General features: G+C 49.5%; 58 protein-coding genes and 1 riboswitch (1 of these 59 cut by a window edge). Of the genes, 51 read left to right on the forward strand and 7 right to left on the reverse strand.

Going from position 1 to position 57,671, the window contains the following annotated elements; genetic code table 11:
* From murC to V5J77_RS08105, 14 genes are all read left to right on the forward strand, one after another.
* Positions 1-125: the final stretch of a UDP-N-acetylmuramate--L-alanine ligase gene (murC, locus tag V5J77_RS08040; RefSeq protein ID WP_338555255.1), read on the forward strand. The gene continues 1,276 nt to the left of window position 1, outside the view; the window shows 125 of its 1,401 coding nt (coding positions 1,277-1,401); its start codon lies beyond the left edge, outside the window; it ends in the stop codon at positions 123-125.
* 433 nt (positions 126-558) lie between these two features.
* Positions 559-2,043, forward strand: a complete 1,485-nt coding sequence (locus V5J77_RS08045; protein ID WP_338555256.1) for an SPOR domain-containing protein — start codon at positions 559-561, stop codon at positions 2,041-2,043.
* 63 nt (positions 2,044-2,106) lie between these two features.
* Positions 2,107-2,349, forward strand: a complete 243-nt coding sequence (locus V5J77_RS08050) for a DUF4321 domain-containing protein (RefSeq protein WP_338555257.1) — start codon at positions 2,107-2,109, stop codon at positions 2,347-2,349.
* A 25-nt stretch (positions 2,350-2,374) separates the two neighbouring features.
* On the forward strand, positions 2,375-2,983 hold the full coding sequence (locus V5J77_RS08055) for a Maf family protein (RefSeq protein WP_338555258.1): 609 nt from the start codon (positions 2,375-2,377) through the stop codon (positions 2,981-2,983).
* A gap of 40 nt (positions 2,984-3,023) precedes the next feature.
* On the forward strand, positions 3,024-3,713 hold the full coding sequence (gene radC / locus V5J77_RS08060) for a DNA repair protein RadC (RefSeq protein WP_338555259.1): 690 nt from the start codon (positions 3,024-3,026) through the stop codon (positions 3,711-3,713).
* 42 nt (positions 3,714-3,755) lie between these two features.
* Complete coding sequence (locus V5J77_RS08065; RefSeq protein WP_338555260.1) at positions 3,756-4,790, forward strand: rod shape-determining protein; 1,035 nt, start codon at positions 3,756-3,758, stop codon at positions 4,788-4,790.
* A 52-nt stretch (positions 4,791-4,842) separates the two neighbouring features.
* Complete coding sequence (gene mreC / locus V5J77_RS08070; protein WP_338555261.1) at positions 4,843-5,724, forward strand: rod shape-determining protein MreC; 882 nt, start codon at positions 4,843-4,845, stop codon at positions 5,722-5,724.
* Entirely contained in the window at positions 5,721-6,254 is a 534-nt protein-coding gene (gene mreD, locus V5J77_RS08075; RefSeq protein ID WP_338555262.1) for a rod shape-determining protein MreD, read from the forward strand. Before mreC ends, mreD begins: the two co-directional genes overlap by 4 nt.
* Before the next feature lie 65 nt (positions 6,255-6,319).
* Positions 6,320-6,985, forward strand: a complete 666-nt coding sequence (locus V5J77_RS08080; RefSeq protein WP_338555263.1) for a septum site-determining protein MinC — start codon at positions 6,320-6,322, stop codon at positions 6,983-6,985.
* 3 nt (positions 6,986-6,988) lie between these two features.
* Positions 6,989-7,780 (forward strand): septum site-determining protein MinD, encoded by a 792-nt coding sequence (minD, locus tag V5J77_RS08085; protein WP_338555264.1) that lies wholly within the window; start codon positions 6,989-6,991, stop codon positions 7,778-7,780.
* Positions 7,781-7,787: 7 nt separating this feature from the next.
* Positions 7,788-8,933, forward strand: coding sequence for an FtsW/RodA/SpoVE family cell cycle protein (locus V5J77_RS08090; RefSeq protein ID WP_338555265.1), 1,146 nt, complete (start codon positions 7,788-7,790; stop codon positions 8,931-8,933).
* Positions 8,934-9,098: 165 nt separating this feature from the next.
* Positions 9,099-10,037 carry a M23 family metallopeptidase gene (locus tag V5J77_RS08095; protein ID WP_338555266.1) on the forward strand — a complete coding sequence of 313 codons (939 nt, stop codon included), beginning with the start codon at positions 9,099-9,101 and terminating at the stop codon, positions 10,035-10,037.
* Positions 10,030-10,911: a M50 family metallopeptidase gene (locus V5J77_RS08100; protein ID WP_338555267.1), complete on the forward strand. Its 882-nt coding sequence runs from the start codon at positions 10,030-10,032 to the stop codon at positions 10,909-10,911. Before V5J77_RS08095 ends, V5J77_RS08100 begins: the two co-directional genes overlap by 8 nt.
* An 87-nt stretch (positions 10,912-10,998) precedes the next feature.
* The gene (locus V5J77_RS08105; protein ID WP_338555268.1) at positions 10,999-12,246 is read left to right on the forward strand and encodes an Rne/Rng family ribonuclease; all 1,248 of its coding nucleotides are present in this window, start codon (positions 10,999-11,001) and stop codon (positions 12,244-12,246) included.
* Positions 12,247-12,348: 102 nt separating this feature from the next.
* On the opposite strand, the gene V5J77_RS08110 is transcribed toward V5J77_RS08105, so the two are convergent.
* Together V5J77_RS08110 and V5J77_RS08115 are read right to left on the reverse strand one after the other, a co-directional pair.
* Positions 12,349-12,846: a GyrI-like domain-containing protein gene (locus tag V5J77_RS08110; RefSeq protein WP_338555269.1), complete on the reverse strand. Its 498-nt coding sequence runs from the start codon at positions 12,844-12,846 to the stop codon at positions 12,349-12,351.
* A 400-nt stretch (positions 12,847-13,246) separates the two neighbouring features.
* A complete protein-coding gene (locus V5J77_RS08115; RefSeq protein WP_338555270.1) occupies positions 13,247-14,461 on the reverse strand; it encodes an ISNCY family transposase in 1,215 nt (404 codons plus the stop codon).
* A 251-nt stretch (positions 14,462-14,712) separates the two neighbouring features.
* Between V5J77_RS08115 and rplU the strand changes: the two genes are divergently transcribed.
* The 12 genes from rplU to V5J77_RS08175 all read left to right on the forward strand — a co-directional run bounded on the left by rplU (position 14,713) and on the right by V5J77_RS08175 (position 25,413).
* On the forward strand, positions 14,713-15,024 hold the full coding sequence (rplU, locus tag V5J77_RS08120) for a 50S ribosomal protein L21 (RefSeq protein ID WP_056039921.1): 312 nt from the start codon (positions 14,713-14,715) through the stop codon (positions 15,022-15,024).
* Positions 15,025-15,034: 10 nt separating this feature from the next.
* Positions 15,035-15,370: a ribosomal-processing cysteine protease Prp gene (locus V5J77_RS08125; protein ID WP_338555271.1), complete on the forward strand. Its 336-nt coding sequence runs from the start codon at positions 15,035-15,037 to the stop codon at positions 15,368-15,370.
* 14 nt (positions 15,371-15,384) lie between these two features.
* On the forward strand, positions 15,385-15,696 hold the full coding sequence (gene rpmA, locus V5J77_RS08130) for a 50S ribosomal protein L27 (RefSeq protein ID WP_046229372.1): 312 nt from the start codon (positions 15,385-15,387) through the stop codon (positions 15,694-15,696).
* Positions 15,697-15,822: 126 nt separating this feature from the next.
* Positions 15,823-16,560, forward strand: coding sequence for a Spo0B domain-containing protein (locus tag V5J77_RS08135; RefSeq protein WP_338555272.1), 738 nt, complete (start codon positions 15,823-15,825; stop codon positions 16,558-16,560).
* A 13-nt stretch (positions 16,561-16,573) separates the two neighbouring features.
* Entirely contained in the window at positions 16,574-17,893 is a 1,320-nt protein-coding gene (obgE, locus tag V5J77_RS08140; RefSeq protein ID WP_338555273.1) for a GTPase ObgE, read from the forward strand.
* A 266-nt stretch (positions 17,894-18,159) separates the two neighbouring features.
* Entirely contained in the window at positions 18,160-18,690 is a 531-nt protein-coding gene (locus tag V5J77_RS08145; protein WP_338555275.1) for a hypothetical protein, read from the forward strand.
* A gap of 103 nt (positions 18,691-18,793) precedes the next feature.
* Positions 18,794-19,351, forward strand: a complete 558-nt coding sequence (locus tag V5J77_RS08150) for a hypothetical protein (protein WP_338555276.1) — start codon at positions 18,794-18,796, stop codon at positions 19,349-19,351.
* Positions 19,352-19,568: 217 nt separating this feature from the next.
* On the forward strand, positions 19,569-20,006 hold the full coding sequence (locus tag V5J77_RS08155; RefSeq protein WP_338555277.1) for an ACT domain-containing protein: 438 nt from the start codon (positions 19,569-19,571) through the stop codon (positions 20,004-20,006).
* Between the two features lie 46 nt (positions 20,007-20,052).
* Positions 20,053-21,339: a homoserine dehydrogenase gene (locus V5J77_RS08160; protein ID WP_338555278.1), complete on the forward strand. Its 1,287-nt coding sequence runs from the start codon at positions 20,053-20,055 to the stop codon at positions 21,337-21,339.
* Between the two features lie 35 nt (positions 21,340-21,374).
* Positions 21,375-22,352, forward strand: coding sequence for a homoserine kinase (gene thrB, locus V5J77_RS08165; protein WP_338555279.1), 978 nt, complete (start codon positions 21,375-21,377; stop codon positions 22,350-22,352).
* Positions 22,349-23,236 carry a prephenate dehydratase gene (gene pheA, locus V5J77_RS08170; RefSeq protein WP_338555280.1) on the forward strand — a complete coding sequence of 296 codons (888 nt, stop codon included), beginning with the start codon at positions 22,349-22,351 and terminating at the stop codon, positions 23,234-23,236. The genes thrB and pheA overlap by 4 nt, the downstream gene beginning before the upstream one ends.
* Before the next feature lie 284 nt (positions 23,237-23,520).
* Positions 23,521-25,413 (forward strand): LysM peptidoglycan-binding domain-containing protein, encoded by a 1,893-nt coding sequence (locus V5J77_RS08175; RefSeq protein WP_338555281.1) that lies wholly within the window; start codon positions 23,521-23,523, stop codon positions 25,411-25,413.
* 340 nt (positions 25,414-25,753) lie between these two features.
* Here V5J77_RS08175 and V5J77_RS08180 read toward each other — a convergent pair whose 3' ends face one another.
* The gene (locus tag V5J77_RS08180) at positions 25,754-26,785 is read right to left on the reverse strand and encodes a hypothetical protein (protein ID WP_338555282.1); all 1,032 of its coding nucleotides are present in this window, start codon (positions 26,783-26,785) and stop codon (positions 25,754-25,756) included.
* 269 nt (positions 26,786-27,054) lie between these two features.
* Positions 27,055-27,333: riboswitch (cobalamin riboswitch) on the forward strand.
* Positions 27,334-27,619: 286 nt separating this feature from the next.
* Here V5J77_RS08180 and V5J77_RS08185 point away from each other — a divergent pair.
* The 14 genes from V5J77_RS08185 (at position 27,620) to yajC (ending at position 40,896) form a co-directional block, all read left to right on the forward strand.
* A complete protein-coding gene (locus V5J77_RS08185) occupies positions 27,620-29,194 on the forward strand; it encodes an ABC transporter substrate-binding protein (protein ID WP_338555283.1) in 1,575 nt (524 codons plus the stop codon).
* A 19-nt stretch (positions 29,195-29,213) separates the two neighbouring features.
* Positions 29,214-30,143: a nickel ABC transporter permease gene (gene nikB / locus V5J77_RS08190; RefSeq protein ID WP_338555284.1), complete on the forward strand. Its 930-nt coding sequence runs from the start codon at positions 29,214-29,216 to the stop codon at positions 30,141-30,143.
* A 14-nt stretch (positions 30,144-30,157) separates the two neighbouring features.
* Complete coding sequence (gene nikC / locus V5J77_RS08195) at positions 30,158-30,985, forward strand: nickel transporter permease (protein WP_338555285.1); 828 nt, start codon at positions 30,158-30,160, stop codon at positions 30,983-30,985.
* 1 nt (position 30,986) lies between these two features.
* Entirely contained in the window at positions 30,987-31,763 is a 777-nt protein-coding gene (locus V5J77_RS08200; protein ID WP_338555286.1) for an ABC transporter ATP-binding protein, read from the forward strand.
* Positions 31,760-32,593, forward strand: coding sequence for a dipeptide/oligopeptide/nickel ABC transporter ATP-binding protein (locus V5J77_RS08205; RefSeq protein WP_338555287.1), 834 nt, complete (start codon positions 31,760-31,762; stop codon positions 32,591-32,593). Before V5J77_RS08200 ends, V5J77_RS08205 begins: the two co-directional genes overlap by 4 nt.
* A 115-nt stretch (positions 32,594-32,708) precedes the next feature.
* Entirely contained in the window at positions 32,709-33,419 is a 711-nt protein-coding gene (locus tag V5J77_RS08210) for a BofC C-terminal domain-containing protein (RefSeq protein ID WP_338555288.1), read from the forward strand.
* Positions 33,420-33,597: 178 nt separating this feature from the next.
* Positions 33,598-34,101: a crossover junction endodeoxyribonuclease RuvC gene (ruvC, locus tag V5J77_RS08215; protein WP_338555289.1), complete on the forward strand. Its 504-nt coding sequence runs from the start codon at positions 33,598-33,600 to the stop codon at positions 34,099-34,101.
* The gene (gene ruvA / locus V5J77_RS08220) at positions 34,098-34,736 is read left to right on the forward strand and encodes a Holliday junction branch migration protein RuvA (RefSeq protein WP_338555290.1); all 639 of its coding nucleotides are present in this window, start codon (positions 34,098-34,100) and stop codon (positions 34,734-34,736) included. Before ruvC ends, ruvA begins: the two co-directional genes overlap by 4 nt.
* A 20-nt stretch (positions 34,737-34,756) precedes the next feature.
* On the forward strand, positions 34,757-35,761 hold the full coding sequence (gene ruvB, locus V5J77_RS08225) for a Holliday junction branch migration DNA helicase RuvB (protein ID WP_338555291.1): 1,005 nt from the start codon (positions 34,757-34,759) through the stop codon (positions 35,759-35,761).
* A 1-nt stretch (position 35,762) separates the two neighbouring features.
* Positions 35,763-36,230, forward strand: a complete 468-nt coding sequence (locus V5J77_RS08230) for a DUF393 domain-containing protein (protein ID WP_338555292.1) — start codon at positions 35,763-35,765, stop codon at positions 36,228-36,230.
* A gap of 1 nt (position 36,231) precedes the next feature.
* The gene (locus tag V5J77_RS08235; protein ID WP_338555293.1) at positions 36,232-38,328 is read left to right on the forward strand and encodes a SpoIID/LytB domain-containing protein; all 2,097 of its coding nucleotides are present in this window, start codon (positions 36,232-36,234) and stop codon (positions 38,326-38,328) included.
* A 10-nt stretch (positions 38,329-38,338) separates the two neighbouring features.
* The gene (queA, locus tag V5J77_RS08240) at positions 38,339-39,385 is read left to right on the forward strand and encodes a tRNA preQ1(34) S-adenosylmethionine ribosyltransferase-isomerase QueA (RefSeq protein WP_338555294.1); all 1,047 of its coding nucleotides are present in this window, start codon (positions 38,339-38,341) and stop codon (positions 39,383-39,385) included.
* A gap of 38 nt (positions 39,386-39,423) precedes the next feature.
* Complete coding sequence (gene tgt / locus V5J77_RS08245) at positions 39,424-40,560, forward strand: tRNA guanosine(34) transglycosylase Tgt (RefSeq protein WP_099521270.1); 1,137 nt, start codon at positions 39,424-39,426, stop codon at positions 40,558-40,560.
* A gap of 15 nt (positions 40,561-40,575) precedes the next feature.
* Entirely contained in the window at positions 40,576-40,896 is a 321-nt protein-coding gene (gene yajC / locus V5J77_RS08250; protein WP_338555295.1) for a preprotein translocase subunit YajC, read from the forward strand.
* A gap of 211 nt (positions 40,897-41,107) precedes the next feature.
* On the opposite strand, the gene V5J77_RS08255 is transcribed toward yajC, so the two are convergent.
* Entirely contained in the window at positions 41,108-41,500 is a 393-nt protein-coding gene (locus V5J77_RS08255) for a TIGR04086 family membrane protein (protein WP_338555296.1), read from the reverse strand.
* 253 nt (positions 41,501-41,753) lie between these two features.
* On the opposite strand from V5J77_RS08255, the gene V5J77_RS08260 reads away from it, so the two are divergent.
* A complete protein-coding gene (locus V5J77_RS08260; protein WP_338556639.1) occupies positions 41,754-43,070 on the forward strand; it encodes an ArsB/NhaD family transporter in 1,317 nt (438 codons plus the stop codon).
* Positions 43,071-43,207: 137 nt separating this feature from the next.
* A complete protein-coding gene (locus tag V5J77_RS08265; RefSeq protein ID WP_338555297.1) occupies positions 43,208-43,972 on the forward strand; it encodes a DUF421 domain-containing protein in 765 nt (254 codons plus the stop codon).
* A gap of 56 nt (positions 43,973-44,028) precedes the next feature.
* On the opposite strand, the gene spoVB is transcribed toward V5J77_RS08265, so the two are convergent.
* Entirely contained in the window at positions 44,029-45,594 is a 1,566-nt protein-coding gene (gene spoVB / locus V5J77_RS08270; protein ID WP_338555298.1) for a stage V sporulation protein B, read from the reverse strand.
* 160 nt (positions 45,595-45,754) lie between these two features.
* Between spoVB and V5J77_RS08275 the strand changes: the two genes are divergently transcribed.
* The 8 genes from V5J77_RS08275 (at position 45,755) to dtd (ending at position 55,154) form a co-directional block, all read left to right on the forward strand.
* A complete protein-coding gene (locus tag V5J77_RS08275) occupies positions 45,755-45,994 on the forward strand; it encodes a post-transcriptional regulator (RefSeq protein ID WP_338555299.1) in 240 nt (79 codons plus the stop codon).
* A gap of 82 nt (positions 45,995-46,076) precedes the next feature.
* Positions 46,077-47,309 carry a protein translocase subunit SecD gene (gene secD, locus V5J77_RS08280; protein WP_338555300.1) on the forward strand — a complete coding sequence of 411 codons (1,233 nt, stop codon included), beginning with the start codon at positions 46,077-46,079 and terminating at the stop codon, positions 47,307-47,309.
* The gene (gene secF, locus V5J77_RS08285) at positions 47,299-48,219 is read left to right on the forward strand and encodes a protein translocase subunit SecF (RefSeq protein WP_338555301.1); all 921 of its coding nucleotides are present in this window, start codon (positions 47,299-47,301) and stop codon (positions 48,217-48,219) included. Before secD ends, secF begins: the two co-directional genes overlap by 11 nt.
* A gap of 20 nt (positions 48,220-48,239) precedes the next feature.
* Positions 48,240-49,169 carry a cation diffusion facilitator family transporter gene (locus V5J77_RS08290; RefSeq protein ID WP_338555302.1) on the forward strand — a complete coding sequence of 310 codons (930 nt, stop codon included), beginning with the start codon at positions 48,240-48,242 and terminating at the stop codon, positions 49,167-49,169.
* 31 nt (positions 49,170-49,200) lie between these two features.
* The gene (gene recJ / locus V5J77_RS08295) at positions 49,201-51,234 is read left to right on the forward strand and encodes a single-stranded-DNA-specific exonuclease RecJ (RefSeq protein WP_338555303.1); all 2,034 of its coding nucleotides are present in this window, start codon (positions 49,201-49,203) and stop codon (positions 51,232-51,234) included.
* Positions 51,235-51,289: 55 nt separating this feature from the next.
* Positions 51,290-51,802 (forward strand): adenine phosphoribosyltransferase, encoded by a 513-nt coding sequence (locus V5J77_RS08300; RefSeq protein ID WP_338556641.1) that lies wholly within the window; start codon positions 51,290-51,292, stop codon positions 51,800-51,802.
* 241 nt (positions 51,803-52,043) lie between these two features.
* Positions 52,044-54,224 carry a bifunctional (p)ppGpp synthetase/guanosine-3',5'-bis(diphosphate) 3'-pyrophosphohydrolase gene (locus V5J77_RS08305; RefSeq protein WP_338555304.1) on the forward strand — a complete coding sequence of 727 codons (2,181 nt, stop codon included), beginning with the start codon at positions 52,044-52,046 and terminating at the stop codon, positions 54,222-54,224.
* Between the two features lie 483 nt (positions 54,225-54,707).
* Complete coding sequence (dtd, locus tag V5J77_RS08310) at positions 54,708-55,154, forward strand: D-aminoacyl-tRNA deacylase (protein ID WP_338555305.1); 447 nt, start codon at positions 54,708-54,710, stop codon at positions 55,152-55,154.
* A gap of 40 nt (positions 55,155-55,194) precedes the next feature.
* Here dtd and V5J77_RS08315 read toward each other — a convergent pair whose 3' ends face one another.
* Positions 55,195-55,875 (reverse strand): hypothetical protein, encoded by a 681-nt coding sequence (locus tag V5J77_RS08315; protein ID WP_338555306.1) that lies wholly within the window; start codon positions 55,873-55,875, stop codon positions 55,195-55,197.
* 18 nt (positions 55,876-55,893) lie between these two features.
* Complete coding sequence (locus V5J77_RS08320; protein WP_338555307.1) at positions 55,894-56,448, reverse strand: M57 family metalloprotease; 555 nt, start codon at positions 56,446-56,448, stop codon at positions 55,894-55,896.
* A gap of 358 nt (positions 56,449-56,806) precedes the next feature.
* Between V5J77_RS08320 and V5J77_RS08325 the strand changes: the two genes are divergently transcribed.
* Positions 56,807-56,980 carry a hypothetical protein gene (locus V5J77_RS08325; RefSeq protein ID WP_338555308.1) on the forward strand — a complete coding sequence of 58 codons (174 nt, stop codon included), beginning with the start codon at positions 56,807-56,809 and terminating at the stop codon, positions 56,978-56,980.
* Positions 56,981-57,671 lie beyond the last annotated feature (691 nt).

Below are 57,671 nucleotides of genomic sequence, written 5' to 3' on the forward strand. Positions count from 1 at the left end.
AAGAAGTGCTGGAGTATTTGAAGACAGCTGCTTCTGCTGGCGATTTAGTCATCACGATGGGAGCCGGCGATATTTGGAAAACGGCGGATGCTTTGGCTAAATGGCTGAAGGCAGGTCGTAAATAAGCTGCTGTCGCTTGCATAAGGACATATGAACTCCATTAAAACGCTGGAAAACGTGAAAATCGTTTTCCAGCGTTTTTTGTTTCGTTGCCAACAGGGGCTGCGTCCATATAATGGAGATGACTTTGAAGATATTTACATCATGCATTCAAATGGGCTAGCACCGCTTTTGTAGTATGGATACAATTCCCTCAGCTTTTTATAGCAAAAAAGGTTGTCGACTGTACGAAACTTGCGGTAAGCTGCGAATGTTATTTAAGATATAAGATTTTATAAGTTTTGCACTTATAAATGGGCTTATATTTCTCGGTGAAACGGGCTGCGCCGCCAAAGGACGACGAAGTCGTTTTGCTAGCGTATTCGTTTGTTCATAATCATAAATCTCTTAATTGTCTCATAGAGTAGGAATAGAAGAATGAGACAAGGAGAGAATGACATGAACTCAAAAAACCGCATTACGTACCGTTTCGACCAAGCCGGACAAGCTTCACGCTCCGAAACTAAGCAGATGGCCGCGGCGCAGCCTGTTGCGGATATTCAGGCTGCTTCTGCGCAGCCTGGTGCTGCAAAGCAGGAAAGCTTTGCTGAAGTCATCCCCTTATATAAAAATGCAGCCTCTTATTCAGATGAGCAATTCAGTCCATGGAGCAGCCAGGCCGGGGAGGAAATGGATCGGCTGGAGCAATTGATTCGCGAGTCAGATCATCACTTGCCTGAACAAATTAAGACAAAGACGGCTGGTCGAATCCATTCTCATTCTCATGCCGATGCGCCCATTTTTTCGAAATCGCCGAAACATATAGTGGATAATGAGTCTCCTGTTTCTAATACTAAGGAGCAGTACCCGATGGACGGGAAGGAAGAGGGGCTGCTATCAAATGATCGTCGCCAGCAGCAGGCGCCGTCTTTCAGCGGCTCAAAATGGAATGACAATGGAGCGGAGCATGGGCCAGAAAAGTCCAACTATGGATGGGCAAATGACAGCGAGCGGCATTCGCCTGAGCTAGAGCTTGAACTAGGAAAACGTCCGGTTCGCTCTATTCGCAAGCTTGGCCATTCGCCCTCGTGGATCAACGTTTTTTTATCTGTCGCTGGGGCGCTGGCAACAGGAGCATTGTTCGGTTATTTGCTGCTATCTTTATTTTTGGATTCCTCCTCGGCGGTTCCCTTTAATTCGGGCGGGCAGTCGAGTGCGGTTAGCGGCAATCCAGCATCGCAAGGTGCGGAAAATGGCTTGGGCACGGAAGCAGGTGCCGGGAATGGCGGGAGCTCAGCTGCGCCGCTTGAAGCGGTAGAACTGGCTATCCAGCCACAAGCCTACCATTTGCTGCAATATGGCGTATTTAGCAACTCGGAAGGCAAGGATGCCGCAATGGAGGAGCTGGCTAGCAAGGGATATGCAGCTGCTGCTTCGACAACAGCAGACGACTACCGGGTATATGCGGGGATGGCGGGTGACCGCAGCAGGGCAATTGCGCTGAGCAAAATGCTGCCAGGCACCGAGGTCTATGTGAAGGAGCTGATTATTTTGGCTCCACAGAGGTTTCCTTTTTCAGGAAAGGCGTCAGAGGCTAACCATTTTTTTGAGCAGACGAATGCCTTGATAAGCATGCTGGATGATTTGACGCTGGCACAGCTGGAGCAGCCTGCTCTTGCTCCGCTTGGCGAGAATGCGGCGAAGGCTTGGAGGGCAGAGCATCAAAAATGGACGCTCAGCATAAAGGCGATGGAGTCCGGCATTCAAGACGAGGCGGGTAAAGCGTTGATGGGGGCGGTGGTCCAAGCGGTAAATACGGCAGCTTCGTCGCTTACGGAATATGATAAAAACCCTTCTCAGGCACACTTGTGGTCGGTACAGCGAGCGCTAATGGAAGCGATTCTGACACAAAAAACATGGTTTGAGACTATACGCGCATTGTAAACGGAAATCATACTAAGGTATAATAGAATGCAGTTGTCATTACTTGGCGAGAGGCGTTGAACGATGAAGAAAAATGGCTGGATGTTATTGCTTTTCCTAGTGCTCGGTCTGCTTGCGGGGGCATTGGTGGCACGCTGGCTGGAGTCGATTCCGGGAATAACTTTCTTGACCAAAGCGATTCAAGCTTCATGGTCTCCTGCCGTTGATTTATATGTGCTGAGCTTTACAATGACGATTAACTTCCAAATTAGCTTATTCAGTATTATTGGTGTTATAGTGGCTATATGGCTTTATCGCAAAATGTAAGCTTAAACGAAGGAGAGCTATACCTATGAATTCGATCAGCCAGTTCGTGCTGGCATCGTCGTCTCCGCGCCGGAAGGAACTGGTCGCCACTCTTGACCTTTCCTTGCCGGTTTATATTTTGTCCTCAGAAGCGGACGAAAGTGTGCCATCCGATTGGAGCCCCGAGCAAATTGTGGAGCAGCTGTCCTTGCGCAAGGCGCGGGCAACGGCCGAGCTTTTGCGGAAGCAAGGGAGTACCGAATCCTCTATCGTCGTAGGAGCGGATACCATTGTCGTTGTGGATGGCCATGTACTGGGCAAGCCAGTGGATGAGGCGGATGCTTTTGCTATGTTGAGCAGCCTACAAGGCAGAGCTCATGAAGTATATACAGGTGTTGCTTGTGTTTTAACGGAGAATGGTGAACAATCTGCGGCTCATCGCATGACGAAGGTGCATATGAGGCCGCTTAAGGATGAACAAATTCATCGTTATATTGCTACCGGGGAATCGTATGACAAAGCTGGGTCTTATGGCATTCAAGGTTATGGGGCCACGCTTGTTGAGCGGATCGAGGGCTGTTATTTCAACGTTGTCGGCTTGCCGCTGTCACTGCTGTCGGATATGCTCGCAGCGTATCGCATACATGTATTTTGATCCACGTATTTCAAGCTAACTTACGAAAGCAGGGATGGGCATGGAGCTACAGCGCCAATTCATACGTGATGTCCCACAGGAAGAACGTCCAAGAGAGCGATTGATGAAATATGGGGCCGAAGCGCTCAGTCACACGGAATTACTGGCCATTCTTTTGCGAACAGGCACGAAAAAGGAATCAGTTGTCCATCTTGCGGGTAATATCATGAAGGAATGCGGAAATTTGCGCAACCTAATGGATATGAGTCTGGAGGAGCTGACGGCTATTCGCGGCATCGGTCCGGCGAAAGCCATTCAATTGCGCGCGGGACTTGAGCTTGGACGCAGAGTGTCTCGTACGGGCAATGGCGAGGTTGTTACGGTGAAGCGACCAGAGGATGCGGCGAATTATGTTATGGATGAGCTTCGTCATTTGAGGAAAGAGCATTTCGTCTGTCTTTTTCTCAATACGAAAAATCACATCATTGCTCAAGAGACGCTTTCGATGGGCACGCTGAATGCCTCGCTCGTTCATCCAAGGGAAGTTTTTCGCGCGGCTATTAAATGCAGCAGCGCCTCGCTCATTTGTGTGCATAATCATCCGAGCGGCGATCCTACGCCGAGTCCTGAAGACATTGCGCTAACGAAGCGGCTCGTTTCTGCTGGAGAGCTGGTAGGTATTGAAGTGCTGGATCATCTCGTTATTGGTGATGGAAGGTTTATTAGTTTGAAGGAACAAGGCTACATGTAATATAATAAGAAGGATTGTGGCATTTCAGAAGGGAGCACTAACATGTTTGGTGGTTTATCGAAAGATCTTGGCATTGACTTGGGAACAGCTAATACTCTTGTGTACGTAAAAGGAAAAGGAATTGTCGTGAGGGAGCCGTCTGTGGTAGCCCTGCGTACCGATACGAAAACGATAGAAGCAGTTGGCGAGCAAGCGAAAAAAATGATCGGCAGAACGCCGGGCAATATTCGCGCCGTACGTCCAATGAAGGATGGCGTCATTGCTGACTTTGAAACGACAGCAACGATGATTAAATATTTTATTCGTTCCGCGCAAAAGCAAAAATCTTTGTTTCCGCGCCATCCGAACGTTATGATTTGCGTGCCGTCTGGCATTACTGCAGTTGAGAAGCGCGCGGTTGAAGATGCAGCGAAGCAAGCAGGCGCACGTGAAGCTTATACGATTGAAGAACCGTTCGCAGCAGCGATTGGCGCCGATCTTCCGGTTTGGGAGCCTACGGGCAGCATGGTCGTTGATATTGGCGGCGGAACGACAGAGGTTGCAGTGATTTCGCTCGGCGGGATTGTAACAAGCCGTTCGATTCGCGTCGCTGGGGATGAGATGGATGAGTCGATTATCCAATATATTAAACGCCTCTACAATTTGATGATTGGGGAACGTACAGCAGAGCAGCTTAAGATGGATTTGGGTACAGCACTTCCGCTTGATCCTCCGGAATCGGTAGAAATTAGAGGCCGCGATCTCGTATCTGGCTTGCCTAAGACGCTTGCAATAACATCGGATGAAGTGAGCGAGGCGCTTGCGGATACGGTGACCGCTATTGTGGATGCCGTTAAAATCACGCTTGAAAAATGCCCGCCAGAGCTCTCTGCGGATATTATGGATCGCGGTATTGTATTGACAGGCGGCGGAGCACTGCTTCGCAATTTGGACAAGCTGCTGCAGCGCGAGACTGGCATGCCGGTCATTGTAGCGGAAAACCCGCTTGATTGCGTAGCAATAGGCACCGGCCGTTCGCTTGACCATATTCATTTATTCAAGAGCAGAGGCGGCTCAGGCGGCCGTTCGAAACGCTAGAAGAGCTTCCTGCCAATTTGGCAAAAAATGAAAATGTGATTAGAACAGGCAGGTGATCGAGCTGTTTAAGCTGTTTAGAAATAAGCGCATGTTTATGCTTATGTTCGGGTTTATTCTGTTCATTGTGGTCATCGGCTTCTCGCTAAGTGACCGTAAGGAGCTGAGTATGCCGGAGAAATTTATCGGAGATTCAGTCGGATTCGTTCAGCAATGGTTTTATGTGCCCGCTGCTTCAATAGCGGGTTTCTTTGAGGATATTAGCAATCTCAGGGAGATTTATGAGGAGAATGAACAGCTTAGACTGACAGCAGCTGCCTATGCCCGCGACAAAATCGGCTATAACTTTCTGCAAGAAGATAATGAGCGCTTGCAGAAAGAGCTCAATTTCACAGAGCAGCAGAAAAAAATAAACAATTACAACTACCGCATTGCCCATGTCATTGCCGTTGACAATAATCCATACAGCAAGACGCTGGAAATCAATTTAGGCTCGCTGAATGGCATTAAGCAAAATATGGCGGTTACAACCATTGACGGCATTATCGGTATTGTCAGCCAGGTAAGGCCGAATACAGCAACGGTCATGCCGATTACGGAGCTAGATGAAAAGTCGCCTACTTCAAATGCGATTGCGGCGACTATTCTTGGCAAAAGCGACTCTTTCGGAGTGGTTACCAGCTACGATGATGAGACGCAGCGCTTGATTATGACGAGAATCGGGGAAAACGACAAAATGATCGTCGGTGATCTGGTCGTTACCTCAGGGAGCGACAGCGTCTACCCGCGCGGTCTTGTGATTGGAACGGTAGAGACAAAGGAAGTAGGCAATTTTGGCTTGACGTATACAGCTTCAATTGAGATGGCGGCAAATTTGAACCAGCTTAAAGAAGTGTTTGTCGTCGAGGTGTCTGCGTCGGAGGATGCGGGGAAATGAGTATGATGAGCACGAATCGGCTTATCCTGCTGTTGTTTTTGCTTTTTGTTATTGAAGGCAGCGTTATGCCTTGGATTATTCCGGTTGATTATGCGGGAAAAATTATACCGCATTTTAGCTTTGTTTTTGTATTATATGCTGCGCTGTATAGCGGTCGCCATCGGGCACTGATGTTTGGCATAGGTATTGGACTTATTCAGGATATCGTCTACTATGGTCATTTGCTCGGCGTACATACGTTCATGATGGGGCTAATCGGTTATTTTGCCGGACTTCTGTTCGATCGCCGCCGCAGCACGCTGCTTACTTGTCTGTCCGTCATTGGCTTTGCGTGTATTGCTTATGATTCAGCTGTTTATTTTATTTATTCGCTTTTTCGATTGACGGAGGAATCGTATGCTTTCGCGCTGCTGGATCATATTTTGCCTAGCTTATTTTTGCAGCTTGCCTTTGCTTTGGTTATTTATGTGCCCGTTCGCAAGCTGTATGAGCAGGATGCAAAGCTAAATCAGGATCAGGATGAGGAATAAATTGGTGGTTAAAGCAGGAATTCGATTGTTTCGAAAAGAATGCAATACGTTGGGGAGGGACAATCGTGGCCGAAAAGCAGCATATTATGATTAAAGGCGTCAAGGAAGGTCTCGTGTTCCTTCTCGACGATAGTTGTGAGCTTGATTTATTACTCGATGAGCTGCACTACAAGCTGGAGAAAACCCATCAGCAGCTGCTCACCGGCCCGCTCGTGCACGTCCATGTCAAGCTAGGCAGCAGACAGCTTGACGATGAGGATAAAGAACGGATTCGATCGGTTATTCGCACGCAGGGCAATCTGATTGTACAATCGGTAGAATCGGAGCCGCCGGCAGGCAGTCAGCCGCAGGCACCGCCACCCGGCATTCAGCTCCTTAGCGGAATTATCCGATCGGGTCAAACGATAGAGCGTGAAGGCGATTTGCTGCTGACGGGGGATGTGAACCCGGGAGGAACAATTATCAGCACCGGCGATATTTATGTGATGGGCGCGCTGCGTGGTGTCGCTCATGCTGGTGTTAGCGGAAGAACGGATGTTATTATTGCGGCCTCACTGATGCGGCCGACACAATTGCGCATAGCAGATATCATCAGCAGGCCGCCGGAGGAATGGATGTCGGGCGACCTTGCGATGGAGTTTGCTTTTTTGAATGAGGGAACGATGCAAATGGATAAAATTTCGCAATTATACCGTTTACGCAATAATCCGATTATGTTAAGAGGGGTGTAACTTATGGGAGAAGCGATTGTTGTCACATCTGGAAAAGGCGGCGTTGGCAAAACGACTACGACTGCGAATCTGGGAACGGCACTGGCTCTGCTTGGCAAGAAGGTATGTATGGTTGACACCGACATCGGACTGCGTAATTTGGATGTTGTTATGGGACTGGAAAATCGCATCATTTATGATCTAATAGATGTGGCAGAAGGTCGGTGCCGTTTGAATCAAGCGCTGATCAAGGATAAACGCTTTGACGAGCTGTATATGCTTCCAGCTGCCCAAACAAAGGACAAAAATGATGTATCGCCCGAACAAGTCAAAGACATGGTGCTGGAGCTGAAGAAGGAATTTGATTATGTCGTTATTGATTGCCCGGCCGGAATTGAACAGGGCTTCCGCAATGCGGTTGCGGGCGCGGATCGCGCTATCGTAATTACGACCCCAGAAAATGCGGCAGTCCGCGATGCGGATCGGGTAATTGGCCTGCTTGAGAAGGAGGGCATCGCTGCCAAAATCATCATTAACCGTATTCGTCAGAACATGGTGAAAAGCGGGGAAATGCTTGATATTGATGAAATTTGTCAGGTGCTCGCCGTTGATTTGCTCGGTATCGTGCCGGATGATGAGAAGGTTATTAAATCCGCGAATACAGGCGAGCCGACGGTGATGGACCCTTCGTCGCGGGCGGCGATTGCTTACCGCAACATTGCCCGCCGTATTTTGGGCGATATGGTTCCACTCATGCTGTTAGATGAGAAGGCAGGCGCCTTCAAACGGTTCCGCAAGTTTTTGGGAATAGGATGATTGCATTGTGCTGAATAAATTTAAAAAAATTGACTGGGGCATCGTTGCAATTCTAGTTTGTCTAATGGTTATTAGCTTGTTTGTAATATATAGTGCTACTTGGGACAATTCGCAATATGCTACATCAACTGAAAAAATGGCTATTTTTTATGGTGTTGGTTTTTTTATCACGATTTTTGCCGCTCTTTTTGATTACCGAATTTTGCTCAAAACCTGGCATATCTTATATGGCTTTGGCGTCGCTTTGCTGATCACCGTGTATTTTTTTGGATCTGTTATCAATGGAGCAAAAGGCTGGTTCAAACTCGGAAGCTTCTCTTTTCAACCGGCTGAAATCATGAAAATTTTTCTGATTATCGGGATTGCCTACATTATGGGACGAAGAAAAGGCGATAGATTAGGGTTTTCTCAAGATTTATTACCGATAGCGACTTTTTCCCTATTTCCGTTTGCGCTCGTCATGATGCAGCCTGATTTAGGAAATGCGATTATTTATCTCGTAATTGTGCTCGGAATGCTTTGGATTGGCAATGTTAAATATAAGCATGTTCTCTTAGGTCTTGCTGTTGTTGTTGGCGGTTTAATCCTGTTCATGACGCTGTTTAATATGTTCAATACGGAAATATATACTTATTTGAAAGAAAAAGAATTAACGCACTGGTACAATCGGATTAATACGTTCATGCATCCAGAGCAAGCCTCTGCTGATGCGAGCTATCAATCTCAAAATGCCAAAATAGCCATAGGCTCAGGCGGGCTTACGGGTGATGGTTATTTGCAGGGCGAGATGAAAAACGGGAAGTTCATCCCTTATCCGTACTCCGATTCCATATTTGCTGTTATTGGCGAGGAGTTTGGTTTTCAGGGTGCAGCCGTATTGTTGCTGCTGTATTTTCTACTCATTTACCGCATTATAATAATTGCCTTCAAATGTCATGATTTGCGCGCCGCCTATATGACAATAGGCATTGCCTCTATGTTCGTATTTCAGATTTTCCAAAACATTGGCATGATGATCGGCTTAATGCCGATTACCGGCATCACGCTACCATTCATCAGCTACGGCGGCACTTCACTGCTGCTCAATATGATATGTATCGGCATTGTAATGAGCATAAAGGCTCATCAGGAAGTTTATGAGCTGGCTGAATAATGGCTGAATAACCACATAGCTGCTTGGCAGGGCGCTGCAATTCTCTGGGAAGGGAAGGCAGCGTTCTTTTTCTTTTTGCCTGCTGAATTTGCATACTTGTCCGTTTTTCCTCATAAGGATGTAGAAGGAAACAAGCTCTCTGATAAGCGAGAGGGGGAGGAACGGATGATGGATACGAAGGAAGCGGTGCGAAGGCGCCGTGAAGAGAAAATTAGACGATTAATGGAGCAGCCCGTTCGGGATGGTTTCATGCAAGAGCAGCTTTCAAGAGCGGAATACAGCGTACCCGCTGCGCCTCCGCACTATCCGCCATTGGATGAGGAGGAGCGGGACCCCGAGAAATTGTGGAAGGAAAGCCCTAATCCTTGGGATGGGTGGACGCAGATACAGGATAATCAGCGAAGTCGGACGAGCCGCATGGATTATCGTTATGGACATTCGTCAGAAGAACCGCCGTATGCGGAACCGCCAAAAGGAGGACGACCACATCCCTTCCTTCGCGAGCTGCGCTGGAAAATAATTGCGGCTGCTGTATTGTTCGCTGGCATATGGGGTCTATACCAGATTGATGAGAAGTGGGCGATGGAGAGCCGGGCTTATGTAGCGCAGGCCCTACATGATGAGCTGGATTTTGCCAGTGCGGCAAAATGGTATAAGGAAACGTTTGCCGGAGCACCGACGTTTATTCCGATTTTTCAAGAGGCGCAGAAGGAGGCAACTGCTGCGGAAGGCGCAGTTAATCTGCCTATTGTTGCTCCGCTTGAGGGCGGTGCTATCGTACGTACCTTTGCCGAGCTGCTAAACGGTGTCGAGCTTGCGGGCTCATCGGAGGAAGCGGTAAATGCGGTAGAGACAGGCAGAGTGCTTGTTGTCTCGGAGCCATCGGATAATGGGGTAACCGTCGTCGTTCAGCATGCGGATGCTCGAGTCAGCGTATATGGCAAGCTAGGGTATGCAACAGTTGACGTGAATGATTGGGTGGAAGCGGGCGATCAGGTGGGGAGCCTGCGCAGGGCAAGCGGTGAGGAGCCGAGCCTGCTTTATTTTGCAATTAAGCAAAACGACCGTTATATTGATCCGGTAAGCGTGATCCCGCTTGGTTAAATGGAGGGGCATTCGCTGGTCGGTGCATCCGTTGTTTGTGCTGGTAATGGCGGCCTCTGTATTAACAGGTTATTTTATCGAGCTGTTCACCTTGTTTTTAATCGTAATTGTCCATGAGGCTGGGCATGTGCTGGTGGCGCGTTATTTTGGCTGGCATATTCGTGAGGTTAAGCTGCTGCCTTTCGGCGGTGTGGCTGAAGTGGAGGATGCAGGCAGCCTTCCCGCTGGTGAGGATGCGCTTGTTGCGATAGCCGGGCCGCTGCAAAATGTATGGATGGGACTAGCTGCTTGGGGCCTCGGCCAGCTCGGATTATGGGACCCCGAATGGTCGGCCTATGTCGTTCAGGCAAATATGATGATTGGCTTATTTAATTTATTGCCGATTTATCCGCTTGATGGCGGGAAGCTGCTGCAAGCGGCCCTTAGCTATAGCTTGAGCTTTTTTAGCGTCATGCGCTGGACGGCACGCATAAGCCTTGTGCTCAGCAGCTTCATGATCGTCGTTTCGCTGCTTGGGCTGCTGCGTCCCGGCGGCAATATTCAAATCAATCTGCTCATCATTGGAACTTTTCTGTTTATGACAAACTGGACCTATAATCGGAGCATCCCGTATTTATTCATTCGGTTTCTCATGCATCGCGACCAGGTCGCTATCCGCAAAATGGCGCAGGGTGTGCTTGCCAGCCCTATCGTGGTGGATGGCAGGCAATCTGCGGTATATGCTGTTCGTTTGCTTTGGCGCGAGCGGTATCACCTGTTTTATATTATGGAGCGAGGCTCCAGCATTGCCAAGGTAGCTCCAGAGAAGCGTGTTGTTGACCGTTATTTGCTTGAGCGGAATCCGAACCGCCCTGTTATTGAGCTTCTTCCTTAAAGGGACAAAAAAACAGATAAGGAACTCCCGCCGCGACTTGTGTTAATATAAAAGAAAACGTGAGAGCTGGCGGGTGATGTTTGAGAGATGAAGCAAATGTTAATGCACAGTGACGGAGAAATGCTTCAAACAGCTGTTTTGCAGGATGGCCGACTCATGGAATTTTTTATGGAACGGTCGGAGAAAAGCGGCCTCGTAGGCAACGTCTACAAAGGTCGTGTCATTAATGTGCTGCCTGGCATGCAGGCGGCGTTCGTAGATATTGGTCTAGGCAAAAATGCGTTTCTCTATATAGATGATTTATTGCATCCCAATCTGGAGAAGCAGCCGGAAATTAAGCCTTCAATTGAAGAGCTGGTGCGGCCAGGTCAAGAGCTGCTTGTACAGGTGATGAAGGAGCCGCTGGGCGGCAAAGGAGCAAGGGTGACGACCCACTTTACTTTGCCGGGGCGCTGGCTGGTGCTCATGCCGCAGGCTGGGTATGTAGGTGTCTCACGAAAAATCGCTGCCGAACGCGAGCGTGTGAGACTGCGCGATGTCGGCGAGCAGCTGCTTCAAGGCGAGGAAGGCATTATCCTCCGAACGGCTGCTTCAGGCGAGTCCGAGCAGTCGCTGGCTGCTGATGTTGCCCAGCTTCGCGCCAGCTGGGAGCGTATATTAAGCCAAGCCGCGGAGGCGAAAGCACCAGCAGGCCTGCATATGGAGGCGGGGCTGCTGCGGCGAATCGTCCGCGATACGATAGATATGAAAGTGGAAGAGGTATGGATTGATGATGCATCTCGCCTGCAAGAAGCAGCTGCGCTGTTGCGGGAAATGACGCCGCAGCTCGAAAAACGGCTCAAGCTGTATGACCCGGCTGCTCCGCGTTCTCTATTTGATGCGTTTGATGTCACTCGGCAGGTGCATGAAGCATTTCAACCGAATATTCGGCTGGCAAGCGGCGGCTCTCTAGTGTGGGGAGAGACGGAAGCTTTAACCGTTATTGACGTGAATACGGGAAAATTCACAGGTGCTACCAATTTAGAGGATACCGTGTTCCGTACGAATATGGAGGCAGCGGATGAAATTGCCCGGCTGCTGCGGCTGCGTGATGTGGGCGGCATTATTATTATTGATTTTATTGATATGGAAACTGAACCAAACCGCGAGCGGATTATGGCGCGACTGAATGAGTGGGCGAGGCTGGACCCGACAAAATGCTCGGTCGTTGGTTGGACAAGACTGGGTCTTATGGAAATGACCCGCAAAAAAGCGCGGGAGGGTGCTGCGGGCCAGCTAACAGAGCGCTGTCCATGCTGCGGAGGAAGCGGCAGGCAGGGGCAAGTTAAAGTCTAGCTATGCAAAAAGTGGGATAGCGTTTAGGTGCGCGACAAATAAAACGACCGATGAAGGGGAGCATATCACCTTCGTCGGTCGTTTTTACTTTGATTTGGCGAGCTAAACACCGGTTGCTGCTTTTTTCAAGATCGGAATCCATACTTCGGAGCGGTAATCCTCCGCACAAGTATCCCCTTCGTAATAAATCTCCAGCTCAGGTCCCCCAGCATGCTCATAGCCAGTGCTAGGAAACCATTCTTGGAAAATACGGCGAGATACATTTTGAATTGAGTCAGGCAACGGGCCGGTCGAGGTGAATATGGCCCACGTAGCTGCGGGCACGGTACGGACCGTATACTTCTCTTCCTTGTCAGCCACATTGGCAGCAACGGAGGTAGCAATCATATAGGTGAATGTTTCCTTATCGGGCTGGCCGTCAAGACAGACGCCAATAATGGCCCCATCCCCTTTGGCATAAAGCTCGGCGGGTGCTTCGCTTTGGTTAAATGCCTCCCACAGCTTAGGAATAACGATGAAATTTTGTCCGTCCTTACAGCTCACTTCATAGGACAAGCCTGCAATCTGAAAAGCCGCTTTTTCCTCAATACGATAGTCCATATCCTTGTCTCCCTTCAACGATAGCTGGAATGAAATGCGGGGAATGCTTTCAATGTAATGCCTGTTGCTCTCGCTTCCGAAGGCGAAAGGCCATGAATGCGGCGAAAGGCCTATCATTGTCGTATTCGGTTCTTTATGACTGGCCTTATTATACAAAATAAAAAAAATGGAGACAATGCAGTGCTGCTAGAGGGCATTCTATAGACAGTCATGTATAAAAGAGGTGTCAATCGTCTGTGAAAATGTCACCTTAACTGTGCTATGAAAATGTCACTTGTAAGCGTGGAGGCCGCCCTTACCAGGAGGCCTCTAAATAATCGTTGTGCTGCGAATTTATCTTGTCTTGGAACGTACTTGGTTTTGTGTTACGCTTAGTGATGTTGTTGTCATGCGTGGTTTTTCACGGATGATCGTTGGCGGGTTTGCGTGGCTGCGCAGAACTCGCCTTTTTCTTTTGCTCGGGCTTAGGCCGTTCTGTTTTCTTGAGCTGCAAAGCTTGTCCACGATGCCAAATGAACACGTCTCCTGAAAGCGTCTGGCGCACTTCAACGACTGATTTCGCGTCAAAACGCTGAGGTGAGGGTTCCGCGAAAGTGTAGACCGTACCCGCATAAGAAAGGGTATGGCCTGACCCCAACGTTCGAAGCTCGCGGATCGTAAAGATATGATCAAGTTGAACGTTATCGCGGAGCTTCATGTAGGCGGATTCGCTGGAACGCGGAGCAACGGCAAATTGCTTGTTATGCTTCGCGATGAGCCGTGGGAGCGCTACGTTTGCTTCTTCCATTGAGGTGATGCCAAGCAGCCGTAGCTCAATGACCAGACGATCCTGTAAGGTCAGCCAGAGGCGTTCAACACGGCCTTTCGCTTGTGGCGTGGTTGCTTTTATATGTTCAATATGTAGCTCAGCCATCGCCTTTCCAAAGTGAGAGAGAGGCTTTGTTTCGCCAGCAAGTTCCTGTTCGACGGTAAGCTTCTCATGGGGCGAGCGGAAGATCGTGTGTCTGTCGCTGTAAAGGCTAAGCGGGATGCCATATTTCTGGATACCCTGTTGCATCACAATCGAGTAACCCTCCCGACATTCGTTGGGGCGAAATACAGCGCCAACGACAGTGCCCGTAGCATCATCAATAGCCGCATGCAAGGAAAAGGCGGGAGTGTGCTCCTCCAACCATGCATAAGAGGTCGCGTCGATCTGCCAGAGCATGCCCGCTTGGGCTCTACGCTGACGAGGCTGGTGAGTCTTCGTCTGGCGTCTTTGCTTGGCTTGTTTGAGTCCTTTAGCGAGCAGAATACGTCTCACACTGGAACGGCTCAGTTCCATGTTCTCATGCTCTTGGAGCAACTCGGCAAAGTGGCAACTGTTGCTGCCCTGATATTTTGCTGTGTATAACTCGGCTGCTCGTTCTTTTATGTCTTCCTTTAATGCGTGTATCGGCTTCCTTCCCCGATTTTTATGGGCAATGCCTGATTCTCCTTCTGCTTTATATTTGTTCTTCAGTCGAATGATTTGTCTAACGGAAATTCCTAGCGTCAAAGCCCCCTCGCTGTTTGTCAGATGTCCATCCCCTATTTTCTGCACCACATGGATCTTCTTCAGTTCTTTTCTCGTCAATGTAATTGTCTCCTGTCCCATAGTGACATTATCTCAGAACAGTTATGGGGTGACATTATCACAGAAGAACAACAGTCATGTATAAAAGAGGTTGCTTGATTCGATTTTGTATGCTAAAATGTTCAAGTATGTCTGATTGTTATATACAGCGGACTTGCAGATACCGCTCCGATCGGGTACAAGCAATAGCAGCCTATGCTGCCATTCACCTGGATTAGGCGAGTCTTCGACAATAAGGAGGTGCACTCACAATGTTCGCAATTATCGAAACTGGCGGCAAGCAATACAAAGTTCAGGAAGGCGATGTGCTTTTCATCGAAAAACTGAACGCCAATGCAGGCGAAAGCGTAACGTTTGATCGCGTGTTGGCTGTATCCGGTGCAGACGGTCTTGTAACTGGTACTCCAGTTATTTCCGGCGCTACTGTTTCTGCTACTGTTGAAAAACAAGGCAGAGGCCAAAAGATCATCGTTTACAAATACAAAGCCAAAAAGAACTACCGTCGTAAGCAAGGTCATCGTCAACCGTACACAAAAGTAACGATCGGCAAAATCCAAGCATAAGAGGATTATTATGATCACGGTTACGATTGTACGAAATGCTGACAAGCGGATTACATCGTTTAAGATTAAAGGACATGCGAAGTATGCGAAGCTCGGCAAAGACATTGTTTGCGCTGGCGTGTCGGCTATTTCAGTCGGTACGGTCAACTCGGTTGAAGCTTTGGCAGATGTGAAGCTTCCTTATGTAATGGACAATGGGTGGCTATCATCGGATATTCCGGTTGTAGCTGATCAGGAAACCGATCATAAGGTGCAGCTGCTGCTGGAGTCGATGCTCGTGATGCTTGATACGATTGCACAGTCCTACGGAAAATATGTTGTGATTAAACAACAATCTCTTGAATAAGGGAGGGAAATCTCATGTTGAAACTGAATCTTCAGCTTTTCGCTTCGAAGAAAGGTGTAGGTTCCACAAAGAACGGACGTGACAGTCAATCGAAGCGTCTTGGCGCTAAACGTGCTGACGGTCAAACCGTATCTGCTGGAAGCATCTTGTTCCGTCAACGCGGAACAAAAATTCACCCAGGAACTAACGTAGGCATCGGCAAAGACGATACGCTTTATGCGAAAGTCGAAGGCGTTGTGAAGTTTGAGCGTTGGGGACGCGATCGCAAAAAAGTGAGCGTGTATCCAGTGGACCTGGCTCCAGTAGCCGCAGCAGTAGAAGCATAATAGCAGCAAATGCCCCGGCCTCGCGTGTAGGCCGGGGCATTTGCTGCTTAAGGACCTATCGGCTAATGCAGCGACATGTTATACTGAATTAGCTGGGAAACATGCGGAAGAAAGTGGGATCAATAAATGGATCGCATTAAATCGGCAAAGCACAACGCAGCTATTTCTATTATGCTTCCGATAGTGGCTATGCTTGTATGGCCTTCGTCAGTCTGGCTGCACGTGCTTGTCATGCTTTGGTTTACGGCTGCTGCAATCATCTGGATTCGCTCGGAGCGGCGTGAGCATGCAAAGCAGCTTGCGCTTACGATACACAGCCTTCAGGCCGCAGGGATGAGGACGCTAAACCATCATCGGCATGACTGGATGAACGACCTGCAAGTGATATATGGCTACACGCGGATGCAGAAGCCGGATAAAACGGTGGAGTATGTGGAGAAAATAAGGGCAAAGATGCTTACGGAGAGCCAAATTTCGAAGCTGGGGGAGCCAGCGCTCGTCAGCTACATTCAGGGCTTCCGTACACTGACAAGCTGCCTTGAGCTGAGGGTGGACATAGAGCAGGACTTGAATTTAAATGAGCTGCCGCTTGCCAGCCGTGAAATTGCCGAAGCGTTAATTGGCATAATAAATAGCTATCGTCTGGCGGTAAAGCCTGGTTTTGGCGAAGTCGCCGTGCTTACGCTAGTACTTGATTGGGACGGGCAGCAGCTTCATGCTGCTTTCGAACTTGAGGGCGAGCTATTGGATGAGCAACAATTGAAGGATCAAATAAAACAGCAGTTGAAAGGCGCGACTCTGCAGGCGGTCGATATTGAACATCCGCAGGAGGAAATACGGCTTAAGGCGGAAAAACGCGCTTGAACGGGGGCACAACATGTTTGTCGATAAAGCGAAAATATTTGTAAAAGGCGGCAACGGCGGCGACGGAATCGTTTCCTATCGCCGTGAGAAGTATGTACCGGAGGGCGGGCCTGCCGGTGGCGATGGCGGTAAAGGCGGAAATATCATTTTTCGTGTGGATGAGGGCTTGCGCACGCTGATGGATTTTCGCTATCAGAAGCACTTTAAAGGCGAGCGCGGCGAGCGCGGCAAAGTGAAAAGCATGCATGGTGCGAATGCGGAGGATATGATTGTACGCATTCCTCCCGGCACGATCATTATTGACGATGACTCACAAGAAATTATTGCTGACATGACACGTCATGGGCAGGAAATTATAGTAGCAAAGGGCGGACGCGGCGGACGCGGCAATACGCGGTTCGCAACGATTAACAACCCTGCTCCGGATATTGCCGAGACTGGTGAAGAAGGTCAAGAGCGTTGGATTGTGCTTGAGCTTAAGGTAATGGCAGATGTAGGTCTTGTCGGATTCCCAAGCGTAGGCAAGTCTACTCTGCTGTCGGTCGTTTCCGGGGCCAAGCCGAAAATTGGCGCCTATCATTTTACAACGTTAACGCCGAATTTAGGGGTTGTAGATGTTGGCGATGACCGCAGCTTCGTAATGGCGGATTTACCGGGATTAATCGAGGGCGCGCATGAGGGCGTTGGTCTGGGACATGAATTTTTACGCCATGTTGAGCGGACACGCGTTATCATCCACGTGCTGGATATGTCCGGCTCTGAGGGGCGCGATCCCTTCGAGGATTGGCTGCAAATTAATGAGGAGCTAGTGCTTTACAATGAGAAGCTAGCTGATCGTCCACAAATTATTGCGGCTAATAAGATGGATATGCCGGAAGCAGCAGAGCATTTGGAGAGGTTTAAGCAGCAGCTCGAGGAAGTGCGTGGCGAGAAGGAATACCTCATTGTGCCGATGTCTTCTTTAACGAAGCAGGGTGTACAGGAGCTACTGTACAAGGCGATGGATACGCTGGAGTCGGTACCGGATGATCTGGAAATTGAAGAAGTGAAGGATGTTACGGAGCGCAAAGTGTTTACGTTCGAGAAACGTGAAGAATCCAGCTATACGATTCGCAAGGAGAACGAACTGTATGTTGTCGAAAGCGAAAGCATCGAGAAATATTTGAAGCGTATGAAGGTTACTTCGTATGACTCGGTCATGCGCTTTGCCCAAATTATGCGGAAAATGGGCGTTGATGCCGCGCTTCGCAAGCACGGCGCTAAAGATGGCGATACGGTGCAAATTGGCGATTTCACCTTTGAATTTTTCGAAGGCAGCGACTATATGGCTTAATCAAATATGCAGCACAGGGAGACGGCGCAAGCCGTCTTTTTTGATGTGCTCAACCAGCCCTATTTTCACAAAATAGCACTAAGGCTGTTACAATCTGCTGAAAATGGTGTAATAGCTATACAGAGCAGCTTATTGATTCGGCTTAGTTAAGGGATGTACAAGTGGAGATATGGATTAGGAGGTATGCTGAATCAGGAGCGAGCATGGCTTAGGCAGCAGGAATAGCGAGGCTATGGAAAAATGTACGTGAAAGGATGTTTAACGTAATGAGAAGAAGCAAGGTACTCTCCTTAATTACGATGGTGAGTATTTCTGTGTGGCTCGGTGCTTGCAGCGACGATACAGGGGATGGAGTCAGTGGCGCTCCAGCAGCGGTGGACCGGACATGGCCTGAGCAGGCAGCGGCGGGTCAGCACGAGAGACAGGCAGAACCGAAGCAAACTGAGGCGCCAGATGGTGGTGAACCGCCCGCGGCACTTGCAAGACCAGCGGATCTGCCAAACGATTTTCCGATTCCCGATGACGCTTTTATTATGACCTCCTCCAATTCGGTAAATGAGGGCAAAAAAGTGATATTGCTCAATTTTACGACAAAAAAGTCGATGGATGAGCTTGCTGATTTATATCAGGCCTATACAATAGATAAAAAGCTGGAAAGCGGCAGCGTAACGTATGCGGATTCAAAGCTGATGATTGAGGGCTCGCTTGATAAAACGCATTCGATTTGGCTGCTGGGCACCACACTTTCAGAAGCGGGCGTTTCACAAATTACAGTAACCTGGTCGGAAAATGGATAAGTGTTTAGTTGCAATTATTAAACTGGAAGCAGCCCTGCTAGAAGCTTCCTTGCATGAGCTGCTGTGATAATGATTTTTACTTTGAGCGAGAGGATGTTCATTCATGAAAAAAAATAAATGGTTTTCTTTATTATCAGTCGTTATTATAGCGGGTGTCGTGAGCGCTTGCGGCAATAATGCCGCGAACGGTACAAATACAGCTCCTCAGGAAACAGCGAGTGCAGCTCCAGATAATGTAGCGGAAAGCATAAGCCCTGGAGTGGAAGCGACGCCAAGCGATGCTGCTGCATCCTCCCCATCTCCTTCGGATGGGGGTAAAGGCGGAGGAGAATCGTCTGAAAGCGTGAGACCCGGCTACTTGCCCGCCGATTTCCCGATTCCCGATGATGCGGTCGTTATAAATTCGACAGAAAATATGGATGAAGGTAAAAAATCCGTTTTGCTTGTTTTCAAGACGAAGGAAAGCTTTGACAAGCTGAGCCAAATGTATAAAGATTATGTAAATGAAAAGCAGCTGAAGGACGGCGCCCAGACGATAGATGATAAAAATATTGTCATTCAGGGAACGATTTCCGGCTCCGAATTTATATCAATTATTGGCGGCAAGCTGGCCTCTGAGGAAGGCGTTTCCGAGCTGACTGTCACTTGGGCAGAGCAGTAGGCTGCACAGTGCGCGCGGCAGGCGCTCGCCGTAATAACCACAAGGTAAGGATGAAATTGATTTCGTTCCCTGCGAAGCTTAACTTTGCGGGGGACGTTTTTTTTGAGGATGATTCAAGATAATAAGCGGATTATCATTTTAACCTATTGCCCCGGCTCTATGATTCCGCTATAATGTCCTTTATAGAAGAACAAATGTCTTTTTAGGGGGGACGGAAGTGACGCAGCGATATTTTGCTGTACGGGAGGATATGCTGCCGGAAGCCATTCTCAAGACATTGCAGGTGAAGGAGATGCTTGCCAGAGGCGAAGCGGCAACGGTGCATGAGGCGGCCGAGAAGGCGAACCTGAGCAGGAGCGCTTTTTACAGGTATAAAGATGGCGTTTATGCGATGCATCAAATTAACCGTGAGCGGCTAGTAACCATATCCATGGAGCTGGAGCATCGGTCGGGCGTGCTGTCCAAGGTGCTGTCGCTCGTGGCGGCGCATGAAGGCAATGTGCTGACGATCAACCAAAGCATTCCCCTGCAAGGGCTTGCCCATGTGGTCATTTCAGTTGACGTTTCCCAGCTGAGCGGGGATTTGGACTCTTTAATGGATGTTATTCGCAGCCAGCAGGGCGTGCGTAAAGCCGCCGTAATCGGGCAAGGCTGATGAAATAGAACGTTATTTAAATTGAAGTATAAATGGAGGGACTCATATGAAACCAATTAAAGTAGGCTTGCTAGGGCTTGGAACAGTAGGAACAGGTGTCGTCCGCATCGTGGAAGGACATCAGGAGGATCTGCAAAGCCAGACCGGTTCTGCCATCGAAATTGCGAAGGTGCTCGTCAGCAACAAAAACAAAGCGCGCGATATTTCAATCGATCCATCCAAGCTGACAGAGGACCCGTGGGAAATTATCCATAATCCCGACATTGATGTAATCGTCGAAGTCATGGGCGGTATTGAACAGACGAAGTCCTATATTATTGAAGCCTTATCGCGCGGCAAGCACGTCGTGACTGCCAATAAAGATTTGATGGCGCTTCATGGCACGGAAATTATGGCAGTTGCTCAGGAGCATGGCTGCGATGTGCTTTATGAGGCGAGCGTAGCTGGCGGCATTCCGATTATCCGTACTTTGATCGAAGGCTTCTCCTCCGACCGGATTACTAAAATTATGGGTATCGTGAACGGCACGACGAACTATATTTTGACGAAAATGAGCCAGGAAGGTGCTTCGTACTCCGATGTGCTTAAGGAAGCTCAAGCACTCGGCTATGCGGAGTCCGATCCGACCTCTGACGTTGAGGGACTGGATGCTGCGCGGAAAATGACGATTTTGGCGACGCTTGGCTTCCGTGCCAAAGTGGCCTTGGATGATGTATCCGTTCAAGGAATTTCATCGGTCAGCCGTGAAGACATCCAATACGCGAAGCGTCTTGGGTATGAGCTTAAGCTGCTTGGCATCGCAGAGCGTCAAGATGATGAGTTCAGCATTAGCGTACAGCCAACGATGGTGAAGCAAACACATCCTATCGCGTCGGTAAATGGCGTATTTAACGCCGTATATGTACATGGCGAAGCAGTTGGAGAAACGATGTTTTACGGCCCGGGCGCTGGCGGCATGCCTACGGCTACCTCGATTGTTGCCGATCTCGTGGCGGTTGTGAAGAACTTGAAGCTTGGCGTTAACGGCAAGCAAGGCGTTATGACATATAAGGAGAAGAAGCTCAAAACCGATGAGCAAATTTCCTCAAAATATTTCCTGCTCCTCCATGTAGCGGATCGCGCAGGCGTGCTTGCCCGTATTACGCAAGTATTTGCGGACTTTGAGGTGAGCCTTGAATCGGTGCTGCAGCAGCCGAACCCCGTCAATCCTGAAGCGGAAATTATCGTCATTACGCATGATGCGAATAAAGCAGCGATACAGAAGGTGCTGCAAACCTTTGAAGAGCTGGATGTTATCCGCAAGGTGAAAAGCGTGTATCGCGTTGAAGGTTAGGCCAACACTAGCAATCAAAGGAGCTTTATAACGTTATGAATAACCGTCGTGTAATCGTAAAGGTGCCTGCGAGCACCGCTAATCTGGGTCCAGGCTTCGATACGCTGGGCATGGCGCTATCCCTTTATGCCTGGGTTGAAATGTCAGTTGCCGAGCGTACGGTGCTGCGTCTATACGGAGGCGAAATGGCAGGCATTCCTGAGGATAAGTCAAACTTGATCTATAAAGTGGCGCAGCTGGTATTCAAGGAAGCGGGTGTACAGGTACCAGAGCTTGACATTGCGATGTACAGCGATATTCCGCTTACACGCGGACTTGGCAGCAGTGCTTCGGCAATTGTGGGTGCGCTGGTTGCCGCCAATGCGTTAATCGGCAGTCCGCTGTCTGATGAGAAGCTGTTTCAGATGGCGACAGCGCTGGAGGGTCACCCGGACAATGTGGGCGCGTCGCTGTTTGGTGGCATTGTCGTGTCCGCTTGGGATGGAGAGCGAGCAGATTATGTCCGTCTGGCGCCGCATGAGAAGCTGGAGGCGCTCGTTGCAATTCCCGCATTCCAGCTGTCTACAGAGAAGGCGCGTCATGCGCTGCCGAAACAAATCAGCATGCAGGATGCGGTATTCAATGTGAGCCGCAGCTCGCTGCTCGTTGCGGCGCTTGCCAGCGGCGAGCTGGCACTCATCCGCCATGCGATGCGGGATCGCCTGCATCAGCCATACCGGGCAGCGCTTATTCCTGGCATGGCGGAAATTTTGGCCAAAGCGGCCGATTATGGCGCGCTGGGAGCAGCTTTAAGCGGCGCTGGCCCGACGCTGATTGCTTTTGTAGAGTCGGACAGCCCTCGCAAGCAGGAGCTTGAGCATTTTCTGCTCGGAACGCTGAAGCAGGAAGGCATTGAAGCGCAGACGCTATGGCTGAAGCCGTGTGCGGAAGGCCCGATAATAACTATAGAGCAGGCAGAGGCTGGCATAGAATCGCTGGGCTTGCTTGAGCGGATTAGAGGAGAGGCCGTATGAGTACAACTAAATCGGTTGCTTTACTGCCAGCGGGCTCTGTATCAGACGAAGCAGCACGGCAATTGTTTGCTGGAGAAGAAGTAACGTGGAAGCATCATCGACTCATTGCTGATGTGTTTCTGTCGACGGTAAAAGGGGAAAGCGGTTATAGCATTATTCCGATTGAGAACACCATTGAAGGCTCGGTTAGTCTGCATATGGACTGGATGGTTCATGAGGTGGACTTGCCGATTCAGGCCGAATGGGTGTATCCTTCCATTCAAAATTTAATCGGCAGGCGTTCAGAGCTGACGAATGAGGATGGCGCAGTAGATTATTCTCGTGTTAAAAAGGTGATCAGCCACCCGGTGGCAATGGCGCAGTGCTTGCAGTTTCTTAGAAGCGAAATTCCACATGCTGAGACCGAGCATGTCGGAAGCACATCTGAAGCGGTGCGTATCGTACGGGACAATCCGGGAGCAGGCTGGCTGGCGATTGGGACTTCAAGAGCGGCAGTCAACAATGAGCTCGATATTTTACAAGCGAGCATTACCGACCACAGCAACAACTATACGCGATTTTTACTCGTGGGCGAGCAGCCTTATACGGCGCGGCAGTCGGATTTCAAGAAGACAAGTATTTTGGTGAATTTGCCCGATGACTATCCAGGTGCTTTGCATCAGGTGCTGTCAGCTTTCGCATGGCGCCGCATCAATCTGTCGCGTATTGAATCGCGTCCGACGAAGAAAAAGCTGGGTAATTCCTATTTTTATATCGACATTGAGATGTCGCTTGATACGGTGCTGCTGCCGGCAGCCATTTCTGAAATTGAAGCTATCGGTTGTCAGGTACGCGTGCTCGGCTGTTATCCAAGCTTTACATATGAGCAGCTTCAGCAGTCGTAATGATAACAGCCCCAAGTAACAGATAGGGGAAAGCGGGGCAAGTTACCGCAGCATTTCTTAGCTGTAAGGATAGAGTAAATAGATAAATTAGGCTTAGGCAATTGATTTTTGCAAATAGCGAGACGCACGGCTTCTGGGAGGCTGGCTGCGGCTCGCTATTTTTTTTACAAAGTTGGGGACACCTGCCCATGTGCTGCATAGGATATAAAGATTGATAGCAAGCAAATTTGCACGGCAGTAGTTATGCTTGTTATTTAAAGAAGGTGACAGGAGGTTGTCGGGAAGTGAAAATTTATGTGGTGAAGAAAGGCGATTCCCTCTACTTAATCGGTCAGAAGCATCATGTTACGGTTGAGGAGATTTTGAAGCTTAATCCTTCCATTACGAATCCAGACGTCATTGAGGTGGGCATGAAAATTAAAATCCCATCCTCATCCCATGGAACTGGTGGAATGGACATTATGCACCAATATGTGGTGAAGCAGGGGGATACGCTGTGGAAGCTGTCCAAGGCATGGGGAGTTCCGCTCGCCGATATGATCAAGGCGAATCCTCAACTTAAAAATCCTAATGTGCTGATGACAGGCGAAATTGTCAATGTGCCTAAAGCGGGCCATATGACGACTACACCAACTACAGGCGCGGTGACTACAGGCTCTGGTACTACGGGAACAGGGACGACTGCAGCAGGAACCGGCGGTCATACAGGGCATCATGCGCTGCATCCGCTGTCGGTCATGCAAGGGGTGCAGCAATGGGTTGGCGGCAAAAAACCGACAGGGCAAATACCTGGTAAAGCACCGACAGCGCCAGTAACCACAAAAACGCCAACTGCACCTATTGCGAAGACGCCAACTGCGCCAATAACGAAGACGCCTACCGCTCCGATTGTGACACCAGCCGCTCCGATTGTAACGCCTACAATACCGGAGGCAGCGCCAGCGCCACAGCCTAAACCGCTGCCAATTGAGAAGCCAGTGGAGAAAAAGACGTACCCGGTTTATTCTCATCATCAGCAAAGCGTGGACTTGTTTATGCAATATGGCACGCCTGCAGTAGAGGCCTCATCGACTTACCCGACCACGACGACTGTATCTCCTGCTGCAACTGCTCCCGCTTGGCCGCAATACGGCGGCTACGGCATGCCTGCGATGGTATCACCTGCCCAAACAGGCGGTTACGGTCAATGGGAGCAGCCAACGATGGTTAGCCCTGCGAGCCAGGGAGGAGGCTATAATCCATGTCCTCCAGGCATGTATCCGATAGGAGGTATCGGCGCCGGTGGCTACGGTTATGGCGGAATGGTATCGCCGGCAGAAACGCAGAGCTATGGTTATGGCGGGATGGTATCACCTGCGGAGACGCAAGGTTACGGCGGAATGGTGTCACCAGCAGAAACACAGGGCTACAGTTATAGTGGAGCCGTATCGCCAGCAAGCACGCAAGGTTATGGCGGAATGGTATCGCCAGCAGAAACGCAGGGCTACGGCTATGGTGGAGCCGTATCGCCAGCAAGCATGCAAGGCTACGGCGGAATGGTGTCGCCGACAGAAACGCAGGGCTACGGCTATGGTGGAGCCGTATCGCCAACAAGCACGCAAGGTTATGGCGGAATGGTATCGCCAGCAGAAACGCAGGGCTACGGCTATGGTGGAGCCGTATCGCCAACAAGCACGCAAGGTTATGGCGGAATGGTATCGCCAGCAGAAACGCAGGGCTACGGCTATGGTGGAGCCGTATCACCAGCAAGCACGCAAGGCTACGGAGGAATGGTATCGCCGACAGAAATGCAGGGCTACGGTTATAGCGGAGCCGTATCGCCAGCAAGCACGCAAGGCTACGGAGGAATGGTGTCGCCGACAGAAACGCAGGGCTACGGCTATGGCGGAGCTGTATCGCCAATTGGCAATAACTGCAATGGCTACCCTGTTTCAGCGTTCCCGCCGTATGGATATTATCCTATGCAAACCGCTGGAGTTGAGACACAAAAGCCATGCAATTGCGGCTGCAAGGATAAGCGCGAAGAAGCTGAGGAAGTAAAAGAGGTAACGACAATCAATGTGAAAAACGGCAAAAACAATACGCAGCGCAAATCCAATAAAAAAGCGGTTATTCGCACCGTAGCTCCTCGCTCGAGAACGAGCAAGCAAAACAGCAGCCCTTGGATTAGCCGTTAAAAAACGTAGCGAGTGAGTTTCCTTGTTAAAGCTTTTAACGGCAGACAAATAATAAGACCACTATCCAACAAGCTGTCTTCGGTAACGAGCCGAAGACAGCTTGTTTCATTTATTTGTTTCATTTATTTAATTCATTTATTTATTTAATACTGTTATTAATTCTGCTATATATAATCATGTTCATGAAGCAGATGCTATAATCAAGTCATTAGAAAGCTCGAACCAAGCAAATGGCGGCATTCTATTTGAACAACTGACAGAAGCTTCATAGACTTGGAGGTTAGCATGGTTGCAATGAATAATAGAAGCCATGCAGTCACCATAAACGGTATGGCTTCTATTAACGCTCCTCCAACTGTTCTACAACCTCCCGCAGTAAAACCATTTCCGTCTCCTTTAATTTTTGCAATTGCTCCACTTGCTTGTACAAAGCCTCCGGGCTTCGAGTAAGCCAATATTTTAAAATGGAATTTCTTACAGCAAGCACATCCGCTTCCAGCTTTCTCCATCTGTTCAAAATTTGATTATCATCAAGCAAATGCTTGTTATTAATCATGTAGTCTAATCGCATAGTCATACATTTCTTGTGGTCATAAAGCAGGTGAAACGATCGAATATCAAATACAACCTCCTCTTGAGCCAAATATTTCAAATAATCGGAGGCTTTGTCGTATACATTAATGCCGAAGGTCAGCCCAGGTGTGCCTAAAGCTTCGTTGTAATATTCATCCGTATGCGCCCTGGATAAGAGATAGGCTTTCATCGTATTTTTCACGTATTTTAGAGAAAAGGTATAGTTGTTATTTTCGAGAGGCTTCAATAAATAAAGATGCTGTTTAAAATCATGGGCTTCAATTTCCAATAAATGAAACGCTCTGCTAAAAGCCTCGTAATCACAGGTGATATTCGTTGAATATTTGCCGTTGGCATTATTGTCGCAGAAATACAGCTTTTTATTGACATCATCATACCCATTTATCATGACTTCATGCGGGGATTTCAAAGAAAATTCATATTCTTTTATATAAAAACGTTCGATCATAACGATCACATAGTAGCCGCCGTCAATGGATGCTTTAATAAAATCAAACAGGTCATTATTCAAAATAGTCGAGCTTGTCCTGTCTATCGCTAACCGCTGAAATTCAATAAAAGGGCAGTCATAAAATTCAACCATTTTATCTCTATAATAACCATTATAAAAAAAGGTGTATAATTGGTTTGGATCGGGAATGTCGAATAAATTAATATAATTATTTATAAACCACATTTTTTTTGAATCTACGCGAGATATAATCGAATAAAAATCACTGTAAAACCAATAGGAATCAATAATTTGCTTTACTTCGACTGGAAGGATTTTCACCGGCAATGTGATCATTCCTTTTCTATTTGATTGAGTATCTATTGAACTGACTTAATAAATAAGCTCATCATGTGTGAAGTGTTTTCAATATATCATTACTGGAAAAGATATGAAAGTAATATATTGAGCATATTTTTTTGCTGGTTTAAGGCGCTGGGGCGTATACATGATGGTGGACAAAGCTTATGTAAATCAATATGTTGACAGATCAGCGCTTCCTGCCTAAGATAAATAGTGGATTACGGATAAGACAGGCTGATTCGCCTGCAAAACTTCATAATTGAATGAAAATAGGTGCGGTACGACGGCAAGGACATTTACGCCTTCGTTCGCTTAAAAGGGAAGTTCGGTTAAAGGCCGACACGGACCCGCCACTGTATAGGGCAGCAGCTCATCAACTCATCAACTCATTAAGCTGCGCTCCCCTCACAAATGAACCACTGGCTGAAAAGCTCCTTTTCGTCGCAGGATGAATCGCAGATGCTCACCTTAGCTGGGAAGGGAAGAGAGGGAGGCCCCAAGTCAGGAGACCTGCCTGTTTTAACATCACTGTTTGACCTACGGTGCTTAGGGAGGTGGTTGGTTATGCCCATTTATTGCAAAATGTCTAACGATTATTTGCTGCTCCAAGGCGAGCAGACGCAAATAAGGCTTAGTTATTTATCATAAAAAGCATTTCTGACTGCTTTCTTAAGGGTCGGGAATGCTTTTTTTTGGAATATTTTAGGAAAGGATATGATTCTTCTATCCTTTCTCTATATTTCTACGTGAACGTTAGCTTTGCCGCTACAGGACGGCTTTCGGCCGATTACGCTTACTTAAAGGGGAGACAAAAGAAAAATGAATAACACGAAGAAGCCATTTCGCTTGTCACTTGGAATGATGATTACTTGCTTGATGCTGGTGCTTGCAGGATGCAGCACGAATGCTGCCGGGGAGAGCAACACTTCTGCCGCAAATGCTACGGCACTACCAACGGAAAATGATAGCAAAACTCTGACAATAGCGTACACATGGAACCCAGCAGGCGTTGATCCGCATGGCGATGACAGCTGGGACGTCATGCGCTCTGGCGCAGGGGAAACGCTTATTAAATTGAATGAGCAGCTGCAGCCGGTTGCTTGGCTTGCGAAGGAGTGGAAGCAGGAGGATGCCAACACGTGGACACTCAAGCTGGAGCGCAATGTAACGTTTCATGACGGCAAAAAGATGGATGCAGAAAGCGTGAAGGCTTCCCTGCTTCGTTCCACTCAAAATAGCCATTTGGCGAAGGATTTATTGCTGGTGAAGGATATTGAAGTCGTTGCACCGGATGAGCTGAAAATAATAACAACACAGCCGAACTCAGCTATCATTTCCAGCTTGGCTGATCCAAGCACGATTATTCTTGATGTGGACAGCATGAAGAAAGCAGGCAGCTACCCGGCCATGACGGGAGCCTTCAAAATCAAGCAGTTTACGAAGGACGTATCGCTTGTTGTTGAGCGTTATGATGGTTATTGGGGACAAGCGGCGAAGCTTAAGGAAGTGACAATGAAGTTTGTGACCGATGGCAATACCCGACTGATGGCGCTGCAAGCTGGAGAAGTAGAGGTCGCTACGGACATTCCGATTGACAGCATTGAGCTGGTAGAGAAGGACAGCAAGCTGGAGGTGCTGTCTGCGCCATCGGTTCGTACACATATGGTATTATTTAATATGAATTCCGCTTTGTTTAAAGAAAAGGCAAACCGTGAGGTTGTAGACCAAGCCATTCCACGCGAGGCCATTATTGAATCGGTTATGCGCGGCTACGGCACGAAAGCGAAAAGTCCGTTCCCGGAAATTTTGCCATTTGGCAAAGTAGCGGAGCAAGCAGCAGGGGGAACGACAGAGCAATTGCTGAGCGCTGACGGCTGGCAGAAAAATGCTGCTGGCATGTGGGAGAAGGAAGGCAAGCCATTCGAGGCGACGCTCCTTACGTTCCCGCACCGCCCTGAGCTGTCCGTTATGGCAGAGATTATTCAGAATCAACTGCTTAATGAAGGCATTACCGTGAAAATTCGCAAGGTTGAAAATATTGATGCTGAGCTTGCGAAGTCCGATTGGGATCTTGCTATGTACAGCATGCTGACGGCACATACGGGCGATCCGCAATATTTCTTGAACATTTTCTATCAATCAGCCAGCGAATCGAATATAAGCCACTATGTATCGAAACCGCTTGAAACGGTTATTAACAAGCTGAACGAATCATCAGATACAGCTGCACGCAATGCGCTCGCGATAGAAGCTCAGGGCATTATTAATGAGGATTTGCCGCAGTCGTTTATCGTACACCCTGACAATGTATTTGGCGTGAAAAAAGGGGTAAAGGGCTTTATTCCGCATCCGATCGAATATTATTATGTGACAGCCGATGTTGATATCACCTAAGTAAAGGGTGTACCTGAGTATGCTTCGTTTTTGGCTCGAACGCGCCATGCAAATGCTGCTTGTCATTTTTTGCGTAGCGACGCTGACCTTCATTTTAATGAGGGTGTCTCCGGGCGATCCGGCGAGAATTTTACTGACCACGCACAATATCCCGGCTTCTCAGGAGGCGATTGACGCACTGCGGGAGGAAATGGGACTGACAGACTCCTTATGGAGCCAATATATACGCTGGCTTGGCGATGTATTTACATGGCAGTGGGGGACGTCTTATATGTCCAAGGAGCCGGTTGCTGGCGAACTGCTTAAAAGGCTGCCCGCTACACTGGAGCTGGCCTCGGCTGGCGCATTTGTCATGCTGCTGGCAACCTGCCTCATCGGCCTCGTCACCGCCATTTTTTCAACAGGGCTGCTTGATCGGATGGGCCGATTAATGGCTCTGCTTGGCGCCTCGATCCCCTCCTTTTGGCTCGGTTTTTTATTGATTTATTTTTTCTCGGTCCGGCTCGGCTGGCTGCCTTCCATGGGACGCGGCAGTATTGCTCACCTCTTAATGCCGGCGGTTACGCTAGGGCTTGGACTTGGTGCGGTATATGCCCGGGTTTTGCGGACGAACATGCTTGAGATGAACAGTCAGAACTTCGTCAAGGCCTCGCGAGCGCGAGGCTTGTCCAAGGGAAGGATTTTAATCTTCCAAGTGTTTAAGCATGCGTTTTTGCCGATTTTGTCGATGCTGGGGACAAGCTTTGCATTTATGCTGGGGGGGAATGTGATCGTCGAGACGATCTTTTCTTGGCCCGGGTTAGGCAAATATATAATAGAAGCGATAACGGCGCGGGATTATCCGGTCATTCAAGGTTATGTGGTATTCACCTCCTTCTTGTTTGTCGCGATCCATTTGGCGGTAGAAGCTTTATATGTGCGCTTGGACCCGCGGCTGCGGGCAAGCTAGGAGGAACCTTTTTTATGCCGACCCTATTTCAGAAAAAGAATACAAGCCTGCTGCTTGGCATCGGCCTATTTGCAGTTATCGTCCTGCTGGGCTTGCTTGCCCCATGGCTCGCCCCTCACGACCCGCTACAGGTTCATTTATCCAATCGGCTTCTGTCGCCGAGCGGCGAATACCCCTTCGGCACCGATCATTTGGGACGCTGCATTTTATCTCGTATATTGTACGGCATTCGGACGACGGTTTCGATTGCTTTTGTTATTTTGGGCTTGAGCTTATGTATTAGCTTGCCGATTGGGCTGTTGACCGGCTATTTTGGCGGGAGAACCGATCATTTTTTCATGCGGCTGATGGACGGTACGCTCGCGTTTCCCGATTTTGTGCTGACGATTGCGATTGTAGGCATTCTCGGACCCGGGTTCACGAATATGATTCTGGCGATTGTTATTGTGAGGTGGGCCAATTATGTCCGGCTTATCCGCGGGCTTGTGCTTAAGGTGAGCAAGGAGGATTATTTGATTACAGCCCGCATGTCCGGCAATTCGCATTTGCGAATTATGCGCCGTTATATTTTGCCGCAAATCGCAGCGCCAATTGCTGTATTTAGTACGCTGGACATAGGCAAAATCGTGCTGCTCATCGCCGGTTTATCGTTCCTCGGCTTAGGCGTGCAGCCGCCGACTCCTGAATGGGGCGTCATGCTGCATGATGCTACACGTTATTTTCAGCTTGCGCCGCATGTCATGATTTTTCCGGGGCTTGCGATCGTAAGCTTCGTATTGGCTTGCCAATTAATTGGCGACCGTTTTAAAGAGCGGCATGCTCACGTTCCGAAAGAGGTGTAAGATGGCGGAGAATCGTACCGACATAATGGACAGCGCAGGCTTTAACGATACCCCGCTGCTCCGCGTTCAAAATATGGAAATTTCCCGGCAGCAGGCTGGAAAATGGTGCCCTATCGTGAAGCATTTTTCCTTGGAGCTTCATGCTGGTGAAATGGCTGCGCTTGTAGGACCAAGCGGCTGTGGCAAAAGCATGACGGCCCATGCGCTTGTAGGGCTGCTGGAAACCGAACTGCGCCTGACAGGCGGGCAAATTTTGTACGGGGGAGAGGATATTTCCCGTTATGATGAGCGGCGCTTGCAGCAGCTTCGCCGAGAGGAGATCGCCTTGCTCATTCAGCATTCGCTTAGCGGACTTGATCCGATCCGCACGGTACGGAGGCAGATGGTCGAGACGCTGAGGCTGAAGGCGAGGCACTCGCGTAAAGAAATGGAATCGTATTTATATATGCTGCTGGAGCGTATGGGCTTTGCGGAGCCGAAGCTGATATTGGACGCATACCCTTTTGAGCTAAGCGGAGGCATGCGCCAAAGGGTGCTGCTTGCGATGATGCTGAGCACGGAGCCGAAGCTGTTGATTGCCGATGAGCCGACGACGGCGCTGGATGCGCTCAATCGCGACCGGGTATTAGCTTTGCTAAAGCAGCTGCAAGCGGATTTTGGCCTGACGGTGCTGCTCATTTCGCATGACGAGCAAAGCGTCCACAAATTTGCGGATCGCGTCATTACGATGCAGTCCGGAGGGATAACCTCAGCCCAAGCGGGGGGAAGCGCCCTATGATTGTGCTGGAATTGCGTCAAGTGGCCAAGTTCTACCCGCTGCGGCTGCTGAGAAGGCGAGGCGGGCTCAAGGCGAGGGACGGCAAGGCGTCCGTTCAAGCTGTGAAGCAGGTAAATCTTGCGCTGCACCTTGGTGAAACGCTTGGGCTTGTTGGAGAAAGCGGCAGCGGAAAAAGCACATTGGCCAGACTCATTATGAAGCTTGAAACGCTGAGCTCTGGACAGATTTTGCTTGGCGGTCAGTCCATTCATGAACCTCATATGAAGGAGCTGCACCTATACAAAAGGGTACAGCTTGTGTTGCAAGATTCCGCAACCTCACTGCATCCCCGAATGCTCGTGAAGGAAGTGCTTGCGGAGCCGATGCGAAATTTTGACGCGCTGCGTCCGCTGGAAATTCGGGAGGCCAGCGTGCAGCTTATACGAGCCGTTGGCTTGGACGAAAGCTTCTTGGAGAAGCTGCCGCATCAGCTAAGCGGCGGGCAGAAGCAGCGTGTATGCATCGCAAGAGCGCTGGCTGTGCGGCCGGCTTTGATCATTTTCGACGAGTCGTTAGCCAGTCTCGATCCTTTATCACAGGCATCTATTGTGGCGATGCTCCAGCAAATTCAGCGAGGGCAAGAGCTATCCTACTTATTCATTACGCATGATCTGGAGCTTGCCCGTCGGCTGTGCGACCGAGTTGCCGTCATGTATCAGGGCGAAATCGTAGAAACGTTTAGCCAGTGGGAGGAAGGGGCGCTCAAGCATCCGTATACCCAAGCTTTATTTGCGACGCATGCTGAAGCTGTAAATGTGGGAGCTGCTGCATACGCGGAAAACGCTGAGTAGAAGGTTATCATTAGAACGAATAAAAGCTAGATCGCCCGCTGCGATTCTCTTACGCGCATAATATTGGAAGCTCAGTGGAACCCTATGCAATAAAAGAGCACAAAGGGGTTCAATCATGATGCTAATGAGCTTATGGAAGCAGCTAAAAAGAAAGCTTCGCCGCCGTCCGCTATGGACGCTAGGCAGTATTGCCTTGCTCGCCTTAACGCTAGCGGGCGCTGTCTGGCAGCCTGGGAAAGCGGCTGCGGCCGTCCGCTTGACTAGCGCCGTCACCCATTTTGCCGATTCAGCGTCTGCCGCTAATGTCGTAGGTGCAGCTTTTCGTTCAGGAGCCGTCACCCGCCCCTCTGCCGACTTGCTGCGCGAGCTGCGAGAGCAGCAGGAGCCAGTAAGCGTCATGCTGCGGCGCTACTATTTATGCGGGCAGGAGAGCAGGCCGCTTGGGCGCATGACCTCGCTCCAGCTCATCCGGCTGCTGGAGGCAAATAGCAGCTGGCACGCCACCTTCGATAAAACGAACAATCGGGTGCTGGTGGAGCAGACGGTGGATGAGTTTTCGAAGCATTGCCAGAATGAAGCGTATATGGGCGTGGATAAACAGGGGAATTTGTCGCTGTTTGAAGGGGAGCCCCAGCAGGAAAAGGTGCTGCGAACTTTTTTTCAACTGGATATTCGGTATTTGGAAAGCAGCTTGCCTCACGATAAAGTAGAACAGCTGTCGCATGGGATTAAAATTAATGACATGGATGAATTTAATAGCGTTCTGTCTACCTTTAGCGATTATGAGCTCGGACATGGCAAAGCCACTAAACGATCCGCTTATTAAATGAAAATAGCAGCCCAAAGGACGTTCTTATAGAGGACGTCCTCTTCTTGTTGTATAATGAATGGTGGTGCAATGAAAAGCGACTGCTCCTAAGCAGTTTCCTCAAACGCATGTTCTCATCCTTTCTGTCTTTTGGTATAATAGGAGAAATACACGGCAGGAATAAGGAGTTGGCGGTTTGCGCGTTCTTGGCATAGACCCCGGTATTGCGATAGCGGGTTTTGGTTTCGTTGATAAAGTGGGTCATAAGCTTAAGCCCGTTCAGTATGGCTGTATTCAGACGGAGGCGCATACGCCGCCCGAGGAGCGGCTCATTCAAATTTATGATTCGGCAGTTGCTCTTATGGATAAGTACAAGCCCGATTCGGTTGCAGTGGAGAAGCTGTTCTTTAATCGGAACGTATCAACGGCGTTTGCGGTTGGGCAGGCGCGCGGGGTTATTATTTTGGCGGCGGCGCAGCGCGGGCTTCCGGTTGCGGAATATACGCCGCTGCAAGTTAAGCAGGCCGTTGTAGGCTATGGCAAGGCGGAGAAGCGCCAAGTGCAGGAAATGGTCAAGATGTTCCTAAATTTATCGGCCATTCCGAAGCCTGATGATGTAGCAGATGCGTTGGCAGTAGCTATTTGCCATGCCCATTCGGCGGTTTTAGTTCAAAAATTAAATGAGGCGGGACGATCATGATTGATTTTTTACGAGGAATAGTGTCCCATATTGAGCTGGAGTATGTGGTGCTGGATGTACGAGATGTCGGTTACCGGGTGTTTACGCCGAATCCGTACGCGTTAGCGAAGAAAGAAGAAGCCGTCACCCTTTATATTCATCATTCCGTCCGTGAGGATGCGATTTTGCTGTATGGGTTTGCAACGCGTGAGGAACAGACGCTGTTTCGCAAGCTGCTGGAAGTATCGGGCATTGGTCCCCGCGTAGCGCTGGGCATACTCGCAGGAGGCAAGCCGGAAACGGTTATTGCTGCCATCCAGCAGGAGAATATTACGTTTCTTACGAAGCTGCCCGGAATTGGCAAGAAGACGGCGCAGCGGATGATTTTGGATTTGAAGGACAAGCTTGCGGGCATCGCAAGCGATGCGGCGGTGCTGTCGGCGGCGGGCGCTTATCTGGAGCCCGATTTATTTCAAGGCGGCAGCGGCCAGGGAGCGGGAACCGCATGGGAAGAAGCGCGTGAGGCGCTCGCAGCGCTCGGTTATACAGCTGCGGAGCTTGATCGGGCATGGCATGGCTTGCAGCAGACGGTTGTTCCAGAGGAAACGGTCGATTCCCTCATGAAGCGCGCTTTGCAGCAACTGTTTAAAGGTTGACGAAAAGGAGCTGAGCACGGATGGACGAAAGAATTATTTCCGCCAACCTTATGATGGATGATCAGGCGGTGGAGCTAAGTCTGCGTCCTCGTTATTTGGCTGAATATATCGGTCAATCGAAGGCGAAGGAAAATTTGAAGGTATACATAGACGCGGCAAAGCTTCGCAAGGAAGCGCTCGATCATGTATTGCTTTACGGGCCGCCCGGACTTGGGAAAACAACGCTGTCGAACATTATCGCCAATGAGCTTGGCGTAAACCTGCGCACGACATCGGGACCAGCCATTGAGCGTCCAGGAGACCTTGCTGCCCTGCTGACGAATTTGCAGGAGGGCGACGTGCTGTTTATTGATGAAATTCATCGACTGCACCGTACAGTGGAGGAAGTGCTTTACCCGGCAATGGAGGATTACGCGCTCGATATTATGATTGGCAAAGGTCCAAGCGCAAGATCCGTACGGCTTGATTTGCCGCCATTTACGCTGATTGGCGCAACGACTAGGGCGGGACTGCTTTCCGCTCCGCTGCGGGATCGCTTCGGCGTCATTAGCCGGCTGGAATTTTATACGGTCGATGAGCTTGCTTATATTATTTCGCGCTCGGCGGAAATTTTTAATATTTCCATCGTAGGCGAAGCCTCGCGGGAAATTGCGCTGCGCTCCCGTGGCACACCGCGGATTGCCAACCGCCTGCTTAAGCGGGTCAGGGATTTTGCCCAAGTTCGCGGCGATGGCATTATAACAGATGAAATAGCAAGCTCAGCGCTGGAGCTGTTGCAGGTTGATCCGATGGGTCTGGACAGCATCGACCATAAAATGCTGCAAGCCATGATGACGACATTTGCCGGGCGCCCGGTAGGCCTCGATACAATCGCGGCTACCATTGGCGAGGAAAGCCAGACGATAGAAGATGTGTATGAGCCTTATTTAATGCAGATCGGCTTCCTTCAGCGCACGCCTCGCGGACGGATGGCGACCGAGCAGGCTTATCGCCATATAGGCATCCCTTATCCGGAGAGAAATTAGAATGGCTAGTCCAAGGCAGCGGTCAGCAGAAAAGCTGTTTGTCGTCTATGATGGCGAGTGCAATTTCTGCATTGCGACGGTTGCAAGGCTCAAGGAGCTGCCGTCGCGGGCCGATTTGCAATTTGTGCAAATACAGCAGTTGGAGCAGCAAGGGATGCTGGGCGTCCCTGGTATTCAGCAGGTGAGTGAGCAGCAGCTTTATGAGAAAATGCATGTTGCAGACAGCAATGGTGTGCTATATGCCGGAGCAGAAGGCGTTGTGCGCGTGCTGCGCACGGTTAAAGGCCTGAGTGTGCTTTCTCTGCTTTACCAGTTGCCAGGCATGAGCCGCATAGCGGATGCCATTTATCGTATCATTGCGAGTCGGCGTTATGAATGGTTTGGCAGAACGGAGCAAAGCTGCTCGGTGAACGGCTGCGAGTGGAAGCCTCCAAGGCAGAACAATAATCACCCAGAAGGGGGAAGGTGAGATGAACACTCGCTTTTCGATCAGACGGTTGTTGCTTCTAACTTTAGCTGGGTTATTGCTCATTTCAATGTGGCATGTACAGCCCTCTCAAGGAGCTGTACCTCAGCTTGATTCGATACGAGTCGCCATTTTTTTGCAATTTCCGGGGAAATATCAGGTGAATACGGCCGCTGCTACACTCAGCTCGGCTGGCGGCTTGTCCATAGGTATGAAGCAGCCATCCGGCACGGAGGAATGGCTGCGGGAATCAGGCAATGTACAGGCCCGCTTTGCAAAGGATGATTATAAGGTCAAGGTGCTGGAAACGAACAGCTTCGAAACGGCGCTGAGCGCTTATAAACGAGTGCAAGCAGCCAAGGGCAGCGGTTTTATTACTTCCTTAACGAAGAAAAGCAAGACGGTGTACCAAGTAACAGAAGGTACCTACAAAACCGTCGACGAAGCAAAAACAGCGCTAGGCAAATGGAAGACAGACAGCGAGCTCATGAAGCTTTCCGGCGGCTCTCAGCCGGAGCTGCAAGGTCCGCTTCATCTGGAAAGCACAGGCTACGCCTCTAAAGCCGCAGCTGACAAGGCGGCCGCAGCATTCGAGGCAGCAGGTATTGATACGTATATCGCTGTACGCAAGCCTTCAAGCGGGCTGCGTTATTCCGTTATGGTAGGTGCTGCTGCCAGCAGCGCTGACCTGGATCTTATTAAGGTGGCGACTGGAGCAGCTGGCGTCAGCCTGCTGCAGGCCGATGTGTTAACGCCGTATTTGCTGCTAAAGAGCGATCACACGCTGACAGGCAAGTCAGGAAGCCCGCTTACGATGTATACGTTTCCTGTAACAAGCGCTAAAGTGTGGGTAGAGCCGGCAGGCAAAGAAACGATTAAGCTGACGGAGCGATACAGCCGCACGTATCGCGGGGCGTTTGAATTCAGTGATTTTAATGGCAAGCTTGCCGTTGTAAATGAACTTCCGTTTGAGCAGTATTTGTATTCGGTTGTAGGGGCGGAAATGGTGTCCTCTTGGCCGCAGGAGGCTTTGAAGGCCCAAGCGGTAGCCGCTAGAACGTATGCACTCTATCAAGGCTCGGGTTTTCAAATCGCCCATGTGGTCGATAGCGTGAGCAGCCAGGCCTATGCCGGCACAAGCACGGAGAAGCAATCAACGATTCAAGCGGTAGATGCGACGCAAGGCGAGGTTGTACTGTACAAGGGCAAGCTGATCGAGGCGCTTTATTCCTCCAATGGCGGCGGGGCTACAGCGGATGCGAAGGAGGTATGGGGCAATGCAGTCCCCTATTTGACCAGCGTCAAAAGCCCGACGGACAGCTCGGCGGAGAAAGGGCTGTTCAGCTGGTACCGCGTCGTGCTCCCAAGCGGCTTGACTGGCTATATTCGCGAGGATTTGCTTACAGCAACAAGCGAAACGAACCCTGCAGGAATAAAGCTGATGAAGGTGAACACGGACGGCGTAAAGGTACGGAAAATACCGCTCATTCAGGATGATGTTCCTCTGGTTGGTCAGGTTAATGAGGGGGCTAAGGTTGTCGTTTTGGAAAAATCGGTGCAATCGGGGCCGATGTCTTGGGTACGAGGTCCGTTCAGCTCAGAAGAGCTGGTCGCTTCACTCAAGAGCGTCACTACGATATCCGGACCGATTCATTCGCTTCAAGTGAGCAAGACAGGACCGTCTGGACGCGCTACGGAGCTGCTCGCAAACGGCAAAAAGCTAGAGGTTAAATATCCAGATATGCTGCGGACGGCGCTTGGGAGCTTGCCAAGCACCCTATTCCAAATTGACGAGACGGCACGTGTCACCGTACTTGGAGCGAATAAGAAAACGACCACAAAGCCGGAGAGCGCAGGTGCGATCTATACGGTCGGGGCAGGCGGCGAAGTGAAGCAAATGGATGCCAAGCTGTATATGATGGGCAGCAAAGGCCAAGTCCGTGAAGCAACCAAGACGCCGAGCTTCCGTTTCGTCGGCACAGGCTTCGGTCATGGAATCGGCTTGTCCCAATATGGGGCGCTAGGCCTTGCTGAGCAAGGGTATGACTACTCTTATATTCTGAAATACTATTATAATGATGTAACTATCGCTAAGGAATGATGACTGACAGATGAACGTAGAAATGTTTGATTTTGAACTGCCGGAGCATTTAATCGCCCAGACGCCGCTGCTGCAGCGGACCTCATCAAGGCTCTTAACGCTGGACCGCAGCAGTGGCGCGGTGAACCATAAAGGCTTCACCGATCTGGCGCAGCATTTGCATGCCGGCGATGTGCTGGTGCTTAATGACACTAGGGTACTGCCTGCTCGTTTAATTGGCGCGAAGGCGGATACGGGGGCGAAGATTGAGCTTTTGCTGCTTAAGCAGCTCGAAGGAGACCGCTGGGAGGCGCTGGCGAAGCCAGCCAAGCGCATGAAGATCGGTACAGAGGTTTGGTTTGGCGACGATGGCAGCGGCCAGCCTCTGCTGCGTGCCTTTGTAGAAGAGGAAGGCGATATGGGCGGACGCACGATTCGTTTTGCCTATTCGGGCATTTTTCAGGAGCTGCTGGAGCGGCTTGGCGAAATGCCGCTTCCCCCATACATTCGGGAACGTTTGGAGGAGCGTGAGCGCTACCAGACCGTATTTGCCAAGCATAACGGCTCGGCAGCCGCACCGACGGCGGGGCTCCATTTTACAGCCGATTTTTTGAAGCAGCTTGCGGATAAAGGTGTGCGAATTGCCTATGTGACGCTGCATGTAGGACTCGGAACGTTTCGGCCGATGTCGGTTGACGTTGTGGAAGAGCATGTCATGCATTCGGAATATTACGAGCTTAGCGAGGAGACGGCTGCGCTGCTGAATCAGGCGAGGGCCGAAGGTGCGCGAATCGTTGCGGTAGGGACAACCTCAGCGCGGACGCTGGAAACCGTTGCGACCCGCTTTGAAAATGAAAGCATTCAGGCATGCAGCGGCTGGACTGATATATTTATTTTTCCCGGCTATTCCTTCAAGCTTGTTAATGCGCTGCTGACCAATTTCCATTTGCCCAAGTCGACGCTGGTTATGCTCGTCAGCGCGCTTGCTGGGCGCGATGCGGTGATGAGCGCGTATGCGGAAGCGATTCGTGAGGAATACCGCTTTTTCAGCTTCGGCGATGCGATGTTTATTTATTAATAGTAATGCAACAAAATTAAAGAGGACAGGAAGCGTGAATTGTGGCTGTAACCTATGAATTGTTGAAAGTGTGCAAGCAGTCTGGAGCGCGGCTCGGCCGCGTCCATACGCCTCATGGCGTCATCGAGACGCCGGCTTTTATGCCAGTGGGAACTCAGGCGACGGTAAAGACAATGAGCCCGGAAGAACTGAAGACGATGGATGCTCATATTATTTTGAGCAATACGTACCATCTGTTTTTACGCCCCGGACATGATTTGATTGAGCGCGCAGGCGGCTTGCATAAGTTTATGAACTGGGACCGTCCGATTTTGACTGACAGCGGCGGCTTTCAGGTGTTCAGCTTGAGCGAAATGCGTAAAATTACCGAGGAGGGCGTCCAGTTCCGTTCCCATTTGAACGGAGATAAGATGTTTTTGTCGCCGGAGAAGGCGATGGAAATTCAAAACGCGCTTGGCTCTGATATTATGATGGCTTTTGACGAATGCCCGCCATATCCGGCTGAGCATGCTTATGTCAAACAGTCGCTTGAGCGCACGACACGCTGGGCTGAGCGCTGCCTTGAATCCCATGCTCGCCCACATGACCAAGGTCTATTCGCAATTGTCCAGGGAGGCATGTATGAGGACCTGCGCATCCAGAGTGCGAAAGATTTGACTTCCATGGATTTCCCGGGGTATGCTATTGGAGGACTAAGTGTCGGAGAGCCTAAACACCTGATGTATCAGGCACTTGAGTATACGGTACCACTGCTTCCAACCGGCAAGCCAAGGTATTTAATGGGAGTTGGTTCTCCCGATGCGCTGCTGGAAGGCTCCATTCGCGGCATTGATATGTTCGACTGTGTGCTGCCTACGAGAATTGCACGCAATGGAACTACGATGACAAGCGAGGGAAGACTCGTTATTCGCAATGCCAAGTATGCAGAGGATTTTGGGCCACTCGATCCAAAATGCTCTTGCTACACATGCACGAATTATTCTCGCGCTTATATCCGCCACTTGATGAAGGCTGATGAAACATTCGGTATGAGATTGACGACTTATCATAATTTACATTTCCTGCTTCAACTCATGAGGGATGTGCGTCAGGCGATTACCGAAGATCGACTCCTTGATTTTCGCGATGAGTTTTTTGACAGCTATGGGTTGCGGGATAACGATAAAGGATTTTAGAAAGGGGGGATTTCAATGCCACTATGGTTAGCAGATGCAGCTGGTGCGCCAACGAATAGTATTTGGGGAATGGCATGGCCGATACTACTGATGTTCGCCGTGTTCTACTTCTTGCTTATTCGACCGCAACAGAAGAAACAGAAGCAGCGTACAGCGCTGTTGTCGCAACTGAAAAAAGGCGATAAAATTTCAACAATCGGCGGGATGCACGGTACAATTGCAGAATTGACGGATGACACAGTCGTACTTCGCGTCAATGATACGGTTAAGCTGACATTTGAACGCAGCGCAATTAGCTCGGTCATTAGCAGTGCACCTACGCTTTCGAAAGAGTAGTAGGATAGCTCAAAAAAGCTTGCGCCTTGAAGGATTGACCTTCAAGGCGCAAGCTTTTTTTTAAAATATAAGAATGTATAAGTTTCACGCTTATAAATGGGCTTATATTTCTAAGGCAAAGCTCTTCATCGCAATGGAACGCAATGGAAGGACGACGAAGTCGTTTGTGCTTGATATATAAGCAAATACAAGCTGCTGCTCTTTCACCGAATTACTTCTTGAGATTGACGCCAATAACGCCCCCGAAAGCGCCAAGCAGCAAAGTAACGCCAAGCACAATCGCGGTATGCAGGGAAAAGCCGGCATCGGCAGCCAGAAAGCCGATTAACAGTATAGTCACACCATAGAGAAGTCCGAGCAATCCGCCCTGGTACCAGCCTTTCATGCCGGAACGCTTGCCCGACGTTAATCCGCCGGCAAAAGCGGACAAGCCATGAATACACGTTGCGAAGGTCGGCAGGCTGCTTTCCTTCATATTGCCGAAGTGAAGCAGCAGCGAAAGCAGCAAAGCGCCTAAAGCAAGCCAAACGATAGCATAAAGAAGACCCGCCAACATAGGGGAAGCGATCTGGGGCGGCCGCGGCACATGTTTAATCGGATTCATCGATTTCCTCCTTAAATTCCTTTTACTTAAACCATATGGCCAGGCTGTGTGGAATAGTACAAACAAGTGAGAGAGTGGACGAAATTCTATCCGATTACGTATAATGTGAGGGACAATGTGAAACGGCTATCGCCGTCCTTTGGCGGCGCGGCGCGTTTCAGTCCGAGAAATATAAGCCCATTTATAAGGGGAAACTTATAAATGCTTATATTTTAAGAAAGGGTGAAGCGAGATGGAAACCAAGGCAGCAGGAATGCTTTACAATCCGGCGGCTTGGCAGGTTATCGCAGTAGCAGTTATTTTTTTGGTAACCTATGCCTTTGTCATTACGGATAAAATCAATCGGGCAGTGGCGGCGCTGGCAGGCGCATTTCTCATATTGGTGCTTGGCATATTGGATCTGCGGTATGCTTTTACGGAGGCGGTCGGCTGGCGCGTCATTATGCTGCTCATCGGGATGATGCTGCTTGTCGGCATTTTGAACCGGGCAGGCGTCATCCCATACATAGCGATTAAGCTGGCCCAGTGGGCTCAAGGAAGCTCGTGGAAAATATTTATATTGCTCATTGCCTTAACGGGCATTAGCTCAGCGTTTTTGGACAATGTAACCATTATGCTGCTCGTTATTCCGGTGACGATGTCGATTACAAAATTGCTGAAGCTGAATCCCTACCCGTTTGTTTTTGCCGAAATTGTCGCTTCGAACATTGGTGGAGCGGCTACTTTAATCGGTGATCCGGTTAATATGATAATTGGAGCTGCCAACAAGCAGTTGACGTTTAATGCCTTTATTGTCCATTTAGGACCCGTATCGTTGTTTATTTTGATCGTTACTATCGGTTTGTTTTTGTTCGTGTACCGCAAGCATTTTAAGCCTACGCATAAAAGCAAGGAAGCAGACGAACTGATGAGGCTTTCCGCCAGCTCCTATATTAAAAATCGCCCGCTGATGATCAAAGCAGTGACCGTATTTTTACTAACAATCATTGCCTTTACGCTCCATTCCATATTAGACATAGAGCCGGCGGCTATTGCGCTTGGCAGCGCGGCATTGCTCATGATTATCGGTCTAAAGCGCAAGGAGGCAGAAATCGCCTTCCGCATGGTGGATTGGGGCACGATTTTATTTTTTATCGGCTTATTTATTATGGTAGCGGGGCTTTCGGCGACGAACTGGACAACCCAAATCGCTTTGGTTTTGCTGCAAATGACTTCCGGTAATGCGGATATAGCATCCGTGCTGCTATTGTGGATTTCCGGTGTAGCCTCCGCCACAATGGATAATGTGCCGTTTGTGACGGCAATGGTGCCGGTCATTCACGCGATGGGCGCTGAACTCGGACTGAACGCGAGTCAAATGGAGCCGCTGTGGTGGTCGCTGTCGCTTGGTGCAAATCTCGGCAGCAACGGAACGCTTATTGGCGCCTCTGCAAATGTAATTGCCGCTGGCCTTGCTCTGCGGGAAGGCAAAAGCTTTCATTTCAGAGCTTTTCTTAAAGTGGGTGCGCCGATTGCGTTCATGTCGTTGCTTGTCTCCACAGCCTACGTGTATTTTATTCTGATTCCCTAATTTTTATGTTTTCCCGCCTTTACCATAAATTCGTGCCTGGCCGTTTCGTATGAGGGACATGGCGGCAGGTGAGAATACGTGTACAGACTGCTCAGGCCAAATGCAGCAGGCGCGAGCGATGAAGGAGGCGGGATCACTTGGAATTTCTGGCCCTTGTGCTGCGTACCATATTGATTTATTTCATTGTATTTCTCATTATGCGGTTTATGGGGAAACGGGAAATCGGGAAGCTGTCGGTTTTTGACCTCGTTATCTCGGTCATGATTGCCGAAATCGCCGTGATCGTTATAGAGGATTTGGATCGAACGATGTGGGAAGGCATTGTGCCGATGGTTATATTAATGCTCGTGCAGGTGGGCATGGCTTATGTGGCGCTGAAAAATCGCAAGCTGCGGCTCTTATTTGACGGCAAGCCCAGCATCATTATGGCGAAGGGCAAGCTCAATCGCGATGTGATGCGCAAGCAGCGCTACAATCTGGATGATTTAATGCTCCAGCTTAGAGAAAATCAAATTACACGAATTTCTGATGTGGAATTTGCAATTTTGGAGACGAGCGGCAAGCTGTCGGTTATTCCTAAAAATAACGATGAGGCTCCTTCAGAAATGACGGAGGAGCATTTGTTTACTGAGCCGGAGCTGAACAGCAGCAGCAGTAGCAGCGAAGCCGAGCAAAATGCTAAAGTCATTCCGCCTAAATATCGTTTTGAAATTTTGCCCATTCCGCTCATTATGGACGGCAAAGTACAGGATGAAAATTTGGTGAAGCTGGAGAAAACCCGTTTTTGGTTGAAAAATGTATTGCAGAATGAAGGTGTAACCGACTTCAAGGAAGTATTTCTGTGTACAATAGACCATAAAGGCAAGCTGTTTTTGGATAAAACGAAGAAGCCGCGAAAGTAGCTGGGGGATATTATTTCCCAGCCTGCTCGCGGCTTTTTTTAATACATGTATGACCGCTAAGTCCGTGAAAACCAATGGCCGATTTTGGGCAAACGGGCGAGGTCATGTCGGTCAATAATGTTGGTCCATACCATTAAGGCCAAATATACAATAGCCCCGCATGCACAGGCAACGAGCAAATTCACCCATTCCGCGGCGAGCAGCTCACGATTCATCACGAAGCGAGCAGCAGCCCCCATAACGACCATGGCAGAGATCACCTTCATAAAATCGCGCAGCCTCATGCGGAAGCCGATCAGCTTGAGTACGCTAATGCCATGCAGTGCAGTGACAAGTACAATATTTAAATTAATTGCAATCAAAGCGCCATATATGCCAAATTCGGGCTTGGAGGCAAGATAAACAATGAAGACCAGCTTAATAGCGGCCCCTATTAACGTGTTCATAAGCGCCTTACCCGGTTTATCCAGCGCCTGAAGAGTGGCTTGCAGTGGAGCCTGCAAATAAATAAAAAGGCCGACAGGGGCAAGCAGTTGCAGCATAGGAGCAATTTCACTGTGGTTGTACAGCATTCGGCAGATCGGCTCGGCAAATAGGCCAAGAATAACGACGAAGGGTGCACCTGCGACAAGTGCCAGCCTCATGGATTGATGCAAACGCTTATGTATCGTTGCCATATCGCCCCTTGACGCCGCTTCGGAAAGCGACGGAATAAGCGAGGAGGCAAGGGAGTAGGTCAAAGCGGTAGGCAGCAGGATAAGCGGTATGACCATGCCTTGCAGCGCTCCGTATTGCGCTGTAGCAATGCCTGTAGCGATACCTGCCATAGCTAGACTGCGAGCGGTGAAGATGGATTCCAGCAAATAGGATAGCGAGCCGACTAGGCGGCTGGCAGTGACAGGTATGGACAAGCTAAGCAGCTTGCCCATAATGGGCGCTTTATCTTCTGTTGCAGCTTGCTTGCTTGCCTCAGCCAGCTGAGCGGGAGTTCTTTTTTCCCTTGCATATTTCCATAGCAGGACAGCTAGTCCTCCAATTTCCCCCACCACAACGCCAAGCATGGCGCCGGCTGCTGCCCATTCCACGCCTTTGGGCATGAGGAGCATCGCGAAGCCAAGCGAGAAAATAATGCGCAGCACCGTCTCCACAATTTGGGAGGCCGCAGATGGAATCATATTTTGCTTGCCCTGGAAGTAGCCGCGAAATACAGATGAAATCCCGACGATCAGCAGCATCGGAGTCATGAACAGAAACGTGCGCTGTACACGCTTGTCCGGCAGCAAATGCGCGGTTATCCATGGCGAGAACAGCAGCAGCAGGCTGGTCAGCGTAATCGCGAGCAAGATCGTGAGCAGCATCGCACTGCGAAAAATATGGCGGACCCGTCCCTCATCTTCGTTTGACTGGGCTTCGGCAATCCATTTGGCAACGGCGAGCGGAATGCCGCCGGTTATGATGGTCAGCATGACGGCCAAAAACGGATAGCTTAGCTGATACAGCCCAACGCCTTCGGCGCCTATAATGCGCGGCAGCGCAATGCGCGGGACGAAGCCGAGTATTCGATTGATGACGCCCGCCGCAAGTAAAATCATGGCTCCTTTTATAAACGTTTGCTTGGTCATACTCGCCCCTCATTCCATTAGCCGTATTGTTGCAGTATCATTGTTATGCACGGCATGTCCGAATCATGATTGGATTATGAACATCTCTCCGTATGCAGGAATATGCGCCTTGGGCAGCGAATAGTAGCAGTCAAGGCAAAAAAGCACGGGAGGCGCGGCTATGGAGGAACAGGACCTGGTTCAGGTAATTGAACAGCTGTGCAACAGCAAGGCAGAGGAGTTTCAGCTCATTGGCTATGAACATGCAAGCGGCAAAGATATTTGGGAGTGCGTAAGCGCGGGTTATAAAAAGAGCGGGCAGCCGGAGCTGCATAAGCTGGTCAACGACATTTTGTCGCTAAAGGTGACAAGCTTTATGAACTTTTTGACGATTAGCGCTTACCGGGGAACCCATTTCTAAGGGGAGGGTTTCTTTTTTTTGACTCAAAATTTGCTCGCAAGTATAATAGGAATATTGAGATCATAAGGGGGACTTAGGAAATATGAATGGGAAAAGATTATTTGCCTTCCTTGGGATCGTAGTCATCGTGTTTGGCGTGATCGCTTGGACGAGCCCATCGCTGGTAACCGGCATTCGGCTAGGCCTGGATTTGAAGGGCGGCTTCGAGGTGCTTTATGAGGCAGAACCGCTTACGGCCGGCGATAAAGTTACGCCTACTTTGCTGAAGGATACGGCGAAAAGCCTGGAGGCTCGTGCCGACAAGATCGGTATTTCCGAGCCGGAAATTACGACAGAAGGAACGAACCGCATTCGCGTCAAGCTTGCTGGCGTGACGAATGAGGATGAGGTAAGAGACATCATCAAGAAGCCGGTCAATTTGACGTTTAAAGCACCGGATGGCACGATTGAGCTTCAAGGCAACGATTTTGTGCAAAATGCAGCTACGGTCGAATATGATTCGCTGAATAATCCAGTCGTTTCGATTAAGCTGAAAGATGCAAAGAAATTTGAGGATGTAACGAGGAGACTGACAGGCAAGACGCTGGCGATTTATCTCGACGATGAAATGCTGTCGAATCCGAACGTCAACCAGCCAATCAGCGGCGGAAGCGCGCAAATTAGCGGTAACTTCACGCTTGATGAGGCAAATAGCTTGAAGGATACGATTAATTTGGGCGCATTGCCGCTTAAGCTGACTGAGAAATACACGCAAAGCGTGGGCGCAAAGCTTGGACAGCAGTCGCTTGAAGATACCGTTCGTGCCGGAATCATCGGCTCGGCGATTATTTTGGTGTTCCTGATTATTTTGTTCCGCATACCGGGCGTTGTAGCAGGTATTACGGTTATTACCTTTACTTGGATGCTGGTGCTCATATTCGAGATGTTGAATGTGACCTTAACGCTGCCGGGCATTGCCGCATTTGTTCTCGGGATCGGGATGGCGGTGGACGCGAATATTATTATGTATGAGCGGATTAAAGAGGAGATTCGCAGTGGAAAAAGCTTGCTTTCCTCGCTTAAAGCCGGCTCCAAAAACTCGTTCCGTACCATCATGGATGCGAATATTACAAACATGATTTCCTGCGGCGTGCTTTATTACATCGGAAATGGTGCGATCAGAGGTTTTGCACTGACGATGATTTTGAGTATTTTGGTCAGTATCGTTACAAACATTTTCTTCTCACGCCTGCTGATTCATTTGCTGATTCGCAGCAACCTGTTTACTAAACCTAGCTATTTCGGCGTGAAGGAGGCGGACATCCGTGAACTTTAAAACAACGGTGCATTTTGACTTTATTAAGCATAGCAAGAAGTTTTTCATGGCTTCTATCATTTTAACGATTGTAGGAATAATTTCGCTGTTCCTGTTTAATCTGAACTATGGCGTCGATTTTAAGGCGGGTACGAATATGGATATCGTAGTCGGCAAAGCCCTTACTCAGGCGGATGCGAAGGAAGTTTTGGCCTCAGTCGGCATGACGGAAGTTACGCCGACGGTTGGCGGTACGAACGGTGATCGCGTGTCTGCTCGGTTTGAGGAAGTATTGGAGCAAGCGAAGGTAACAGAAATCCAAACTGCCTTTAAAGCAAAATATGGCGATCAAGTATCGGCAGAGGTCAGTGTCGTATCTCCAGATATGGCGCGTGAGCTAGGCATCAAGACGATTTATGCCGTTATTATTGCGAGTATTGCGATTATGATTTATGTCATGATTCGTTTCGAATGGCGCTTTGCTTTAGCGGCAAACATTGCGATTTTGTATGACGCTTTTGTTGTAGTCGCTGTGTTTTCCATTTTCCGTCTGGAAGTCGATCTGCCGTTTATTGCGGCGGTGCTCACGACAATTGGTTATTCAATTAATGATAAAATCGTTATTTTCGACCGAATTCGTGAAAATCTTCGGTTTGGCAAGCTGAAAACGCGTGAGCAGCTCGCAGAAATGGTCAATCAGAGCCTTTGGCAAACGATGGCGCGTAATATTTATACGGTGCTTGCCGTTCTTGTTATCGCAATCTGTTTGTTTCTGTTCGGAAGCGAATCGATCAAGCTGTTTGCCTTGGCAAAAATTATCGGTCTGACAAGCGGCGCATACTCGTCGATCTGTATTGCGAGCCCGCTTTGGCTGCTTCTTAAAAGCAAACAAAAGCCTAAAGCAAAGCAGCCTGCCAAGACTGCGGTCTAACAGCGTAGGAGGAGGCAGTCATGGCAATGAACCAACGATATACAAAAGCAGAACCGGCCAGCTGGTCAGGAATCTGGGGTAATGCGGCGTTGGCGTTGTTAAAGGGGGCAGCAGGCTGGCTGTCCGGCAGCAAAGCATTGCTTGCAGATGGTTGCCGATCTGCTGCGGAAGCGGCGGCTATTTTCGCGGAAAAGGTCGTTTCACAGCGCAGTGGCAATGGAAGCGAAGCTTCTACTGGCAGCGCTGCTGCTGCAAAGCACAACAATACAAGGAAGACTGAAACCTTCATGAATGTTGTTTTAGCAGCAGCGCTGCTGCTAATCGGCTTGGAGATAGGCATTTCGGCCGTTCGCGACATTGCTGAGGGGATCAGCAAGCCGCCTCATTGGAGCGCGCTTGCTGCTCTGGCTTGCTGCCTGCTCGTGAAGGAGCTTATTTGGAAACAGCGTGAGCATGGCAGCAGCTTGTATGCGACACTTGCGGTATTCATTGGTGCAGGAATGGCTTGGCTAGGTAAGCTGATTTCGCTTCCGGTGCTTTATTATTTTGATTCGGCGGCAGCTATCGTCATTTCGGTTATCGTCATGAACGGCGGCTATCGAATAATTGTGCCCTCCTCTCGCAAAGAGGAAGCACCAACAGAGGCTTATAGCGAAAATACCGAGGAGCTCATGCAGCTCGTTCAACGGGTGGAAGGCGTCGTCACGGTACAGTCGCTGCACGCTCGCGAGCAGGGCCATTATGTCGTTGCTGAGGCCGTTATAAGCGTTAATCCGCGCGTGACCGTGCTTGAGGGCCATGAAGTGGCGAAAAGGGTGAAACGACTGCTGCTGACACGCTTTACCCATCTAACGGATGCAACCGTTCATGTCGAGCCATATGATCCCGGTTATCCTTATAAATCCAATCACGATCCGAATCAGGAGCATATGCCTACGCTGCTGCAATAGCGCAGCGTGGCAGAAAGGAGTGGAAGTCGGCGTGATTCAAGCTAAAACACGTTGGAATCTTGCGCCTTGGGACGAGCAGGCAGACGCGGCGGCGCAGGAGCTTTCCACAGCGCTGCGCCTGTCGCCGCTTGCCGCCAAGCTTTTGGTGCAGCGCGGCTATAGAGAGGTTGCACAGGCGGAGCAGTTTTTAAGAGGCGGCTCTGAGCATTTGCATGACCCGTATTTACTAAAAGATATGAGGGAGGCTGTCGCCCGTATTCGGGAGGCGGCCTCAGCTGGCGAAAAAGTACGTATATATGGCGATTATGATGCCGACGGCGTATCCAGCACCTCGCTGCTCGTGCATGTCTTTCGCGAGCTCGGCCTTCATTTTGATTATTATATTCCCCATCGGGCGCTCGAAGGCTATGGTTTAAACAAGGCGGCGCTGGAGAAGGCAGCCGCTGAGGGCATTGGCTTAATTGTGACTGTTGATACTGGCATTAGTGCGTTCGATGAAATTGCTTACGCCAAGGAGCTTGGGCTTGATGTCGTTGTCACTGACCATCACGAGCCGCCAGCGCGTATTCCGGATGCCTGCGCCGTCGTTAACCCGAAGCGTCATGATTGCACGTATCCTTTTGAAGGGCTGGCAGGCGTTGGAGTCGCATTTAAGCTGGCGCAAGCGCTGCTGGAGCGTCCGCCTATGGAGCTGACGGATATCGTTTGTCTGGGAACGATTGCTGATCTAATGCCTTTGACTGGCGAAAACCGGATTTTAGTCAAAAGCGGGCTGGAACGGCTTCGCCAGACGACGAATACGGGATTTCTCGCGCTTGCCGAGTCAACGGGCATAGAGCTGTCGTCGATTACATCTACGACTGTCGCCTTTGGCATGGCGCCGCGCATTAATGCGGCTGGCAGGCTCGATCATGCGCGGCGCGCTGTCGAGCTGCTCATAAGCGATAACTACGATGAGGCTATACTCGCGGCGACTTCACTCGATATGCTGAACCGCGAGCGACAGCGCATTGTGGAAGGGATCGTCAAAGAGGCGGAGGAGCAGTGGGCGCAGAAGCAAGCACAAGCAATGGCTGCGGGCGAAGCAGAGCCGGCAGTCATCGTGCTTGCGGGCGAAGGCTGGAATGTGGGCGTTATCGGCATTGTAGCCTCCAAGCTGCTGGAGCGCCATTACAAGCCCGTCATTATTCTCGGCATAGATGGAGAGAGCGGCATGTGTAAGGGGTCTGCGCGCTCCATTGATGGCTACGACCTGCATGCAGCACTTACCGTCTGCGATGAACTGCTGGACCATTATGGTGGCCATCAGGCGGCGGCAGGCATGAGCCTGCATCGCGACCGGCTGGCTGATTTTGAACGCAAGCTGGGCGAGCTGGCCTTGGAATGGCTCAGTGAACAGGATTGGATTCCCAAAACGGGCATTGATCTAGCGTGCAAGGTGGAAGAAGCAAATTTGCAAACGATCAATGAGCTGGCGCAGCTGGAGCCGTTCGGGGCGGGTAATCCATCGCCACGCTTGCTCATTCAGGGCGCCGCACTTGCAGACAAACGAACGATGGGCAAGGAAGCGAAGCATCTCAAGCTGACGGTGAAGAGTGGACAGGCTGTACTGGAGGCGGTAGGCTTCAGCATGGGAGCTATCGCCGACCGGCTGATTGCGAGCAGCACGGTGGATTTGGTAGGCGCGTTGTCCATTAATGAATGGAACGGCCAGCGCAAGCCTCAGCTGCATATTCATGACCTGTTCAGCGGAGGCGCGTATGCAAAATTTCCTGAACGTGAGCATTTCGGTCAAGTGTATCAACTGCTGCGGAGAATGAAGCGGGCACCGCTTGAGGGGCTTGCGAAGCGTCTCGCGGAGATGAGCGGATGGCCGCAGGAAATGACTGAGGTTATGCTGCGCGTGTTTACCGAGCTGGCGTTTATTCGTATTGAGGATGGCTTTGCAATCGTAGCAGAAGCGCCGGAGAAGCGAGAGCTTGGCACAGCGCCTTCCTACCAGAAGGCAAAAAGTAAAGCAGAACAATTGCAATCCCCGCTTTTTGCAGCTACAATATTGGTTTGACAGCATCAGAATGGCGATAGACAGAAGGGACGAATAATGAATGAGCGAGTCACAAATTAATTTTAAAGATTACATTCGGGTTATTCCCGATTTCCCACAGCCAGGCATTCGCTTTAAGGATATTACTACTTTGCTTAAGGACGGCCCAGCTTACCGTGCTGCCATTGAAGAAATGCGCAAAGCGGTTGAGCATTTGAAAATTGATATCGTTGCAGGACCGGAAGCACGCGGCTTCGTTATAGGCGCTCCGCTTGCTCTTGCACTAGGCGTAGGTTTTGCGCCCATCCGCAAAAGCGGCAAGCTGCCCGGCGAAACGATTGAAGCGAGCTATGACCTGGAGTATGGCAAAGATGTGCTCGCTATGCACAAGGACTCCATCCAGCCAGGACAGCGCGTTCTGATCGCCGATGATCTGCTTGCAACGGGAGGTACGATTGCAACTTCCATTAATTTGATTCGTCAGCTTGGCGGGGAAATTGTCGGCTCGGCGTTTCTTATCGAGCTCTCCTATTTGACGGGCCGCGAGAAGCTTGGCGATATGGACGTCGTTTCACTCGTTACTTACTAGAAATTGCTCAAAGTATGAAATAAAATGGTTAGAACGTTTAAGCCAACCAGCCGCTGCTGGTTGGCTTTTGTACAATAAAGTCCACATTGCCGGTTAAGAAATTTAAATTTCCATCACTTAAATTGACACTTCAATCGACAGCGCAGTTGACGTCATGCTATGCTAACAGGCATAATATTAGAAAACTCGGAAAATGTGCGAAGGGGAGCCTAAGCAAGGCTCATTTCGGAAAGGGATGTTCATGGGCATAGAGCAGTTAATTGAAAAGGCATCGGCCTATATGAAGGAACAGGACTTATTACGCATAAGGGAAGCCTATCATTTTGCAGATCAGGCTCATCATGGACAAGTGCGGAAATCAGGCGAACCTTACATTTTACATCCGATTGCCGTAGCAGATATATTGGTGGATATGCAGATGGATGTGCTATCCATTATTACAGCCTTACTGCATGACGTGGTTGAAGATACGACAGTCGATCTGGAGACGGTTCGGGCGAAATTTGGTGAAACCTGCGCGATGCTGGTTGACGGACTGACGAAGCTGGAGAAAATCCGTTTTCGTTCCAAGGAAGAGCAGCAAAACGAAAATTACCGCAAAATGTTTGTAGCGATGGCGCAGGATATTCGCGTTATTTTGATTAAGCTTGCTGATCGGCTGCACAATATGCGGACGCTAAAATTCCAGTCTGAGGAAGCGCAGCGGCGAATTGCGTATGAGACGCTGGAAATTTTTTGCCCCATTGCGCATCGGCTCGGTATTTCCGCGATTAAGTGGGAGATGGAGGATATTGCACTTCGGTATTTAAATCCGCAGCAATATTATCGCATCGCCAACTTGATGAAGAAAAAACGGGCAGAACGCGAGCAGTTTATTGCCGATGTTATTGAGCGAATTGAAGAGAAGCTTGGCGAAATGGGCATTGAAGGCGATATTTCCGGGCGCCCGAAGCATTTGTACAGCATTTACAAAAAAATGACCGACCGCAACAAGCAGTTTAATGAGATTTATGATCTCATGGCGATTCGGATTATTGTCGAAAATATTAAGGATTGTTATGCAACGCTAGGCATTATCCATACGCTGTGGAAGCCGATGCCGGGGCGGTTTAAGGATTATATCGCGATGCCGAAGGCGAATATGTACCAGTCGCTGCATACGACGGTTGTAGGGCCGAATGGCGAGCCGACCGAAGTGCAGATTCGGACATGGGATATGCATCGTACATCAGAATACGGGATTGCGGCGCATTGGGCATACAAGGAAGGCACGGTCGTGCCGAACCGCAATTTTGAAGATAAAATGTCTTGGTTCCGCGAAATATTGGAGCTGCAAAATGACGCCCGCGACGCATCGGAGTTTATGGAATCGCTGAAGATGGATTTCTTCTCCGATCTCGTATTTGTGTTTACGCCGAGCGGTGAAGTCATTGAGCTGCCAGCCGGCTCAGTGCCGCTGGATTTTGCTTACCGCATTCATACGGAGGTTGGCAACCGCACGATTGGCGCCAAGGTGAACGGCCGTATTGTGCCGCTCGACCATAAGCTCAAAACCGGTGATATTATTGAAATTCTCACCTCTAAGCATTCGTATGGACCGAGCCAGGATTGGGTGAAAATTGCACAGTCATCGCACGCCCGCAGCAAAATCAGGCAGTGGTTCAAGAAGGAGCAGCGCGAGGAAAATGTGGCGAAGGGTCGTGAGGCGGTCGAGCGTGAGCTCAAGCGCCTTGGTTTAGAGCCCTCGGCATGGCTGACCGAGGACAAGCTGCAAGAGGTTGCGTCCAAGTTCTCATTTAACGATGTGGAGGACATGCTGTCAGGCGTTAACTTTGGCGGCGTGACTGCTGCGCAGATTTGTACCCGTCTAACGGAGAAGCTGCGTAAGGAAGCTGAGAAAAACAATACGATTGAGCTCGGTACGGATAAAGATGCAAAATCGGGAGTCAGCCGTAAAAATCGCCAGCACCATGGCGTTACGGTACGAGGCATTGATAATTTGCTCATTCGCTTTGCTCGCTGCTGCAATCCGGTGCCTGGCGACGCGATTATTGGCTACATTACGCGTGGACGCGGCGTCTCGGTGCATCGTATGGATTGCCAAAACATTCCGTTCGGCATGGACGGAGAGGAAGCGGATCGCGTTATTGAGGTGGAGTGGGAAGAATCTATCGAGGCTAATTACAGCGTCGATATTGAAATTACCGGCCATGACCGTAATGGTCTGCTCAATGAAGTGCTGCAGGTTGTATCCGGCAGCAAGACGAATATTTCAGCAGTGACCGGGCGTTCCGTGAAAAATAAAATGGTCATGATTCATATGACCGTGCTGATCAAGAACGTTGAGCATCTCTCATCCGTGGTGGAGAAGATTAAACGGGTGCAGGATATCTATTCCGTCCAAAGGATTATGAATAGCTGATTTTGCTGCTGTAAAAGCCTTGGTTGGGAAGGGCGGGGGGACACTGCGTGAAAGGTTTGGGTTTCGGTCGCCATTGCTCCTGAATTTCATCGAATTTACCGCTGCACGGTAGAAATTCAGGAGCAAAAGCGAACGCTCCGCTCCTCAATCCCAAACCTTTCACTCCACTTTCTCCCCCCTCCTCTTCCCCAAAAAGGTTTTAAAAGCAGGTTTAGCTATTGCCAGCAGGCAACAAGCTAAAGATAACAGATAACAGATAACAGATAACAGATAACAGATAACAGATAACAGATAACAGATAACAAATAACAGAAGATAGACAAAGATAACAGGTCATAACTACACTTAATGGATGATTATAGTGTAGGTCAACAGGTATACAATAATTATCCCTGCTTCGCATGCACGAAGCAGGGATGAATGAAATATAGGTTGGCGGCGTACGTAGCCGCCTTCTTCTTTTTTAAGGAAGGATGGGGAAGCATGAAGGTTGTAATTCAGAGAAGCAAGCAGGCAAGCGTAACCGTCGAAGGGGAAATAACAGGAGCAATCCACTTTGGATACGTGCTGCTTGTTGGAATTACCCATGAAGATTCAGATGCAGACATCAAATGGATGGCCGATAAGATCGCGGGCCTGCGCATTTTTGAAGATGAGGCTGGCAAAATGAATTTGTCCATCGTCGAAACGGGCGGCGCTATTTTGTCTATATCGCAGTTTACATTGTATGGAGACAGCCGCAAAGGCCGGAGACCTAACTTTATGGCTGCTGCGCGCCCAGAACAGGCTGAGCCGCTCTACGAGCAGTTTAATGCCTATCTTCGTCAGCAGCATGGGCTGCAAGTGGAGACGGGGCGTTTTGGCGCTATGATGGATGTGTCGCTCGTCAATTGGGGGCCTGTAACATTGATTTTGGACAGCAAGGAGTAGAGCAGAGCCGTAAAGAGCAGTTGCACTTGCAGAGGATTCCTTAATTCATTTCCTCTTTCGCAGCAACCTGCGTTTTTATTTCTGTAAACAATTCTTCTTTAGTCAAACCGGTTATTTGATCAATAGCGGCTAGTTCAATCTGCTCCGTTTCGAAATGAATCGTATCGTTTTGCTCAGTCGTTAAAGAAAGCTCCTTATTTTCTGTATTTACTTTCAAAGCAACGCTGCCGAAAGAATCCACTTCTGCTTGAAAGGGTACTGAAGAAGGGCCGAACACATCCTTAGTCTGTGCTTTTTTCAAAAACAAGACATACGTCTGATCAAAATCGGGCTTGCTGTAGTTGGGCGAATTGAGCAGCGCTTCATAGTTCACTTCATCTACTGTATGTTTTAATAAAATATTATGTGGGATGGAAATATGAATCGTGCCTTCAACCTCGCCCAGCAAGGCCTCCTCAATTACAAAGGAATACACCTCGCTAAAATGGTTTTCTCCCATGTTCCAATCCTCAATAAACTTCACGTAGCGGCCGGATACCACATAATCGGAATGATGAACTAATCCTGCTACATCGCCGCTGACCGCATAATCGGGTGCATAATTTACATAATACGCAGCAGGCATTCCCTTCTCTTTTGTTATAAATAAAACTACTGCGGCCATGAGTGCTGCACATAACACTGAAATTAGCAGCATTCGAACATTCCATCGTATCGTCATGATGACTTCCTCCTTTAATTATTTTGGATAAAGGGTATTTATTCCGTTTTTGTCATCGGTTTGCGGCAAGTATACGTTCTCCCTGTTTCGACTTGAATTCATAATAGCCGTCACAGGAGCAGAGCTATGACCAAGACCAAGGGCGTGGCCTAATTCATGTCCGGTAGTGCTCCTTCTAGTTTGGGGAAAATTCACAACACTTGGGTTCCCTATATTGATATCTGCGGTAAAGTAGCTGGTTGAAGTTGTACCTGGGCTCACATAAGTAATGCATGCCCCATACATCGAAGGATCATCGACATTTTGAGTGCCAACGGTGCTGAAGGTTGAAGTATTAAGCGCCGAAAGATTAAATTTTATTTTACTTTGGGCACTATTCCAATCAGAGACGGCGGTGTCGAAAGCAGCTTTATAAGTCGTATTAGTGGTAGCGTATTTTACATATACGTTGTAGGTACTATTGACGGACTTTGGCCATTTGTGGCCGGTAAACGTAAAGGCGAAAGCGGTTGACGTAAAAATGAGAGCCGGCAGTAGTAAGATGGCAGCGGTCAGCAAAGATTTTTTCCTCATTATTTCATGCCCCTTTTTTGATTTTTCTTACTGGTAAATTACTGTATACCTTTTTCTGTGCACGACTAAGCGCTTATAGGAAACGATTGCGCACGAATCGGACATAACCTTATGACGAACAAAAAACAGGATATGTTTCATTTTCTGGATATTATTTCAAATTAATTAATAGTGATAGGCTTGAGATGTATCTTTCAAGCGGCATGAATGGCAATTGGACCAGCATCATGCTGGGGTGAAGATTAGGAGGGAGTCCTTCTGGATACAATAGGGGAGAGAATGGGCGCGGTTCAAGCATTCGGCAGCGATTGGCCGTGGCTGAGCGCCTGTTTATTTTGTACCGGAGGCGAATGAACGCATGCATCAATCCCGCAAGGAGCAAGGGCTGGAGCGGATTAGCCGCAAGCTGCTGCATGCCGATCGGCATGAAGCCATCAGGCTATCACAACTGGAGGAGGACATGGAGGCGGCAGAGGAATGGGCAGGCTTTCCAGCTGCTGCCGGCAAGCGGAGCGACAAAATGGACACGTAAATGAACACGTAGTATGGAGCCGAATGCATTTAGGGTACACGCCGGGCAAAAAATCGGCAGCAGGAAATAAAACGCTTTCTAAACTGTAATGTTACTGTAATCAAACGATAACGCTATTTTAACATCGCAAGCCTATAATAGACCTCGACCCCCTTTTTTAAAATATAAATTACTTTTGGACCTGCAAGGTGATTGCAGGTTTTTTTCTGTCTACTAATGGGCATACGGCTGTTTCTCTATATTTGGGCTGATAAAGCTGAATCGCAGCTTGACTTTCTGATGTCGCCCAAGTAAAATGAAGCATCAGCATCATTCACTATAATGATTTCATGATGGAACAAAGTAATCCATGCGCATATATGCAGAGAGGAATGCCTTAGGCTGCAAGCATTCTTATAATGGCGGGATGAACAGACTTTCCGGAGAACAGACGGTGAACGTTAGCCTGCTGGGGCTTAAGCTCTAGGCAAGCGATTGTTTCAGTAGCCGTACTGCGGGTGACGGGCGTTAACCGTCTTCAAGCGAGCTTCTGTCTTAGGGCAGCCGTCTCGGAATGTGGGTGGTACCACGGGAGCTATACTCTCGTCCCTGACAGCAATAGTTGCTGTTCAGGGGCGGGAGTTTTTTGCTTTAAATATAAGACTTTATAAGTTTTACACTTACGACTGGCTTATATTTCACCGCAAAATGA

This window comes from Paenibacillus sp. KS-LC4 (genome assembly GCF_036894955.1).
Classification (GTDB): domain Bacteria; phylum Bacillota; class Bacilli; order Paenibacillales; family Paenibacillaceae; genus Pristimantibacillus.

Bases quoted from the DNA above. Each gene is read 5' to 3' on its own strand.
- V5J77_RS08045 (WP_338555256.1), top strand. From the start codon at position 559: ATGAACTCAAAAAACCGCATTACGTACCGTTTCGACCAAGCCGGACAA.
- V5J77_RS08050 (WP_338555257.1), top strand. From the start codon at position 2,107: ATGAAGAAAAATGGCTGGATGTTATTGCTTTTCCTAGTGCTCGGTCTG.
- V5J77_RS08055 (WP_338555258.1), top strand. From the start codon at position 2,375: ATGAATTCGATCAGCCAGTTCGTGCTGGCATCGTCGTCTCCGCGCCGG.
- radC (WP_338555259.1), top strand. From the start codon at position 3,024: ATGGAGCTACAGCGCCAATTCATACGTGATGTCCCACAGGAAGAACGT.
- V5J77_RS08065 (WP_338555260.1), top strand. From the start codon at position 3,756: ATGTTTGGTGGTTTATCGAAAGATCTTGGCATTGACTTGGGAACAGCT.
- mreD (WP_338555262.1), top strand. From the start codon at position 5,721: ATGAGTATGATGAGCACGAATCGGCTTATCCTGCTGTTGTTTTTGCTT.
- minD (WP_338555264.1), top strand. From the start codon at position 6,989: ATGGGAGAAGCGATTGTTGTCACATCTGGAAAAGGCGGCGTTGGCAAA.
- V5J77_RS08095 (WP_338555266.1), top strand. From the start codon at position 9,099: ATGATGGATACGAAGGAAGCGGTGCGAAGGCGCCGTGAAGAGAAAATT.
- V5J77_RS08105 (WP_338555268.1), top strand. From the start codon at position 10,999: ATGAAGCAAATGTTAATGCACAGTGACGGAGAAATGCTTCAAACAGCT.
- V5J77_RS08110 (WP_338555269.1), bottom strand. From the start codon at position 12,846: ATGGACTATCGTATTGAGGAAAAAGCGGCTTTTCAGATTGCAGGCTTG.
- rplU (WP_056039921.1), top strand. From the start codon at position 14,713: ATGTTCGCAATTATCGAAACTGGCGGCAAGCAATACAAAGTTCAGGAA.
- V5J77_RS08125 (WP_338555271.1), top strand. From the start codon at position 15,035: ATGATCACGGTTACGATTGTACGAAATGCTGACAAGCGGATTACATCG.
- rpmA (WP_046229372.1), top strand. From the start codon at position 15,385: ATGTTGAAACTGAATCTTCAGCTTTTCGCTTCGAAGAAAGGTGTAGGT.
- V5J77_RS08135 (WP_338555272.1), top strand. From the start codon at position 15,823: ATGGATCGCATTAAATCGGCAAAGCACAACGCAGCTATTTCTATTATG.
- obgE (WP_338555273.1), top strand. From the start codon at position 16,574: ATGTTTGTCGATAAAGCGAAAATATTTGTAAAAGGCGGCAACGGCGGC.
- V5J77_RS08145 (WP_338555275.1), top strand. From the start codon at position 18,160: ATGAGAAGAAGCAAGGTACTCTCCTTAATTACGATGGTGAGTATTTCT.
- V5J77_RS08150 (WP_338555276.1), top strand. From the start codon at position 18,794: ATGAAAAAAAATAAATGGTTTTCTTTATTATCAGTCGTTATTATAGCG.
- V5J77_RS08160 (WP_338555278.1), top strand. From the start codon at position 20,053: ATGAAACCAATTAAAGTAGGCTTGCTAGGGCTTGGAACAGTAGGAACA.
- thrB (WP_338555279.1), top strand. From the start codon at position 21,375: ATGAATAACCGTCGTGTAATCGTAAAGGTGCCTGCGAGCACCGCTAAT.
- pheA (WP_338555280.1), top strand. From the start codon at position 22,349: ATGAGTACAACTAAATCGGTTGCTTTACTGCCAGCGGGCTCTGTATCA.
- V5J77_RS08185 (WP_338555283.1), top strand. From the start codon at position 27,620: ATGAATAACACGAAGAAGCCATTTCGCTTGTCACTTGGAATGATGATT.
- nikB (WP_338555284.1), top strand. From the start codon at position 29,214: ATGCTTCGTTTTTGGCTCGAACGCGCCATGCAAATGCTGCTTGTCATT.
- nikC (WP_338555285.1), top strand. From the start codon at position 30,158: ATGCCGACCCTATTTCAGAAAAAGAATACAAGCCTGCTGCTTGGCATC.
- V5J77_RS08200 (WP_338555286.1), top strand. From the start codon at position 30,987: ATGGCGGAGAATCGTACCGACATAATGGACAGCGCAGGCTTTAACGAT.
- V5J77_RS08205 (WP_338555287.1), top strand. From the start codon at position 31,760: ATGATTGTGCTGGAATTGCGTCAAGTGGCCAAGTTCTACCCGCTGCGG.
- V5J77_RS08210 (WP_338555288.1), top strand. From the start codon at position 32,709: ATGATGCTAATGAGCTTATGGAAGCAGCTAAAAAGAAAGCTTCGCCGC.
- ruvA (WP_338555290.1), top strand. From the start codon at position 34,098: ATGATTGATTTTTTACGAGGAATAGTGTCCCATATTGAGCTGGAGTAT.
- ruvB (WP_338555291.1), top strand. From the start codon at position 34,757: ATGGACGAAAGAATTATTTCCGCCAACCTTATGATGGATGATCAGGCG.
- V5J77_RS08230 (WP_338555292.1), top strand. From the start codon at position 35,763: ATGGCTAGTCCAAGGCAGCGGTCAGCAGAAAAGCTGTTTGTCGTCTAT.
- V5J77_RS08235 (WP_338555293.1), top strand. From the start codon at position 36,232: ATGAACACTCGCTTTTCGATCAGACGGTTGTTGCTTCTAACTTTAGCT.
- queA (WP_338555294.1), top strand. From the start codon at position 38,339: ATGAACGTAGAAATGTTTGATTTTGAACTGCCGGAGCATTTAATCGCC.
- yajC (WP_338555295.1), top strand. From the start codon at position 40,576: ATGCCACTATGGTTAGCAGATGCAGCTGGTGCGCCAACGAATAGTATT.
- V5J77_RS08255 (WP_338555296.1), bottom strand. From the start codon at position 41,500: ATGAATCCGATTAAACATGTGCCGCGGCCGCCCCAGATCGCTTCCCCT.
- V5J77_RS08260 (WP_338556639.1), top strand. From the start codon at position 41,754: ATGCTTTACAATCCGGCGGCTTGGCAGGTTATCGCAGTAGCAGTTATT.
- spoVB (WP_338555298.1), bottom strand. From the start codon at position 45,594: ATGACCAAGCAAACGTTTATAAAAGGAGCCATGATTTTACTTGCGGCG.
- V5J77_RS08275 (WP_338555299.1), top strand. From the start codon at position 45,755: ATGGAGGAACAGGACCTGGTTCAGGTAATTGAACAGCTGTGCAACAGC.
- secD (WP_338555300.1), top strand. From the start codon at position 46,077: ATGAATGGGAAAAGATTATTTGCCTTCCTTGGGATCGTAGTCATCGTG.
- V5J77_RS08290 (WP_338555302.1), top strand. From the start codon at position 48,240: ATGGCAATGAACCAACGATATACAAAAGCAGAACCGGCCAGCTGGTCA.
- V5J77_RS08305 (WP_338555304.1), top strand. From the start codon at position 52,044: ATGGGCATAGAGCAGTTAATTGAAAAGGCATCGGCCTATATGAAGGAA.
- dtd (WP_338555305.1), top strand. From the start codon at position 54,708: ATGAAGGTTGTAATTCAGAGAAGCAAGCAGGCAAGCGTAACCGTCGAA.
- V5J77_RS08315 (WP_338555306.1), bottom strand. From the start codon at position 55,875: ATGACGATACGATGGAATGTTCGAATGCTGCTAATTTCAGTGTTATGT.
- V5J77_RS08320 (WP_338555307.1), bottom strand. From the start codon at position 56,448: ATGAGGAAAAAATCTTTGCTGACCGCTGCCATCTTACTACTGCCGGCT.
- V5J77_RS08325 (WP_338555308.1), top strand. From the start codon at position 56,807: ATGCATCAATCCCGCAAGGAGCAAGGGCTGGAGCGGATTAGCCGCAAG.